The sequence below is a fragment of the Liquorilactobacillus satsumensis DSM 16230 = JCM 12392 genome (assembly GCF_001435195.1).
Taxonomy (GTDB): domain Bacteria; phylum Bacillota; class Bacilli; order Lactobacillales; family Lactobacillaceae; genus Liquorilactobacillus; species Liquorilactobacillus satsumensis.
In genome coordinates, this window is the sequence record NZ_AZFQ01000019.1 from 123,881 (window position 1) to 181,551 (window position 57,671).

Genomic DNA, 57,671 nt, shown 5'->3' on the forward strand with positions numbered 1-57,671 from the left:
ATTTGCTATGAGTAATTCAAAGTTAGACGGAGAATTTTGACTTATGGAACACGTTTATTCGGAATAAAAGAGGGGCTGTGACAAAATTTAACTTTTGTCACAGCCCCCAAGGTAAATTGCTTGAGTTACGTTTTTTAATTATTGTGCAGTGCTAAACAATTACCAACATTGGGATAATCATTGGTCTGCGCTCAGTTTGTTCATACAGAAAGGTTCGTAAATCATCTATAATGGCCTCACGCAGCATTCCTTCAGTTACATTTGGTTTGCTGAGTGTACGTCGCATCACTCTAAAGAGACGTTTGCGCCCGCTATCGATCAGTTCTCCGGATTCACGCATATAGATAAAACCGCGTGAAAGCAGATCGGGACCTGCTAGGATTTCTTTCTTCTTTAAGTTGAGTGTTGCGACAACAATTACTAAGCCTTCTTCAGACAGAATACGACGGTCACGCAAAACAACGTTACCAATATCACCAATGCCTGAACCATCGACGTAGACTGCGCCTGCATTAAAGTGGCCAGCTAGGCGCGCTGAATCTTTAGTCAGTGCCAAAACATCCCCATTTTGCATAATGAATGAGTGATCTTTGGGTACATCACATTTTTCAGCTAATTCAGTATGAATTTTCAACATCCGATATTCACCATGAACAGGAACAAAATACTTGGGTTTGATCAAACGCAGCATCAGCTTCTGTTCTTCTTGGCCACCATGACCTGAAGCATGAATATTATTGACTTTACCATGGATCACAGCTGCTCCAGCTTCTTCTAATTCATTAATAACATGGTTGACGCTTAAAGTATTACCTGGAATCGGTGAACTAGAGAAGACCACAGTGTCTCCAGGTTGAATTGAAACTTGCCGATGAGTTCCATTTGCGATTCGGCTCAAAGCAGCCATTGGTTCACCCTGAGATCCGGTACAAAGAATCATGACTTTGTTAGCAGGCAGACTGCTAATTTCACGTGCATCTACCAGTGAGTCCTCGGGGATGTCAAGATATCCTAGTTCACGGCCGTTATTGATTGCAGCATCCATACTGCGACCGAAAACAGCGATTTTACGTCCTTTGGCAACAGCAACTTCTGCAGCTTGCTGAATACGTGAGATATTAGATGCAAAGGTGGCAAAAATAATTCGACCTTCAACTTTTTCGAAAATTCTTTTGATCGATTTTCCGACCCAGCGTTCTGATTTGGTAAAGTTAGGAATTTCAGCGTTTGTGCTATCGGATAGGAGGCACAAAACACCTTCACTACCAAGCTTTGCCATCCGTTGCAAGTTCGGCGGCTGGTTAGTAACTGGCGTCAAATCAAACTTATAGTCTCCGGTTGCAACAATTGTACCGCTTGGAGTTTTGACTGCTACACCTAAGGTATCAGGGATCGAATGAGTGGTTCTGAAAAAGGAAACGCTCGTTTTCCGAAATTTCAAGACGCTATCTTCGTTAATCTCATGTAACTCCGTCGTTCTTAGCAATCCATGTTCTTCAAGTTTGCTTTTAATTAATGCTAGAGCTAAAGGACCAGCGTAAATAGGTACATTAATCTGTTTTAACAGATATGGAATTCCGCCAATATGATCTTCATGACCATGTGTGATCACAAGCGCTTTGATTTTTTGCTGGTTTGCGACGAGATATTGATAATCAGGAATTACATAGTCAATTCCTAAGAGATCATCTTCTGGAAATTTGATTCCAGCATCGATCACAATAATTTCATCCTGAAATTGGACCCCATAAGTATTTTTTCCAATTTCTCCCAGACCACCAACAGCATAAACAGCAGTCTCATTGTTTTTTATTTTTAACTTTTTCATTTACTGAACTCCGTCAGTTGATAATTGGGATTTTGTTGGGCATATTCAAGCGCTTTGGGGCTTAGTTCTTCAATATATTCAACGTTGTATGAAGTATTTTGTTCAACACTACTTCTTGCGGCCACCTCAGAATCAGCCTCTAAGTAGAGAGCCAATGTGTTTTCACGGCGTGGGCTGATTTTTTGTGATGGTTGATAAAATATTTTGTAAATCATTAAACATTTCTCCTTAAATTCATCTTAAAACAGCGGACTACTTGCACTAAAAGCAGCAGTTCGTCAGTTTTGGTTATTATTAGTACTTAGTTTCCGAACATGGATTGTTTGCACAATAATTGTTTACATTTTAGCATAATAGTCTATATAAGTATATAAACTGGAATTCTATTTAAACGGATCATAACTGATTGGGAATCCAAAGAAACGCTTTTAAGGTTCAACATGGTATAATTGTAAAAAAAGAAACGAAGGGATTTTGATGCAACACATGTTTTTTTGGATTATGCTGGTTGTGCTCTTGCTGGTTATTTTTTGGTTGCTGCGCGAATTTTTACATGTCCGCCGCTTAAAAAAGATGCAGCTGAGCAACAAAGAAGTTACAAGTAAAGCGCTGAAATTTGCATTTGCGCAGTTTAATCTGCATCATGCAAATGAGAAACTTACAATTGCACAGAAGACGGCCAAATTAGCAGATGTGTGGGGCAGCGGCGTTATGGCTTATGAATTTCAAGTTCACATAGGACAGGCAGTCGCACTAAAGGGACTGAAAAAAGAATTGACAGAATCTTTGCAAAGCTATGCAGAAAACAGAAAATTATTTTATCAAGGATCACAGGCGTTTGTAATCTCAGACTTATGGCAAGCGGCAGGAATTTTGCATCTTGATATCACATACGTAGTTAATGAAAAAACGAAGAATTACTTGCAGGATCTTCAGAAAGTCGAATAAGCGTATCCAGCCACCAGAGACTAAGCCCATGAATTAGAATGCAACTCAAGTTTGGGATGCCGCATTCAAGGCTAGCAACAAGCGGTTGACAAGGGGGAGTTGCAAAAAAGAGGCCAACGCAAAACATAAGTTTTACCCAGCCTCTCGTATTTTGCTATTAGTGCACTGCAATTACTAGACAGTTAGTGCGCATTTTCCAATTCCTTGGCTTAGCCTAAAATGATTGTATTTTCAGCAACTTTGAAGGGATTTTTGGTGTTGATATGGTCAAAGAAAAGAATCCCATTCAGATGATCGATTTCATGCTGGCAAACAATTGCCGGGTAGTCGCGCAATTTGTCAACATGCTTATTGCCATCAAGATCAAACCAACGAAGTGTAATCTTATCATGACGCGGAACGTAGCCTGGAACGTCACGATCAACTGACAAGCAGCCTTCTCCTTCAGAAAGAGCAGCCATGCGGACAGATTCACTCATAATGGTCGGATTGACCAGCACGTGTTTAAAAAGGGGTTTGTCATGTTCATCCGGAACAAGCACAGCGGTCATTCTGAGTGAAACATCAACTTGAGGAGCAGCCAGACCTACACCGGCTCTTAGCTTATATTTTTCAGCAATTTCAGGATTTTGACTATTCTCCAAAAATTCCATCATTTTATGTGCAAGATCTTTTTGTTCGTTGGTCATGGGGAAAGTAACTTCTTTTGCACGTGCGCGCAAAGTTGGATTTCCCTCACGAATAATATTTTTCATGGTTATCACAACTACAGGCCTCCAAATTTAGCTTACTTTTTAATTATAGACTATTAGAATCTCTTTTTAAAAGGATTTTATGTGGAGATCTTAAAAAATAACACAGATTTCAGGTGACCGTGTATAATTATAATTTAAAGAAACAGCAATCCCGATCGCTTCCAAACACTGGCTGCAGAAAATAACAAAATGACTTGCTGAGGACAAGCTGAAATGAAAGGAGTTTACGCGTATGAAAGTTCCTGAAAATTATAGTTATCCGCTTAGAAGTGAATGGACGACGTCTGAAATCGTAACTGTGATGAATTTTTATCAAGCTGTAGAACAAAGCTATACTTCCAAAATATTGCGCAGCGAATTTTTAGAAAAATATCGTGCTTTTCTCAAAGTTGTGCCGATGAAGATGACTCAAAAACAACTCGATCGTGATTTTATGCACAACACTCAAATGAGTATCTATCAGGCTGTTAAAAGAGCCCAGACAACAAAGCAAAAGTATGTATACTTGAACGAAAAAAGTAACTAATCTGAAAGAGGGGGGCAGAGGGAATGGATTCACTGGCACAGATGGACGCACTGGTGAAAGAATGGATGCATGCTGCTCGAACAGAAATTATTCAGGGATTCAAGCAGAAAATAGCGGTTTGGACTAAATCCGGGCGCAACGATTTAGTGACAAATATGGATCGTGCAGTTGAAGCTTATTATGTTGAAAAAATTCACACTTTTTTTCCAGAGGCCGTAGTAATTGGTGAGGAATGCCATCACCAACAGGATAAGTATCAGACTTCAGGGTGGGTTTGGGTAATTGATCCCATTGATGGGACCATGAATTTTGTCAAACAACAGGATCACTTCGCAAGTATGATAGGCGTTTACCATAATGGAGTCGGGGTGCGAGGATACATTTTTGATGTCATGAATGATGATCTTTTCTGGGGAGGACCTGAAAAGGGCGTCTTTTGTAATGAAACATCCTTGCAACCACCGTTGGACACAGGATTGCGAGATGGGTTAATCGGAATTGGCATGCCTTATTTAGTACATAATTATCGTAATTTGCAACAGGTCGCACTTGCAAGTAGTGGAGTCCGGATTTATGGCAGTGCCGGTATCCAGATTATTCATGTTTTACAAGGCAAATGCACGGCGTATGTCTCATATTTACGTCCATGGGATTTTGCAGCCGGGAAAATCTTAGCAGAAGCACTGAATTTACAAGTAAAGACGATTGACGGGTGTACACTTGATATGCTATCATCTAGTGATGTATTAGTGGCTACGAAAAATGCTCAAAAAGACATTCAAAGTCTTGTCGCTCCTGCCCGTTAGTTTCGGCTGTGACGGTTCAGTCACAGTTTTTTTATGCTAAACAATGAAAATTCTGATTTTCGTTTTCAGGCATCTTTCGATTCTGCGAAAGGGCGAGAGCTTTTTCAACCAATGAGATTTATATTTTTGAAAGGAAGAAAAAAATTTGAAAACACGTGATGATATCCGTAACGTCGCAATTATTGCTCACGTTGACCACGGCAAGACGACCCTTGTCAATGAGCTATTGAAACAATCGGATACTTTGGATGAACATACACAAATCGACGACCGCGCTTTGGACTCAAACGCGATTGAAAAGGAACGCGGAATTACCATTCTTTCGAAGAATACTGCTGTTAGATATCAAGACAAACAGATCAATATTCTGGATACACCAGGACATGCCGACTTTGGTGGCGAAGTTGAGCGGATTATGAAGATGGTTGATGGTGTCTTACTAATCGTCGATGCTTTTGAAGGAACCATGCCACAGACACGCTTTGTGCTGAAAAAAGCTCTAGAACAGCATCTGACACCAATTGTTGTCATTAACAAGATCGACCGTCCAGGTGCGCGGCCAGAAGAAGTTGTTGACGAGGTCCTTGACCTGTTTATTGAGTTAGGTGCTGAGGAAGATCAACTTGAATTCCCTGTAATCTATGCTTCTGCTGTAAACGGAACTTCTTCGCTTGAATCTGATCCAGCAACGCAAGCACATACGATGGATCCGATTTTTAAGGCAATTATCAAAACGATTCCTGCACCAATTGACAATTCTGATGAACCATTACAGTTCCAAGTTTCAATGCTTGATTATAATGAATTCGTTGGTCGAATTGGGATTGGCCGTGTTTTCCGCGGTCAGATCAAGGTGGGCGATCAGGTTACAGTTATGAAGCTTAATGGAACACAGAAGAATTTTCGTGTTACCAAGCTGTTTGGTTTCTTTGGCTTAAAACGTTTAGAGATTAATGAAGCTAAAGCAGGCGATTTGATTGCTGTTTCAGGGATGGAGGATATCTTTGTCGGTGAAACAGTTTGTCCAATCGATCATCCGGAAGCCTTACCGATTTTACGGATTGATCCGCCAACTTTGCAGATGACATTCAGAACAAATGATTCTCCATTTGTTGGTCAAGAAGGGGACTTCGTGACTGCACGCAAACTTGAAGATCGTTTGAAAATGCAATTGCATACAGATGTTTCATTAAGAGTTGAAGACACAGATTCTCCTGATGCATGGGTTGTTTCAGGACGTGGTGAATTACATCTGTCAATTTTGATTGAAACATTGCGCCGTGAAGGTTTTGAACTTGCAGTTTCACGTCCACAGGTTATTTACCGCGATGTCGACGGTAAAACTTGCGAACCGTTTGAAAGTGTTACAATCGATACACCAGATGAATATTCTGGAGCTGTCATTGATTCCCTTTCACAACGTAAGGGCGAAATGCTGAATATGGAAACTAATGCAAATGGTCAGACTCGTTTGACATTCTCTGCACCAACACGTGGTTTAATTGGATATGATTCACAATTTCTTTCAATGACACGTGGTTATGGGATCTTTAACCATACGTTTGCTGAATATAAACCTGTTATTCATAACTGGGAACCTGGCCGCAGAAATGGTGCATTGGTTTCAATCAATCGTGGGAAAGCGACAACTTACGCCATCATGGGTGTTGAAGATCGCGGTACAATCTTTGTTGATCCTGGGACTGAGGTTTATGAAGGCATGATCGTGGGTTCAAGCTCACGTGAACGCGATATTTCAGTGAATGTTACTAAGGGCAAGAACATGACCAATGTGCGTTCTTCAAATAAGGATCAGACAGCCTCAATTAAAAAGCCAACTCACTTCACGCTTGAAGAATCACTTGAGTTCTTGAATGAAGATGAGTTATTGGAAATCACGCCGGAAAGCATTCGCTTACGTAAGCGGATTTTGGAAACAAATGCGCGTGAAAAAGCTGTTAAGCAAAAGAAAATTGCTTCAAAAAAGAATAAATAAGCGCGAGATTGCGTAATTTATAAAATGTAAAGAGGAAACTGAATCAAAACAACCGTTTTGATTCAGTTTCCTTTTTTAATTTGGGTCTGTGACAAAAGTTAGGTTTTGTCACACTCTCTCTTTTATTCTGGATAAACATGTTCCATAAGTCAAAATTCTCCGTCTAACTTCGAATTACTCATCGCAAAGTACTCACGATGTTCGTAATTTCGAGTTAGTACTCAAATTTTCCTGACTTATGTCACACTCTCTCTTTTTAATTTACGAATAAATGGCGAATTATTAAAAAATAGTTGCTGAAGCAATTCGAAGTAAGTTGTTCGTACAAAACCTTATTTTCTTAATTAAAAGTAGTTTTAGTTCGGTAAAAACAAATAATTTAGTATAAAAACTATGTTTTATTTGAAAAATACGAATTTTAGCGACATAATAAGACAATAAAGCAGTTGCGAGTCCACTGGAAAAACAACTGCTTTATTGCAACATAAAGATCCATTTCAACACTAATACTTATATGCTATAATTGCTCTAGATCAGGGAAGCAGCAGAAGCAGGCAAGAAAAGGCTGCTAGTTTTTTCTAGAAGAAGATAGTTGAAGACATATAATCTTTAGTAATCCCCAGGTGCTCTGCGGAGCATTTGCAGAGATTTTGTGGCTGACTATTCCTGTTTATCCTTATGCTGTAGCCGGAAAGGATGAATTACTTCTGCTCATTATGAAAAAATTACGAAACAAGCTTCATTATTTTGATTTTTATCTTTTTATTCCATACGTTCTATTGTGTGCGATTGGAGTGGTCATGGTTTACTCAGCCAGCTCCATTAATCTCTCTTATTCAGGGGCCGCTACCAGTACCTATCTGTTAAAACAGCTACTTTATGTTTTTCTAGGTTTGGGTTGTTTTGTATTTGCGTACATGTTCCAGCTTTCAAAACTCACAAATAAGGTTTTTATTATTATTGGGTTCTTCGTGATGGTTGTGCTTTTACTTTATGCTAAATTTTTTACCACCGCGATCAATGGTGCAAATGGCTGGATTGACCTGAAAATTTTTAGTTTACAACCAGCTGAATTGTGTAAGTTGTATTTAATACTTTTTATGGCTCAGTTGCTGACGCGTCGAGAAAAAATGTCAATTGCACAAAGAAAACAAAGTGGCAAAAAACCGTATTTCTTGGCAGCAATTCTGTTAATTTTGATTCTAATTGAACCGGATTTAGGGGGCTTCTCAATCAACGCAACCATTGTTTTTGTGATGTGGTTAGCTAGAGGAGGCAGTTACAAGAAAGCGTGGGCAATTATGCTTGGTCTGGGTGGAGTCCTTGCAGCAGGAGTGCAAATTTTGCGTTTTTGGAACCCACTTACCGGGACAAAATTTGCTTACATGTATGGACGCTTAGCAGCTTTTTATAATCCCTTCCATGTTGCCAGTACGAGTGGGCAGCAGCTAATTAATTCTTATTATGCGATCAGCAATGGTGGTTTGTTCGGGGTTGGTTTGGGCAATAGTGTGCAAAAAAGGGGCTATCTTCCGGAACCATATACTGATTTTATTATAGGAATCATCAGTGAAGAATTAGGCGCAATTGGAGTAACGGTTGTCTTATTGCTGCTGGCTTGGATTGTACTTCGGACTTATTTGATTGGGATTCGTTCAAATAGTACATATGATACTTTAATATGTTACGGAGTTGCTACTTTTATGACGGTTGAAGGACTTTTCAATGTTGGGGCTGTCAATGGATTATTGCCAATTACAGGGGTAACTTTTCCCTTTGTATCCTATGGCGGATCAAGTATGTTGGTGCTTTCGTTAGCACTTGGGATTGTGATGAATGTTTCAATTAATCAGCGCCGCGGTAAAATGACGCAAATTGAGCGTTGAAGACCGCAAGTTGTGATTTTTAAAGTTTAGCTTATTTAGAGAAAGTGGGAGTGCAATGAAGATTGAAAAAGTGTTGGTTGCAAACCGTGGAGAGATTGCCATTCGAATTATTCGTGCCTGTAGCGAATTAAAGTTGCAGACGGTTGCTGTGTTTGCAAAAGAAGATGAATTTTCCGTGCATCGTTTTAAGGCTGATGAAGCTTATCAGATTGGGGCAGGTAAGAAACCAATTGAAGCTTATTTAGATATGGACGATATTATTCGGGTTGCAAAACAGACAGGTGCAAATGCAATTCATCCCGGATATGGTTTCTTAGCGGAAAATGAATTATTTGCACAAAAATGTCAAGATGCTGGGATTATCTTCATTGGACCGACTGTCGCACAGTTAGATACTTTTGGTGACAAGGTTAAGGCTAAAGCAGCAGCATTGCGTGCTGGTCTACATACGATTCCAGGGAGCGATGGACCCGTTTTTTCAGTTGAAGAGGTGCGCGACTTTACTGCCAAACACGGTTTTCCAATTATGGTTAAGGCCGCATTGGGCGGTGGTGGCCGTGGAATGCGCATTATTCATAACGAAGAAGAAATTGCTGAAAGTTTTGCACGTGCTCAGAGTGAAGCCAAGCAATCTTTCGGCGATGATGAGCTTTACATTGAAAAATACTTAGAAGCTCCTAAACATATTGAGGTTCAAATTTTAGCCGATCAACATGGTAACGTGATCCATCTTTTTGAACGCGATTGTTCAGTGCAAAGACGTCACCAAAAAGTGATTGAGGTGGCTCCAAGTGTGTTGAGTGAAAAACGGCGCGCTGAAATTTGTGCAGCAGCGGTTGCTTTAATGAAGAGTGTTCATTATCAAAATGCTGGGACGGTTGAATTTCTAGTAACTCCAACTGATTTTTATTTCATAGAAGTCAATCCGCGAGTTCAGGTTGAACATACAATTACTGAAATGATTACGGACATGGATATTGTCCAATCGCAAATTCTAATTGCTGCGGGTAAAGATTTGTTTGCGGACTTGAAAATTCCGCAACAAGCTGAGCTTCAGCATCATGGTTTTGCAATTCAATGTCGTGTGACCACAGAAGATCCGGAGAACAACTTTATGCCTGACACCGGCAAGATTGAAACTTACCGTTCTCCAGGTGGTTTCGGTGTTCGTTTAGATGGCGGAAACGCTTATGCGGGTGCGGTGATTAGTCCTTATTTTGATTCGCTGCTTGTTAAAGCTTGTGTCCAGGCACGAACCTTTATTGGAGCTGTCCTCAAGATGGATCGTGTCCTTGATGAATTCCGGATTCGCGGAATTAAAACAAATATTCCCTTCATGCAAAACGTGATTAATCATCCGGACTTTATTGCGGGCAAAGCATCAACGACATTCATTGATACGACCCCTGAATTGTTCCGAATGTCACACCCTAAAAATACTATCAACCAATTACTGAAGTACATTGGCAATGTGACTGTTAATGGCTTTCCAGGGACTGAGCATCATCGTAAAGTCTTTGTTCCGGATATTAAGCTAACAGACGATTTTGGACCACGGCAGCGAGTTCAAAATGCCAAAGCAATTCTTGAAAAAGAAGGTGCAACGGCGGCTATGGCCTGGGTTAAGGCACAACAGAAAGTGCTTATCACGGATACATCGATGCGTGATGCTCATCAGAGCCTTTTTGCGACTAGAATGCGTACACGGGATATGTTGCCGGTTGCTAATGTTTACGATCGTGCAATGCCAAAGATCTTTTCTGCAGAAGTTTGGGGTGGAGCTACATTTGATGTTGCGTACCGTTTTCTCGATGAGGATCCATGGGAGCGACTGCAAAAAATTAGAAAAGCAATGCCGCAAACATTGCTTCAAATGCTTTTCCGCGGTTCAAATGCAGTTGGCTACAAGAATTATCCTGATAATGTATTACAGCGTTTCATTCAGCGCAGTGCAACAGATGGAATCGATGTTTTCAGGATTTTTGATAGTTTAAACTGGGTTGAACAGATGGAAAAAAGTATTCAGTATGTACGTGAAACTGGAAAAATTGCTGAAGGAACAATGTGTTATACTGGTGATGTTTTAAATCCAGCTGAGCATAAATATGATCTCAATTATTATCGCGGACTGGCACGCGACTTAGTTGCAGCAGGCTCTCAGATTATTGGAATCAAGGATATGGCCGGTTTGTTGAAGCCACAGGCAGCCTATGAGTTAATTTCGACTTTAAAAGAAGAATTAGATGTTCCGGTGCATTTACACACACATGACACAACTGGGAATGGGGTTGCAACTTATGTCCAAGCTGTCCGTGCTGGAGTTGATATTGTGGATGTTGCTGCTAGTGCACTTTCAGGCACAACTAGTCAACCAAGTATGAGTAGTCTGTATTATGCACTGTCTGGTAATGAGCGTCAGCCTGAACTTAAGATTGAAAATGTTGAAAAAATAAATCGCTATTGGGCAGGAATTAAACCCTTCTACAAAGATTTCATGAATGGAATTACCTCTCCTCAAACTGATATTTATGAAACAGAAATGCCTGGCGGACAATATTCTAACTTGCAACAACAAGCAAAGGCTTTGGGAATCCAAGACTTTGAACAGGTTAAACAAGCTTATCGTGAAGTGAACAAGTTGCTTGGTGGAATTGTGAAAGTGACACCCAGTTCAAAAGTTGTCGGTGATTTTGCAATCTTCATGATTCAAAATAAGCTGACTGCTGAAACGCTTTATGAGCGGGGAAAGACACTTGATTTCCCAGAATCTGTGGTAAACTTTTTTGCAGGTGACCTAGGGCAGCCAGTCGGCGGTTTTCCTAAAAAATTGCAAAAAATTGTTCTTAAAGATCGGCAACCGATCACAGTTCGTCCAGGAAGTTTGGCAAAACCAGTTGATTTTGGTAGCCAAAAAGATGAACTTCAGGGCAAGTTAAAAGAACTGCCGAGTGAAGAAGAACTCTTAAGTTATCTGCTTTATCCGGAAGTATTTCTTGACTATGAAGAGGCCGTTAAACAATATGGGGATCTTTCCTTACTAGACACAACAACTTTCTATCAGGGGATGCGAACCGAAGAAACAGTGCATATCAAACGAACAGAGGGTAAAGTTGCAATTGTTAAACTGGCTTCAATTGGTGATGCTGACGAAGAAGGACAACGAATTTTGTACTTTACGGTTAATGGTCAGGACCAGCAAATTGTCATTCGGGATAAGAGTAAAAAGGGTAAGGTCAAAACTAATTTAAAGGCTGAACCAACGGACCCGCACCATATTGGAGCAACGTTGAGTGGATCGGTGTTAAAAGTGCTAGTTACTAAGAATCAAGTTGTTAAGAAGGGAACGCCTTTAATTGTTACTGAAGCAATGAAGATGGAGACAACTATCAAGGCACCTTATGATGGAGAAATCAGCCATATCTATGTTAAGGCAGGCGATATTTTAGAAACGCGTGATCTTTTGATGGAGATTGAGCCGATTAAAAGCTAAGAATAATGAAAAAAAGAATCCTAATTAAAACCATCCGCAACTTTATAGTTATTTTTACTGTGCTTTTGTTGGGCAGTTACTTTATTGCTGCTTTACGGGGACGTAATACTATTAATATGACGCGGCCAACAGAGCGGGTTAGAAAGACAAGTATTCATCTAACAACTCCAAAAGTTTCTAGAATCAAGACTCAAGGGTTGGCGCGTTATGTGGGAGTTTCTTCAAGTCAAATTGAGCAGGTTTTCGGTGAACCTCAAGGTAAATTGGATAGCGCAATCAATGTTGAATGGTGGCTGTATAATTTGGACTCGACAAATTATTTGAAAATTGGAATTGATCAGTATACTAAGAAAGTTAGCGCAATTTTTGTGACCGGGTCAAACCCTGAGCAAAATGGGAATTTGAAAGTTGGGATGACTTTCAAAAAATTATTGCAATTGACGTCGTTGTCGGCAAATTTTGGCTTGTCTTACCATGAACAAAAGTTTCAATTAGAGCTTTCAGAAGCAGACATGAATCAAAGACCGCTTGTCGGTTTTAAGAATGGAACTTATGCAATTACGTATCTCAACCCTAACTCTCAAAACGTTGATGCAATTGAGTATCTGGATACAGACATGCTACTCAAGAAGAATATTTATCAAGTTATTTCACAAACACCATTACCTGCACAATATCAAGGAGATACGAACTGGGAACAAATGGACATTATGCTGCCGTTTGATTTAATGCAGATGATTAATACTAAGCGCCGTTTGCTCGCCAATCAGACGTTGCCGATCGGTGACCCGCTTGTCCAGTCTGCACATGATGTGATTAGTAATCTAACTGATAACCCGCAAAGATATTTAAATAATAAGGATGCACGGCTTTTGAAGAGTATTATGAGCGGTGATCTTGGACAACAAGGGTTGGTTTCTTTAGATAGCGGACAACTTCCAAAAAAACTCTATGACGATGCAGGTCTTAACGAGAAAAAATACAAAATCTACTGTATGTTTCCGTATTATGAAAACTCAGTACTTTTTGAACGGCTTTCTTTAAGGCAGAATATTTGGAACGACTTAATTACCGGGCAAACAGAAAAGATTGGAATTGCGTATGATCGCGGGATTCTGGTTGTAATTATTAATAAATAAAGGTGGCTGATCATGGATTTTAAGATTAAACAGCGCCAAGGCGTAGTTGTTTACCTCTTTCATTTAAAAAATAGTCGACAACTGAAACGCTTTGGAACGATTCACTATGTTTCACGGCGGATGAAATATGTTGTTTTGTATATGGATCAAGAAGCGGTCAGCGAAAGTCTAGTTAAGCTCAAGGAAATGCGCTTTGTAAAAAAAGTTATGCCTTCTCCTTTACCAGAACTTAAAATCGACTTTAGCGATTCATTGGGCGACTACAAATTGACTGATGAAGATCGTGAAAAGTTTAAGGATAATAAAGAGTGAGCGCATGAGAATAATTTCGGGTAGTTATGGGGGACGGCGTTTGAAGGCTGTTCCAGGAATGAAAACACGACCTACAACAGACAAGGTAAAAGAAGCGATGTTTAATATCATCGGTCCTTATTTTGAGGGTGGCAGGTCGTTAGATCTTTTTGCTGGCAGTGGCGGGTTGAGCATTGAAGCTGTTTCTCGTGGGATTGAACATGCTTATTTGGTTGATCGTCAGTTTCAGGCGATCAAGACCATTAAAGAAAACATTGCAGTCACGAAAGAAGAAACCAGGTTTACAGTTTTAAAAGCGAGTGCAGAGCATATCTTAGACCGTTTAGCAACTGAGGGTTTGAAATTTGATTTGTTGCTGTTGGATCCGCCGTATAAAAAACAACAAATTGTTGATCTGTTAAAACAAGTTGTTGCTTTTAAATTACTGGCATCAGGTGCATTGGTTATCTGTGAAACGGACCAGCAGGCGCAATTACCACAGGAACTCGCTGGATTTGAGTTGCTGCGGCGTGCTGATTATGGCATTACAGAGCTAACAGTTTATCGCTATCGAGGTGAGTAAAGATGAAAGCAGTTTTCCCTGGAAGTTTTGATCCGGTGACAAATGGGCATTTGAACTTGATTAGGCGTGCTACTAGAATCTTTGATGAAGTAACAGTTTTAATTATGACTAATACGAGCAAAAAAAGTCTTTTTAGTCTTTCTGAGCGAAGCGCATTTTTAAAAGAGGCCTTGAAAGATTTTCCAGAAGTAACGGTGCAGGCAGTTTCCGACGAATTAACAGTTAAAGTGGCACAAAAAATTGGGGCACAGGTAATTATCAGGGGTGTGCGCAATGAGAAGGATTTTATTTTTGAGAGTGAAATCGCAGCTATGAATGCGCACCTTGCTCCCAAGTTGGAGACGGTTTTTCTACCAAGCGCTCCCAAATTTACGCAGCTTTCTTCCAGCATTATTAAAGAAGTTGCTAAATTTGGAGGAGACTTGACAGGGCTCGTGCCAGTTGCTGTAGAAAAAGCGCTTAAAGAAAAGGAATCTTAATGAAAAAAGGTAAATTTTTTGGAATTGTAGCATTTGCAATCATTTTACTTGGTTTTTTATGTTTGTTTCCCTTACCGATCTATATTGAAACTGTTGGTAAGGCGCAAAATGTGGCGCAGTATGTCAGGGTTGCACAAAAAAAGGATCGGACAGCGGGTTCGCTCATGTTGACCTATGTCAGCGTGGCACGTGCTACACCGGTCTTATATGGAGCAAGCTTTTTTGACAAATATGCTTCCCGATTACCAGAAGAAGAAGTCAGTGGAAATGAGACTGATTCTGAATATGAGCGGGTGCAGACATATTATATGGAAGATGCGGTTAATCAAGCTAAAGCAGCTGCTTTACGTCTGGCGGGAAAAAAATATCAGCAAAAGTATCTAGGAATTTATGTACTGTCTTTACTGCAAGGGTCAACTTTTAAAAACAAACTTGCTGTTGGGGATACAGTAACAGCCGTTGATGGGCAGCATTTTTCTAAGACTGCTGATTTTGTTGCCTATCTTGCAAAGCAAAAAGTGCGTAAACAAGTCACAGTTACATATTTGCGCAACGGAAAACAGCGTACAGTTAGCGGCAAGACGATGAAATTACCTGGGACTTCGCGAACAGGAATTGGAATTTCACTGGCTGAACGTTCTCAAATTACCACTTCCGAGAAGATTACGACTGATATGGAAGGAATTGGCGGACCGTCGGCTGGGTTAATGTTGGCACTACAGATGTATTCCCAATTAGCGAATCAAGATCTCAAGCTTGGGCGTAAGATAGCTGGAACAGGCACAATTTCTGCGGATGGAACGGTTGGCGAGATTGGTGGAATAGATAAAAAGGTGGTTGCAGCTCAACGAGCAGGAGCAACGCTCTTTTTTGCACCCAACAATCGAGTGACTGCAGCCGAACGCAAGGTTGATGCACAAGCGGTTTCCAATTACAAAGAGGCTCAAGCAGCTGTTAAAAAGTATCATTTAAAATTAAAGGTTGTGCCGGTTACGAATATTAAGGATGCGTTGCATTATTTGAAGACGCATTAAGAAGAAGTGACGACCAACAGCGCTTAGCCACCGCAGACTAAGAGAATGTGACATAAGTCGGGAAAATTTGAGTGCTAACTCGAAATTACGAACATAGCGAGTACTTTGCTATGAGTAATTGGAAAGTCAGACGGAAGATTTTGACTTATGGAACACGTTTATCCGGAATAAAAGAGGGAGTGTGACATAAGTCGGGAAAATTTGAGTGCTAACTCGAAATTACGAACATAGCGAGTACTTTGCGATGAGTAATTCGAAGTTAGACGGAGAATTTTGACTTATGGAACACGTTTATGCGGAATAAAAGAGAGGCTGTGACAAAAGTTAACTTTTGTCACAGCCCCTTTTTGCAACTTGATTAACGGTAAAAGCTCAAGTTTGCGTATTTAGTTAGTGAAGGGAGGAATCGGTATGCTGGAGCAGCTGCGAGATTTTTGGGAAGAGCATCGGTCACTGCTAGTTGTTTCTTTTATCTTGATAAGCGGGGGATTTTTAATCGGCAGTAATTTGTATAATAACTCTAGGAAGTCAACAACTTCGCAATTTGGAGTTGCTAAAAGTAGCATGAGTGCTTCAACTCGCTCCAAAGCAGTCCAGTCGACTGCGGCTACAAGTCACTCAGCCTTGGTATCAGTTGACGTTAAGGGCGCGGTTAAAAATCCTGGCGTGTATCATGCACAGGAGGGAGCACGTGTCAATGAAATTATAACAGCTGCGGGTGGTTTTGCGGCAACTGCTGATCAAAATCAAGTTAACCTAGCATTGAAAATTAAAGACCAGCAAATAATTTACGTTCCTTTTCGCGGTGAAATCGCAAGCAAACCAGTTACCACGGTTGCTGCAAATATAAGTGAACAAGCAGGTTCGGCGGCGGGAACTGTCACTGAAGGAACAAAAATTGATCTGAATCAAGCTAAGAAAGAAGATCTGCTCAAAATTCCAGGCATTGGAGACAAGAAAGCTGAACAGATTCTGGCTTATCGTACGGAACATGGTAATTTCAACCAACTTGATGAACTAAAAAATATTTCAGGAATTGGTGATAAAATTTTAGTCAAACTAAAATCTTATTTGAAGATTGGTTCCTGAGCTGCTGTTTGCAGTTCCAATTTTCTGCTATACTATGAATAAATTTATGACGCGAAGGTGAGAGTATGTCAGACGCAAGAATTCCATGGGATCAATATTTTATGATGCAAGCGGTTTTGTTATCAATGAGAAGTACATGTGAGCGGCTTTCTGTGGGAGCTATTTTGGTACGTGATCGGAGGATCATTGCGGGCGGTTATAACGGTTCTGTTTCGGGTGATACGCATTGTATTGATGAAGGCTGCTACATTGTAGATGGTCACTGTGTAAGGACAATTCACGCTGAAATGAATGCAGTTTTGCAGTGTGCAAAATTCGGTGTAGCAACGGCCAATGCAGAAGTTTACGTGACGGATTTTCCCTGTTTGCAGTGTACTAAAATGCTGTTGCAAGCTGGAATTAAAAAAATTTATTATTTGCGTAACTATCATAACGATGATTATGCAGTCAAGTTATTAAGGTTGAAAAATGTTGAAGTACATCAAGTTAAGCTGGAGCAGGAGTATTTACGCAAACTTGCGCCAGAAAATAATTTTAGTGATTTAACGGGAAAACAGCAGTCGAAAGACTGATTTTTTTACTGGCAATTGCGGCATTCCTGCTGTGTCTGTTACTGCTTTCATTCAATTGGATTTGGCTATTATTGCTAGGCTGTGTCCTACTGCGTTTGGTAGCCACGCACAGAGGCCTTTGGATTATAAGTGGTGTTATTTTTATTAGCTTACTGGCAATTTGGATTCTGGAATGGCAAAATAACTGGCAACAAAAGGGCTTCTCAACTAAAACTGAACTGCGGCAGCAACATCTACTTGTGCAACCAGATGAGTATTTTATTGATGGTGATTTGCTTAAGCTGACAGGTAAATGGCTTGAACGTAATGAGGAGGTCCAGTTCTTTTATTCACTGAAATCACAGGCGGAACAACGACGATTTGCAAAAATTGAGACTGCAAAGATTTTTTTATTTGCTGGAACCGTCCAACGGGTTGCAGGACCAACTAATGAAAATCAATTTGATTATCGTCGTTTTTTGCAGGGAAAAAATATTAGTAACACAATTATGCTTTCTCAGTTAAGCTCGGAAAAAGAAGTTTCTCTGCAAGATCAAGGAGTCTTTTTCCTAGCGTGGTTGCATGGAATTAGGAAAAAATTGCTTAATCAGCTTGAAACGCTTCCTCAGCCATTAGCAGGCTATAGCCAACTGCTTTTGTTGGGATTTTACGATCAGAGTTTTGAGACGCAGTTAAAACAGATTAGTTCGTTAGGGTTATTGTATCTTTTTAGTTTATCTGGAATGCACATTTTCTATCTTGCGGCTTTTTTTCGGTGGTTATGTACACAACTTGCAATCACGCGTGAAACCTGTGATACACTTTTATTGTTGCTGCTGCCTTTATATGCTGTTCTAGGAGGCTTTTCAGCTAGCTTAGTCAGAGCTGTCATGATGGTGTGGATAATTTTGAGTGCCCGTAAATTTTTAGGTATTTCAGTCAGTGGAATTACGGCAGAAGGTCTTGTGCTGATTTTAAATTTACTACTTTGTCCAGCATTAGTTTTTTCGTTAGGGGCACAGTTGAGTTATTTACTGACGCTTATTTTGCTGCTTAATCGGCAACAATCGCAGTTGCTGGTGGGGCTGAAGATGACTGCATATAGTTTGCCGCTTATTTTATGGCAGACATTTCAGTGGAATTTATTAACAGTGTTATTGTCAATCGCGATTGTGCCGCTATTTGAGCGCATTGTAATTCCAGCAGTGGTGCTAGGTGTTTTTTTCTCTTGGTTAGTTCCTATAGCAGTGCCAATACTGCAGTTTTTTTGTGACAGCTTTGCTTTTTTGGCGCAATTACCGACTACTATTACTTTCGGGAAGCCTCCCTTGCTGTTTATTGTTTTTTGGTTAATAATCCAATTTCTGTTAGAGTATTCAAAGCATGCACGTTGGCTCTTGGGAATTTTAATCTGCTCGTATGTAATTGCGGCAGCACTAATTAGATTGCCTTTTACTGCTGAAGTTGTTTATTTCGACATTGGTCAAGGAGACTGCACTTTGATTCGTGAGCCTTTCAATCAAAGTGTGACCTTAGTTGATACTGGAGGAAAAGTCAATTTCCAGCATGAGCAGTGGCGTGAACGCCGTGTGAAAACTACAGGAGAAACGATCGTGGCAAATTACCTTTTGAGTAAGGGGATCAGCCACGTTGATAATCTCTTTTTGACACATCAAGATACTGATCATGTGGGCAATTTTGCAAGTTTGAGCAAAGTCATTGATGTACACCGTATTTTAGTACCGCAGGGAATGGAACAACTGGCGTCATTTAGAAAAAGATTGCGAGTTTCCAACAATACATTGCAGCAAGTGCAGGGAGTATCAACAAAAGTTACTTCTCGAATTGGAATGTTTCACTTACTGCATCCTTTTGCAAGCGGAACAGGGAAAAATGAAGATTCAATCGCGCTTTCTTTTTCTTTACAGCGTATAAAGTTTGTCATTAGTGGAGATCTTGATAAGCAAGGCGAAGTTGAAGTTGCACAGCGTAATCCAAAATTGCGTGCCGATGTGCTTAAAACTGGGCATCATGGTAGCAAGACTGCAACCGCCAGTGAATACGTCAGCCAGTTGCAACCACAGTTGGCAATCATTTCAGCCGGGGTAAATAATCGTTACGGGCATCCAAATGCAGCCACGCTAGCAACACTGGCAAAGCAGCACATTCCGTTTCTGAATACGGCAAATGCAGGAATGATTAAGCTTATGCCCCAAGAAAAAGGATTTATAATACAGACATTTAATGAGAATCGAAAGGTGAAATGAGGTAGTGTAAATGAAGGTCAATGAGTTATTCCAGAGTCTTAAGCAAAAAAAACCAGCAGCCATCTACGTAATTTTAGGACGCGAGGAATATACAGCACGCAAAATTCTGCAAAGTTTTGTAGCTTTGGTACCAGAAGAACAGCGTACTGTGAATGTGGGGGAGTATGACATGGAAACCACTCCGCTGACAACTGCTCTGGAAGACGCACTGTCTGCCCCTTTTTTTGGTGAAAGAAGAGTAGTATTGATCAAGCGGCCATACTTTCTGACAGGCGAAAATAAAAAGAGAAAAATTGAACAACATCCGGAGGCCTTGCTTTCATATTTAGATCACCCTGAGCCAACTTCAGTCGTTGTTTTTTGGGCACCTTATCCTAAGTTGGATGAACGCAAAAAGGTTACTAAGCGATTATTGAAAAAAGCAGTGGTGGTTGACAATGATTTTTTGAATGAACGGAGCACGCGTGCGTATTTGAAACAGCAAGTAACCACTGCTGGGTACACAATTGAAAAAGAAGCTTTTGAATTACTGCTAAAAAAGACTGAAAATCAGCTTTCTTTAATCATGAATGAGTTACCTAAACTTTTTCTAGTGGCCCAAGCAACTAAAAAAATTACAGGTGTGATGGTTGAAAGAATGGTGGCACAGACACTGGAACAGAATATTTTTGATCTCAGTGCACTTGTGCTAGATAAAAAAGTACAGCAGGCTGTGGTGATGTACCATAATTTACTTGAACAGCATGAAGAACCGCTCAAGTTAAATGCGATTCTAGTGGGACAGGTTAGACTATTATTACAGGTTTCAATTTTACAACAAAATGGATATGCGCAAGGCAATATCGCAAGTGTCTTGAAGACGCATCCCTACCGTGTTAAGTTAGCGTTGCAAAAATGTCGTCGTTTTGGGCGTGCTGAATTGCGGAATGCCTATTTAGGTTTAATTCAGCTTGAAGAAAAAATGAAGTCCACGCAACAAAACCCGCAGCAACTCTTTGAACTTTTTATGCTAGGTTATTTTACTAGAGAAAAAACAACTGGTTAATTTGATGGATCCGTGGGGGCAGGAAAGAAGGACTACATGTGATTTAGGGGAAACTTAAAATCGCGTTTATTTGGAACAAGAAAAGATTCCGTTAAAATTAAATTTTTGATCCTACTCAAAAAAAGAGAGTGGAGTACAAGACACAAAAAAAGAGTTCGCGACTTTTGTCCCAAACCCTCTTTTATAAAATTATTTATTTTGCTAGCCGAGCTGCTAAACGTGACTTGTCACGAGCTGCTTTGTTAGCTTTAATCAGACCTTTTGACTTAGCTTGGTCGATTGCTTTAACAGCTGCTTTGTAAAGTTCATCAACATTATCAGCACCTGCTGTTTTAGCATTTTCAAATTTCTTAACGGCACTACGTGTTGCACTTAATTTTGCTGCATTACGCACGTTAGCCTTTTCGTTAGTCGTTACACGCTTGATTGCGGATTTAATAATTGGCAAAGAATTCACCTCCATGACACATGATCCATGCCGGTATCATAAAATTTTCAACATAGGCTATTATACAAGAGCGAAGACGACAATGCAATAAAAAAGTTAAAATGTGTCAAGGAAATTTCCTTGACTAGTAATAAAAATAGACAATCATTTTTAACTTGCAAAATAAAGATTTCATCGGTATAATCTAGTTTAGTGCTAAAAGCACATAACCTTGGACTCAGAACTGCGCTCCTCACCGACGTAATTCCGGGACAACGGTTTAATTATCAGAAAGGTGGGATAACCATGGCAATTTCAAAAGAAAAGAAAAACGAAGTTATGCATAAGTATGCTCGTCATGAAGGGGATACTGGTTCAGCAGAAGTTCAAATCGCAGTTTTAACTGCAGATATCAACGAGTTGAACGAGCATATTCGGACACATAAAAAGGATTTCGCTTCACAACGTGGATTGATGAAGAAAATCGGACATCGTCGTAACTTGTTGGCATATTTACGTGAAAACGACATTCAACGTTACCGTGAATTGATCAAGAGTTTAGGTTTACGTCGTTAAGATTGCAGTATTTGCATTTTATGATACTCAGAAAATATAGAGAAATCCGGGATGTCTGTAAAGAAAGCCGGGTTTCTCTTTTTTTAGCTTGGATACGCTAAAGAAAACGAGCATTTTTAGGATGAATAAGATCTTTTATTAGTTTCTGAGACCATCATTCTATTAATAAATATGGTATAATGATGTTTCAATAAGAAGCGAAGAAGGTTTTCAGATGAACGGATATCATGTGGCTGTTGTTGGTGCAACAGGTGCGGTTGGGACAAGGATGATCCAGATGCTGGAGCAATCTACCTTGCCAATTGCAAGTGTGAAATTATTGGCTTCAAAACGTTCAGCGGGTAAAGTGTTGCAGTTTAAAGGACAAGATACTGTGGTTGAAGAGCTTGTTCCAGATTCCTTTAAGGGAATTGAGTTGGCGCTGTTTTCAGCTGGCGGAGGTGTGTCAAAAAAGTTTGCTCCAGAAGCTGTTAAACGCAGAGCTGTGGTTGTCGACAACACAAGTGCATTCCGAATGGATCCTGCCGTTCCGTTGGTTGTTCCGGAGGTTAACGAAGCGGCTTTAGCGCAGCATCATGGTTTGATTGCTAATCCTAACTGCTCAACGATTCAGATGGTGGTTGCTCTGGAACCAATTAGGAAAGCTTTTGGGTTGAAGAAGATCGTTGTGACGACGATGCAGGCGGTTTCTGGGGCCGGGAATCGCGCTATTCAAGAACTTCGTGATGAAACGCAAGCAGTCCTTGATGGGCAGGACTACGAACCACAAGTTCTTCCAGTTGCGGGTGCTCAGAAGCATTATCAAATTGCCTTTAATCCATTGGCACAAATTGACGTTTTTGAAGAAGACGGTTATACCCATGAAGAATGGAAGATGATCCACGAAACTAAAAAGATTATGGCAGATCAGAATATTCAAGTGACTGCAACTTGTGTGCGTGTGCCTGTCGCAGTTGCTCATTCTGAATCTGTGTGGTTTGAGGTATCTCAAAAAGGAGCAACAGCAGCGAAATTACGCGCAATTTTGCAAAAAGCTCCTGGGGTTGTGTTGGAGGATGATCCGGAAAACCAGATTTTCCCTCAGGCAGTTCAGGCTGCGGGCAAGAAAGCAACTTTTGTGGGTAGAATCCGTCCTGATCAAGAACAAGCTGATGCATTTCATTTGTATTGCGTCGCTGATAACTTGTTAAAGGGTGCGGCTTGGAATTCAGTTCAAATTGCGGAACGCTTGCATGCACTTAACTTATTGCGGGTTCCTAAATAAATGGAGGGTTAGTAATGACATTTGAGAATGCTGAAGTTATCACGGCGATGGTGACCCCTTTTGATGACGAGGGAAAGCTTAGTTTTACGCGGTTAGAAAAGTTAATTGCACATTTGCTTGCAACCGGGACGCAAGGAATTTTGGTCACGGGAACGACAGGTGAAGGTCCAACTTTGAGTGAAGCAGAAAAGCTGGAGCTAGTTGCACAAACTGTTAAAATTGTTGCCAAGCGAGTTCCAATCATTGTGGGAACAGGTTCTAATAATACGGCAGCAACAATTGCATATACGAATAAAGTTGCACAGATTAAAGGTGTGGATGCTGCGTTAGTTGTGGTTCCTTACTATAATAAGCCGGACCAGCGAGGGATGCTTGCTCATTTTACTGCTGTTGCAGATGCAAGTCGAATTCCGCTCTTCATCTACAATATTCCGGGTAGAACTGGGGTTACGATGCAAGTTGAGACTATTGCGAAGCTGGCTCAGCACCCGAATATTATTGGAGTTAAAGATTGTACTGGAAATGTCAACTTGAGCCAAATTGTGGCAAAAACTCCAGCTGATTTTCTTGTTTATACTGGTGAAGATGCTGATGCACTTGCCTCTAAGACAATTGGTGGGCAAGGTGTCATTTCGGTTGCTAGTCATTTGTTCGGCAGCGAAATCACCACGATGTATGCTAAAGTTGATCAAGGTGATTTTAAAGGTGCAGCACGTTTGATGCAGAGTCTAACTCCAAAAATGGCGGCTCTTTTTTCCTATCCCTCACCTAGTCCGCTTAAAGCAGCTTTGAATTATCGTCATCTTTTAGTAGGTGGCTGTAGACTGCCAATTGTTGATCTAGATGAAAGAAGAAGCGCTGAGGTAATTAAAAAACTAGGTATTTAATAAAGAGAGGTGAAAGTATGAGTAATATAAAGATCATTCCCTTAGGGGGCGTGCGTGAGAATGCTAAAAATATGTATGCTGTCGAAGCGAATGATGAGATTTTTATTTTAGATTGTGGGTTGAAGTACCCTGAAAATGGACTTTTTGGGATTGATACTGTGATCCCTGATTTTTCTTATCTTCGTGATAATGCACAAAAAATTGTAGGAGTTTTCCTAACACACGGGCACGCAGATGCAATTGGTGCGTTGCCATATTTTCTTAGCGAATTCAAAGTCCCTGTCTTTGGGACTGAGCTAACGATTGCACTTGCTAAAATTGGAATTAAAAATAATCCGCAGACAGCAAAATTTGCAGATTTCCATGTTATCAATGAACAGACTGAGATTGATTTTGAAAATGCGACAGTCTCATTCTTTCGGACGACACACTCGATTCCCGACTCTGTTGGCATAGTTGTTAAAACCAAAAAAGGCAGCATTGTCTACACTGGTGATTTTAAGTTTGATCAAACTGCGACAAATGGTTATCGCACAAATCTCGCTCGCTTAGCTGAAATTGGCAAAGATGGCGTACTTGCATTATTGAGTGATTCCGCGAATGCTGAAAATCCGACAGAAACAGTTGCCGAACATGAAATTTTTGAATTTATTAATGATAACTTTGAATATCGGAACGGACGAATTGTTGTGGCTTGTGTCGCTTCAAATATTATGCGTGTCCAACAAGTCTTTGATGCCGCTGCAAAAAATGGGCGTAAAGTGGTTTTGACCGGGCATGATGCTGAGGAAATTGTCAATACAGCTTTGAATCTTGATAAGTTGCATTTACCCGTCGATGACTTGTTAGTTGCGGCTGAAAAGCTTGATTCATTAGAAGATGATCAGGTTGTTATTCTTGAGACAGGACGTTCTGGTGAACCGTTAAAGGCATTACAAAAGATGGCACTTAAGAAGCACCGGACTATCAGCTTGCATGAAGGCGACCTTGTTTTTATCACTACTACACCTTCACATGCGATGGAAACAGAAGTTGCCCGCACTCGTGATATGATCTATCGCGCGGGTGCCGATGTCAAAGCTATTTCTGAGGAACTTAATTCTTCAGGACATGCAAGCAGAAATGACTTGCAGCTGATGATGAACCTGCTACAGCCTGATTACGTAATTCCAATTCAAGGAGAATATCGCCTGTTATCTGCTAATGCACGTTGCGCTCTTGAGATTGGAATCCCCAAAGATCATATATTTATGGTTTCTAAGGGCGACATCATTGAGTATGACCATGACAAATTATTGTTAGCTTCATCTGTTGAAGTGGGTGACACTTTAATTGATGGCAGCGGTGTGGGTGATATTGGGAATATTGTTCTGCGCGATCGTAAGATTCTTTCAGAAGATGGTGTCTTTATTGCGGTAGTTACGATTGACCGGCGTAAGAAAAAAATCGTCAATCAACCACAGATTACATCAAGAGGATTTGTCTATGTGAAAACCAGTCGTGATCTGATTACTGAAAGCGCAACTATTGTGACTGAAGCGGTCCAAAAAAATTTGGATAACAAAGAATTTGACTGGGGTCACTTGAAACAAGATGTCCGCGAGCAGCTAAACCATTTTCTTTATGAGCATACTAAGCGGCATCCGGTTATCTTACCAGTTATTATGGAGATCAATCAGCATCGTCACTTTAACAGAAAAAAGAAGAGCACCGAGGAGTAGTGGAGGGAACAGCACTTTTTTGGACCTGCAAATTTTGGCTTAACTCGAAGACTTCATGCACTGCAGTTTTAGGGTAACTCTATTTAGGGGGGAGAATGTGGAAAAATTAGAGTATCAACAGCTTTTTTCAACTGGGACGCTGGCCTTGACCGCTAAGGAATTTGGACGTGCAGCGGCCGCACTTGAAAGTTGTTATGCATTTAAAACTAATTTCCGCACTAATTATCTTCTCTTTTTAGCAATGTGCGGGCAAAAAAAATTTGCAGCAGCGTTCACATTAGCGCAGGAATATTTACGTGAATATATTAGTGATAATGAACGCTTTGAAAAGTTGCTGTTTGCAGGTGCGCAGGCGCAGAAATTTATTGAAATTCGCAAAATTTGTACGGCTGTTGCCCCCTATATGAGCGCCACTGAGAACAAACACTTTTTTACATTACTTGCACGCCAGGAAGCAGAATTTGTGAAGCAGCAACCCGTGTTGTATCACAAATTAAAAAAAGAAGTTGTGTACTGCGGTTCGTTTGATATCTTTAATCAGCGCACCGTTTGGCGCAAAAGTCATGCGCTTCCTTTAGCTGATTATTTGATCACGGTTGGTTTTTTATTAAAGGATCCGAACGTGCATCAACTGATCAAGGTAAATGTCTTGGACGACTTGCGGACTTTGAAAGTCGCAGATGAGTATGAACTTTCATTTCTTGATCATAAGTTATACAAAATCCAGCCGAATAAGTTGCATCTTTTTGCGTCCTCAAAACTTTACCAGGCTTTTGAAACCAGCTTGTTGGAATGTAATCAGGATGGTTTGGGACAGAAACGTTGGGAAGAAGTACGTTTAAAGTTAAGTTTGCTTTATCCGTTTGAAACCCAGCTTGTTTCTTTTTCAAAGAGCTGGCAGCAAATTTTGCTGTATGAAAAAGAACATTTGACGGCTGCCGAAAAGTTGTGGGCCAATCGACTTGAAAGCAGTCTTACGGCTTGGAATATTTGAAATTAGCCAGGTTACAGGTTAGTAGCAGCTCATAAGGTTTTTGAGATTTAAGTGTTTACAAATGACAGACAGCTCTTTATAATAGCATAAGGATTCTTCTTTCCAAGGGTGCTAATTATCTTGGTATTTCTGTTGGGAAGTAGTATAATAAATCTTAAAGGATTATCGGCAATTGTTTTGTTGCGGATTTTTCTTGCAAAATTACAGGAGGTTCGTATTAATGGCAAAAGAACATTACGAAAGAACAAAACCCCATGTAAACATCGGTACAATTGGACACGTTGACCATGGGAAAACAACTTTGACAGCTGCAATTACAAAAGTATTGGCTGCAAAGGGATTGGCAAAGGCTGAGGATTACGCTTCAATCGATGCTGCTCCAGAAGAACGTGAACGTGGTATTACTATCAATACTGCTCACGTTGAATATGAAACAGAAAAGCGTCACTATGCACATATTGACGCTCCAGGACATGCTGATTACGTTAAAAACATGATCACTGGTGCTGCTCAGATGGACGGTGCTATCCTCGTTGTTGCTGCAACTGATGGTCCGATGCCACAAACACGTGAACACATTTTGCTTGCGCGCCAGGTTGGTGTTCAATATATCGTTGTTTTCTTGAACAAGTGCGACTTAGTTGATGATGAAGAATTGTTAGACTTAGTTGAGATGGAAGTTCGTGAATTATTAAGCGAATATGACTTCCCTGGTGACGATATTCCTGTTATCCGTGGTTCAGCTCTTAAAGCTCTTGAAGGCGACAAAGATGCTGAAGAACAGATCCAGAAATTGATGGATACAGTTGATGAATACATTCCAACTCCAGAACGCCCAACAGACAAGCCTTTCTTGATGCCTGTTGAAGATGTCTTCACAATCACTGGTCGTGGTACTGTTGCTTCTGGTCGTATTGACCGTGGAACAGTTAAAGTCGGCGATGAAATTGAAATCGTTGGTTTACGTGAAGAAGTTCTGAAGACAACTGTTACAGGTTTGGAAATGTTCCGTAAGACACTTGATCTTGGTGAAGCTGGCGATAACGTTGGTGCTTTGCTTCGTGGTGTTAACCGTGAACAAGTTGAACGTGGACAAGTTCTTGCTGCACCTGGTTCAATCCAGACACACAAGAAGTTCAAGGGTGAAGTTTATATCTTGACTAAAGAAGAAGGTGGACGTCATACTCCATTCTTCTCAAACTACCGTCCTCAGTTCTATTTCCATACAACTGACGTTACTGGTGTTATCGAATTGCCAGAAGGCGTTGAAATGGTTATGCCTGGCGATAACGTTACATTTACAGTTGAACTGATCGCTCCAGTTGCTATCGAAAAAGGTCTTAAATTCACTGTTCGTGAAGGTGGACGTACTGTTGGTGCTGGTGTCGTTTCAGAAATTGACGACTAATATCTTTAAAAGCTCGGATTATTCCGAGCTTTTTTTGTTACTACAGTTCCTTTTTTTGAAGCGAAATGTTCGAGATTTTGTTTTTCAATAATTTGTAGGCTTTATGCGTAATTTATGGGAAACGTGTGCCTGAAGATCCTCCTAAAAAAATTTTCAGTGAGAAGATTTCCCAGAAATTGCAACTTCTTCCGGTAAAAAGCTGTTGGATGTTCTTTTTTTAGAGAGAATTATTTACAAGTTGGTGTTTCTACGGTAAACTTATTTAGTATGCAATTAGTAAATAAGTTGTACAAATTTTTTGTGCGGAGGGAAAATAATGTCTGCAAAATGGGAAAAACAAGGTGAAAACACAGGAAAGCTTACTTTCGAAATTTCACCTGATAAAGTTAAGGAAGGCTTGGATTTAGCCTTCAAACGTGTTAAAAAGGATCTTAATGTACCTGGATTCCGTAAAGGTAAGGTGCCACGTCAGGTTTTCAATAGAATGTACGGTGAAGAAGCTCTTTATCAAGATGCTGTAAATATCTTATTACAGGATGCTTATACAGCTGCGATTGAAGAGACAAAGATCAAACCTGTTGGACAGCCACAAGTTGACGTAGAAAGCCTTGAAAAAGACAAGCCTTGGGTTTTAACTGCTGTAGTTTCAGTTGAACCTGAAGTTAAATTAGGCGACTACAAAGGTCTTGAAGTTACACCACATCCAACTCGTGTACTCGTGAGTGATATCGAGAAGAGATTGGAAGAACTGCGCACTCAAGAAGCTGAGCTTGTTTTAAAAGAAGCTGAACCAGCTGCAAAGGGCGATACTGTTGTGATTGACTTTGAAGGCAAGATTGACGGCAAGCCGTTCGATGGTGGCAAAGGTGAGAATCATTCACTTGAACTGGGTTCAAACTCCTTTATCCCTGGATTTGAAGATCAATTGATCGGTCATAAAGCAGACGAAGAAGTTGCCGTTAAAGTAACTTTCCCTGATGATTACCAAGCTAAAGATCTTCAAGGTAAAGAAGCCGTCTTTGAGGTTAAGATTCATGAAGTTAAAGAAAAGCAGCTTCCTGAAATTGACGATGACTTTGCTAAGGACGTTGACGAAGACGTTGATAGTCTTGAAGAACTGAAAGCAAAGATTAAGGACGAATTAAAAGAAAAGAAAGTTGCTGATGCAAAAGCAGCTATTCAAGATGAAGCATTAGATGAAGCTGTTGAAAATGCCGAAATTGGCACAATTCCTGAAGAAATGATTTCAGAAGATATCGACCGTCAGATGGATCAATATCTTGCTGGAATGCAACAACAGGGTATTAATGCTGATATGTATTTCAAACTGACAGGAACTTCTAAAGAAGACTTACGCAAACAATTTGCTGCAGATGCTGAGAAACGGGTTAAGACAAACTTAGTGCTTGAAGCAATTGTAGCGCAAGAAAACGTTGAAGTTAGTGCAGACGAAATTGAGCAAGAGATCAAGGGCTTGGCTAAACAATACGGGATGGAAGAAAAAGCAGTCCGGAATGCTTTGAGCGATAAAATGCTGCAGCATGATATTGCAATCCGTAAGGTAGTCGATGAGATTGCTGACTCTGCTAAGCAAACGCGTGAAAAAAAAGAAACCCCAAAAGATAAGTAAGCGTACAAAGACTTTTATCTGAGTAATGATCACGTTAGGCTTCCTGCCCAACGTGATTGTTTTTTCACTATTAAAATTTTTCAAGGTGTTGACCGCAAACCAAGTATTAGCGTTTCTGGATTTTGTCTGGTAGAATTTAATAAAGTAAATGAGTTTTAGGGGGTCAAACATGTTCGAAAATACAGATAAGAATGGTCCTGTGATGTGTTCGTTTTGTGGAAAATCTCAAGATCAGGTTAAAAAAATCGTTGCCGGCCCAGGTGTGTACATCTGTAATGAATGTATTGATTTATGCAAAGAAATTATTGATGAAGAGTTTAGAGATAAAGCTGCTGAGGAACTCACAGATGTTCCTAAGCCGCGTGAGATTGTACAGGTCTTAAATCAATATGTAATCGGGCAAGAACAGGCCAAAAAGACGCTTGCAGTGGCTGTCTACAATCACTATAAACGGGTTAACGCTACTTTGGATAAGGATGACGAAAGCGAGACGGAATTACAGAAAAGTAATATCTGTCTAGTGGGTCCAACTGGTTCAGGAAAGACTTTCTTAGCTCAAAGTTTAGCAAAAATCTTACAAGTTCCATTTGCAATTGCAGATGCGACTACTTTGACTGAAGCGGGTTATGTTGGCGAAGATGTCGAAAATATTTTACTAAAGCTGTTGCAAAATGCAGATTTTGATGTTGAAAGAGCCGAACGTGGGATTATTTATATTGATGAAATTGATAAGATTGCCAAAAAGAGCGAAAATGTTTCAATTACCCGTGATGTTTCCGGTGAAGGGGTCCAACAAGCCCTTTTGAAAATTCTGGAAGGAACTGTCGCAAACGTTCCGCCGCAGGGTGGGCGTAAGCATCCACAGCAGGAATTTATTCAGATCGATACGAGCAATATTCTCTTTATCGTCGGTGGGGCATTTGATGGAATTGAAGCAATTGTAAAGAGTCGTTTGGGCGATAAAACAATTGGTTTTGGAGTTGATTCGAAACAGCAATTGGATGAACACAAGAGTTTAATGCAGCAGATTATTCCTGAAGACTTGCTCAAATTTGGATTGATTCCAGAATTTATTGGACGCTTACCAATTTTGACAGCCCTGGAAAAGCTGACAGAAAGCGATCTTGTTCGCATCTTAACGGAACCTAAAAATGCTTTGGTTAAGCAGTATGACAAATTGCTGCAGCTTGACGAGGTTAAGCTGAAGTTTGAACCGGCTGCTTTGCGTGAGATTGCGCGCCTTGCAATTGAACGTAACACAGGTGCACGTGGATTACGTTCAATTGTTGAGAATACAATGCGTGATGTCATGTACGAAATTCCAAGTCGTGATGATGTTAAGGAAGTTGTGATTAACAAGGGGAGTATCGATGGGCATCAGATGCCTAAGATTGTCTTGTCCGACAAGCGTGCTTCATAAGCCTTGATCACTGCTCATTCAAAGTGATTTTGACTAAGCTGAATTTATTTAAGATAGTTTAAAGTCGCTAAAGCGGAGAATTTTGACTTATGTCACACGTTTATCCGGAATAAAAGAGGGGTTGTGCCAAAAGTTAAATTTTGTCACAGCCCCTTTTTTACATATTTTAATTATGTATATCTGAAACAGTACGGAACCTGAGTAAAATTTAACTTTATGTATTGTTTCGGCAAACTAAATTGAAAATTGCTTTTTGTAAAAGAGTATTGTAAACTAAGCTAAAGTTAGCTTTTACTTATAGAACTGTGAAGAAATGAGTAGTTTTCCGTCATACCTGCAGAGAGTCGTGGCAGCTGAGAAACGATGGTAGAGGAAGATGAAGATGGTTTCTGAGAAGTTGTCGTGGCGAGCTCTAAAAGATAAAAGAGTAAGCTGCAGCCGGTTATTAACCGTTATCTTTGAAAAATACAGATTGTATTTAACAAGAAACCAGTTTTGGTTTGAAGAATGGTGGTACCACGCTAAAAGCGTCCTTTCAGCAAAAGGATGCTTTTTTGTTTTCTCAGGGATGTAAGTCAAAGTTAAAAACTAAAAAGGAGTGAAGTTTTATGTCACATAAACAGAATGATTCGATTCAAACAGTTGTAGCTACAGGGATTGGAGCAGCCATTATTTTTGTCCTGATGAAGTTTGTCGCCATTCCGACAGGGATTCCAAATACACAAATTAACGTCGCCGAGGGTTTCTTACCTTTGCTGGGAGCAATTTATGGTCCAGTAGCAGCAGGATTGGCAATTTTGATTGGGCATACACTAAACGATTTCGTAACCTATGGTTCACCGTGGTGGACTTGGGTCATAACGGATGCATTGATTGGAGTTGCTTTTGGTGCAACTAAGAATAGGCTAAAAATTCAAGCAGGAGCATTGTCAACTGCCAAGTTGATTTGGTTTAACCTTTATCAGGTAGTGGTGAACTTTATTGGTTGGGTCCTGCTAGCACCAACTGGCGATATTCTTGTCTATCATGAACCTGCTAAAAAGGTCTTTTTTCAAGGAGTAACGACGTGGATTGTTAACAGTCTCTCAGTGGCAGTAATTGGGACTATTCTCTTGGTGCTGTATTCACGGACGAGAACTAAAAAGGGCAGTCTTAAAAAGGAAAGATAGTATTTAAAGATGATAAAACCAATTATTAGTTTTAAAGATTTTTCATTTCAATATGAAGCTCAAGCAGAAGCAACCTTGAAACATATCAATTTGGATATCTATCCAGGCGAGAAAGTTTTGGTGGCAGGTGCCTCAGGTTCAGGCAAATCAACGCTTGGGCGCTGTTTGAATGGTCTCATTCCGCAAGCTTATCCTGGTAAATTTTCGGGTTCCTGTACTGTCAACGGGAAACCGATCACTGAAAGTTCGATTTTTGACTTGTCTTTTGATGTTGGGACCGTGTTGCAGGATCCCGATAGTCAGTTTGTGGGGTTAACTGTTGTAGAGGATTTAGCATTTTCGCTTGAAAATGACTGTTGGTCCCAGGCAAAAATGCGACAGGCAACCCAGAAATGGGCGGCGCGTTTGCAGTTAAAGCCGCTTTTACAACATGCACCACAAGAAATTTCAGGTGGTCAAAAACAAAGAGTTGCAATGGCAGGCGTTTTAATTGATGAGAGTAAAATTCTGCTGTTTGATGAACCACTTGCAAGTTTGGATCCTGCCTCGGGTGCAGCTTCTATTCAATTGATTGATCAACTGACAACCTCTGAGGAATTAACTGTGATTTTAATTGAACATCGCATTGAAGAGGTTTTACGCGGAAAAATTGATCGGTTAGTTGTACTGCAGGATGGTCAAATTGTGGCTAACGGTCAACCAGAAGAGATCTTGCGGGCATCACTTTTGCAACAACTCGGTTTGCGCGAGCCACTTTATTTGAATGCCTTGAAAAAAAGTGGAGTTTCTTTACAGTCATGTACGGAGATTGCTGATGTTAAACACATTACAGCACCTCAAGCAAAAGAAAAGCTGGAGCAGTGGATGACTGGTACACAGCTAAAACAACCTGTTCCTAAAAAAGAAGAGCTGCTCAAAATTAAGAATCTGACATTTAGTTATGCTAAAGACAAGCCTGTGATCAATAACTTGTCTTTGACGATTCACAAAGGGGAAATGGTGAGCTTAGTCGGCCGCAATGGTACAGGAAAGTCGACATTGAGCAACTTGATTACAGGCTTTTTAACGCCACAACAAGGAACCTTAACATTTTCAGGAAAGGAGCTTGAGGCTCTTTCCGTAAAGGAACGTGCTGAGCAGATTGGGTATATTTTGCAAAATCCGAACCAAATGATTTCCAAGACGACTGTGTTTGATGAGGTTGCCTCTGGGCTGCGTTTACGGGGCATAACTGCAGAAATTGAAGACAAGACCAATGCTGTTTTGAAAGTTTGTGGTCTGTATGAAATGCGACACTGGCCAATTTCTGCATTGAGTTTTGGGCAAAAAAAACGGGTAACGATTGCAGCGGTTTTGGTATTGGAACCTCAAATGCTGATTTTGGATGAACCAACCGCGGGCCAGGACTTGCAGCATTACACTGAAATTATGACTTTTTTGGAAAATTTGAATCGCAAACAGCAATTGACCATCATATTAATTACGCATGATTGTCACTTGATGCTGGAGTATACGGAAAGAACGATTGTGCTTGCTGGAGGTCGAGTCATAAAAGACGCGGCTCCAGCACAGATTCTCACAGACGAAGAAGTTATCCAGCGGGCTGCGCTTGCTAAAACCAGTCTTTTTGAATTAGCGGACCGTTTCAGGCTACCTAGCGCGACAGAATTTGTTGCCAAATTTATCCAAGCTGAAAGAAAGGAGCGCGCTGATGAACAGTCAATTTCTAATCGGATATAGCCCCCGCAAGACTTTTTTACACCGCTTGAATGGCAGTACTAAATTAATTGGGTTTGTCGCACTTTCGCTCATCGGAATGATTACTTATGACACAAGGTTTTTAGCGGGGATCTTTCTTTTTTCGGGAATCTTATTTTATTTTTCAAAGATTAGCTATCAGGAAATTGCTTTAGTTCTTAAAGTCATTATGGCTTTTGCCGCCCTTAATTTGATCATGGTTTACGTTTTTGCTCCAGGCTACGGGATGACGATCTACGGGACGCAGCACATGCTTTGGGGGAGCCCGCAACATTATTTTAATCTTTCATGGGAAGAAGTTTTTTACATATTCAACCTGTTTTTAAAATATACTTTTGCAGTTCCGCTTGCGCTGATCTTTTTGCTGACTACAAATCCAAGTGAATTTGCTGCGAGCCTCAATAGAATTGGGATTCCTTACCGCACGAGTTATGCTGTTGAAATTGCTTTACGTTATATTCCAAGCGTGCAACGTGATTATCGGACGATTAGTCTTGCACAGCAAGCTCGTGGTTATGAAATTTCTAAAAAAGCTAAGTTGCGGACACGAATCATCGGAAGCGCCCAAATTATCTTACCTTTAATCTTCACGAGTTTAGATCGAATCGAAGTTGTTAGCCAGGCAATGGAGCTACGGCGTTTCGGACACAACAAAAAACGGACTTGGTATCTGGCACAACCCTTTGCGCTACGCGATTTTTTGGCACTTGCAACGATTGCTGTGATTGTGATTTGGGGAGTTGTGTTGTTTAAAATAAACGGTGGGCGTTTCTGGAATCCTTTCAAATAGCTGAATTTATTTAGCAGGGGAAGTCCACTTTTAATTGTCTGAGATGCTTGTTAAATTAAGATACTTCTTTATCTTTAAGCGGTATTTTGGTAACATGAGGTAGTAAAAGAATAATAGTAGGAGGTTTGGTCATGGACAAGCCACAAATTGGTGTGATCGGCATGGCAGTGATGGGCAAGAACCTTGCGCTCAACATTGAAAGCCGTGGTTACACTGTTGCTTTATATAATAGAACAGGGGCAAAGACTGAGAAGGTGGTTGCAGATCATCCCGAAAAGCATCTGGTTCCGAGTTACTCAATTACAGATTTCGTCGCATCACTTGAAACACCGCGCCGGATTATTTTGATGATCAAGGCAGGAGCACCTACTGACGGAATGATTAAACAGTTGCTGCCACATCTTGATAAAGGCGATGTCTTAATTGATGGTGGGAATACCTTCTTTGAAGAGACTGTTCGTCGGAATAATGAACTCGATGAGTCTGGAATTAACTTTATCGGGATGGGCGTTTCAGGTGGTGAAAAGGGTGCTTTAGAGGGCCCTTCACTGATGCCTGGTGGTCAAAAGAGTGCCTATGATTTAGTTGAACCAATTTTAAATAAGATTGCGGCTAAAGCTGAAGACGGAACACCTTGTGTAACCTACATCGGGCCAAATGGTGCCGGACACTATGTCAAAATGGTTCATAACGGGATTGAATATGGCGACATGGAATTAATTTCTGAAAGTTACAACTTGTTGCGCAACGTATTAGGGCTTGATGTGAATGAAATTGCTGCAATTTTCAAAGAATGGAATCAAGGAGAACTTGACAGCTATTTGATGTTAATTACTGCTGAAATTCTGATACGCAAAGATGATCAGGGAACTGGAAAACCAATTGTCGATGTTATTTTGGACCGTGCTGGGAATAAAGGAACCGGTAAGTGGAGTTCACAGAGTGCTTTAGAGCTGGGTGTTCCGCAATCCTTAATTACTGAGTCAGTTTATGCGCGTTATATTTCAGCGCTAAAAGATGAACGCATGACTGCAAGTCAGACGCTGCAAGGACCAGCTTTTAAGGTGGCAGATGCTGATAAAAAGGAATTAGTTGAAAAAATTCGCCAAGCGCTCTACTTTAGTAAAATCATGAGTTATGCTCAAGGATTTGAACAGATGAGAGTTGCTTCCGAGCACTATGACTGGAAACTTAAGTATGATGAGTTGGCAATGATTTGGCGTGCCGGCTGTATTATTCGGGCACAATTTCTGCAGAAGATCACAGATGCTTTTGAAAAAGCACCTGAGTTGAAAAACTTGATGCTCGATCCTTATTTCAAGGGAGTTACTGATAAGTATCAAGCTGCTGTTCGTGAAGTGGCTGCCCTAGCGATCAAAGCAGGCGTACCCGCGCCAGGATTCACTGCTGCAATTACCTACTTTGACCAGTATCGTGCTGCTGTTTTACCAGCTAATATTATTCAAGCACAGCGTGATTACTTTGGCGCGCATACGTACGAGCGGACAGATAAGGCTGGAATTTTCCACTATGAATGGTATCACGAAGAGTAATCTTTATTTAAAATAGAGCAGTCAGTTCGATCAACAATGAATCTGAAGACCGATTCATTGTTTTTTTTGGGTCATAAACGCATTAAGAGTGTTCATAAGAACGACTAATTTCATTTTTTATGTTAGATTAGTCTTAAGTGAATTTAATTTTATTTTCAGCATAAGCGAAACAATCTTACGGAATAAAACAATTTTTTATAGGGGTGTAGATATGAGTCGGATATTAATAATTGAGGACGAAAAAAACCTAGCTCGGTTTGTTGAGCTTGAATTACAGCATGAAGGGTACGAAACAGAAGTCCATTATAACGGGCGGACTGGACTGGAAGCTGCATTAGAAAAAGATTGGGATGCGATTCTCTTGGATCTCATGTTACCTGTGTTAAATGGATTGGAAGTTTGCCGGCGTGTGCGTCAGGCTAAAAATACACCGATTATCATGATGACTGCGCGTGACTCTGTCATCGACCGGGTTTCTGGCTTGGATCATGGCGCAGATGACTATATCGTCAAGCCGTTTGCCATTGAGGAGTTACTAGCACGTCTGCGTGCACTTTTACGGCGCATTGACATCGAAAGTGAACAAAATGTTTCTAAACAGACTAAGGTCACTTACCGCGATCTTACGATTGAAAAAGAAAATCGGGTTGTTCGCCGTGGTGATGAAGTGATTGAACTTACCAAAAGAGAGTATGAACTCCTTTTGACATTGATGGAAAATGTTAATGTTGTTTTAGCACGCGACGTTTTATTGAAAAAAGTTTGGGGTTACGAATCTCAAATTGAGACCAACGTGGTTGATGTTTATATTCGTTATCTGCGCAATAAAATTGATCGACCTAATGAAGAAAGTTACATTCAGACTGTGCGTGGAACAGGGTATGTGATGCGTTCGTGAAAAAAAGTAAAGACATCGTTGCTGCTTTAAAAGAAAAAAGAAAAGAACGGCGGTTTTCGCTCAAATTGAAGTGGTCGTTGGGAACTGCAATTGGCGTCTTGGCAATTTTTGCGGTCTTTGCCACGCTCTTGTTTCAAAGCTTTTCGAGCTTGATTTTAAGACAGGAGAAGCAATATGCCTCTGATGCACTGTCAGTAGCTGCTAATCATCTTGCAACGCTTGAAAATGAGCTTAACGAAAGCAATACAAGAAGAGAACTAAGCTCAAGTATTGAAGAAAATGAACAGGAAAGAGAAGAACCAACCCGTTTGTATTCAAATTCTGTTTTTGTAGCTTTTTCCCGTAAGAACATCGGGGTTGGGGCATATAATTTGAATGGGCAAAAGGTCTTTTCTTCACGAAAGCTGCCAGTTAATTTTAATATTAAAGAAACAGATACTGGCAAAGTTGTTACGACCGGTGGAACGAACGTCTATGTTGAACGCCGCCCTGTCATTTCAAAAGGAACGCGTAAAACAATTGGTTATGTTCAGGTCACCAACAGACTGCTCGATTATGACAATACGCGGCACAAATTGGTGTTAATCTTCATTGTCTTTGGGATTACAGCGGCCTTTGCCAGTGCAATTCTAGGTTATGTACTGGCATCGTGGCTATTACGTCCAATTGATGTGATCAATGCTACAATTAATAAGATCAATGGGGCAGAAGAAGGCGATCCGATCGCTGATATTCGGGTTCCTGAGATGAAACATCAAGATGAATTGACAGACTTGAGCAGGCTTTTTAATGACATGCTTGATCGCATGCAACGTTACATTGAGCAGCAACAGCAGTTTGTGGAAGACGTCTCACACGAACTGAGGACGCCAGTTGCGATTATTCAAGGACACTTAGATCTTTTGAATCGCTGGGGCAAAGATGACCCGCAGGTTTTGGCAGAGTCAATTTCAGCTTCATTGCAAGAAATTACGCGCATGAAAAGTCTAGTGCAGGAAATGTTGGATCTTTCTCGGGCTGAACAGGTTGAAATTCATTTTGGAAAAGAAGTTACTGATGCACGTGAAGTTGCACTGCAAGTTTTCAATAATTTTAAAATGATTCATCCAGATTTTGTTTTCTTGATTGATGATGATCTGAAGGACGAAACACCTGTTAAGATCTATCGTAATCACCTTGAACAGGTGTTGATTATTTTAATGGATAATGCGGTTAAGTATTCGCAAAAACGCAAAGAGGTTCATTTATCTGTCTCGAAAAATGAACGCTACGTCGACCTTGCTGTCCAGGATTTTGGTGAAGGGATTGCACAGCAAGATATTGCACGCGTCTTTAATCGCTTCTACCGTGTTGATAAAGCGCGCAGTCGCGATGCTGGTGGAAATGGCCTGGGACTGTCAATTGCACAGCGTTTAATAGAGGGCTATCATGGACAATTAACGGTCGAGAGTGTCCTAGGACAAGGATCAGTTTTCCGGATTTCATTACCGTTAATAATTAAGGAACAAAAGAATGCGGATTAGCTCAACGATACTGAAATCCAATCAGTTAAATAGGTTTTAGAGTAATTTAATAGCAAGAGAGTGTGACAAAAGTGAAGTGCCCCATAATTGTTAGATTTGTTTGTCTAACAATTATGGGGCACTTCACTTTTGTCTCGACCTTTTCTATTTATGAAATTGAGGCTTTATTGGCCATTTTGCTCTTCAGAACTCGACGAAGATGAAGATGACGAAGATTCGCTGCTAGAAGGACTCTCCGAAGTGGTCTGAGAACTCTGCGACGATGAGCTGCTTGAAGAAGGTTGTGAACTTGAACTCGACGAACTTGAACTCGATGAACTTGAACTCGACGAACTCGAACTTGACGAACTTGAACTTGACGAACTCGAACTGGATGAACTTGAACTCGACGAACTCGAACTGGATGAACTTGAGCTTGACGAACTGGTTGAATCCGATGACGAGGTCGTGGTTTCAGGTGAGCCTGCAAGATAAAGTTCACGCACACCATTAACAGTTTTAACGTATACATTGCTAGGTTTTTCCCAATCAGTATTGGTTTTACCTTCCGAAAGGTATTCCATTGCGTATTTATAGAAGTAAGACGCAATCCGCGATGATGACGAAGTCAGATAGTTCCCAGATTCATAGGGGTGATCATAGCCTACCCAAACCGAAATTGAATAGTGTTTTGTATAACCGTTAAACCAAGAATCCATATCAGTCGAAGAAGGGAACTTAGAAGCAACGTCGGATGGGTAACTATTTGTTCCTGTTTTGCCAGCTTGATATAATCCGCTAATGTTGGCATATCGTCCAGTTCCGGAACTGCTTGTGATTACGTCTTTAAGCATATCGGTAATCATGTAGGCAGTTGAAGATTGCATAACTTGTTTTCCAGAACTTGAATAAGATTTTGTTTCGCCATCAGCTGTCTCAATACTATTAATATAGGTTGGTGAATAATAAGTTCCACCATTGGCAAAGGCGGCATAAGCTGCTGCATTTTGCAAGGTAGATGAAGGAAGACCAATTCCGTTTTGGAATTCAAGGGTCTTGCTATACTTCATCCCTAACTTGCTGACAAAGTTTTGAGCTTTTGTAATTCCAACAGCCTCAAGCGCTCTGATTGCTGGGATATTCCGGGACTGAATTAAGGCATTGCGCATTGTCATTGTGCCTAGATGTTCGTGATCAAAATCTGAAAGTTCGATGCTGGTTCCCGGATAGACGTAGCTAGTATCTTTTAGCTGATGATAAGTTGCCCAACTGAGATATTCAATTGCTGGGCCGTAATCCATCAACGGTTTTGCAGTCGAGCCGTTTGTTCGATCCGTTTGAACAGCACGATTGAGACCGTATGTCACATTACCGGTCTTGCGGCCACCAATCATGGCGACTACTTTGCCGTTATTAGGATCGACAACCGTAGAAGCTACTTGGAGCTTATTATCCGGATAAGAGATCGCAGAAGAGTTATTAGCCAGATTATAGAGACGTTCCTGTGCTTTCATATTCAGGTTTGTATAAATTTTAAGGCTGTTCTTGTAAGGATCATAACCTTTAGCACGTGCTTCTTGAATAACCTGCTTAAGATAAGAATCGGCGATCTTGGCTTTTTGGCTGGTCTGAGTAGCGCTGTGATTTGTGACAAGATCTTTTTTAACATCTTCTTGTTTTGCCTGTTTTGCTTGCGCGCTTGTAATTTTTTTGTTGGCGACCATTGCATCTAAGACCTCATTGCGTCGACTTGTTGCAAGCGTAGCATTTGAGATTGGATTATAGCTTGAAGGCGCATTTGGAATTCCTGCAATCATTGCAGTTTGCGCCAAGTCGAGCTTAGCCAGTGATTTTCCATAGTAATAATAAGCGGCAGTTTGCATGCCATAAGTACTGTCACCCATAAAGACTTTGTTAACGTAGAAAGTCAAGATTTGTTCTTTACTATAAGTATTATCCATCTTCAAAGCGAGCCAGGCTTCCTGCGCTTTACGTTTGAAAGTTTGATCGGAACGTTTAGTAGAGAAAAATGATAACTTGATCAATTGCTGATCTAGCGTACTACCACCTTGTAACCCAGAAGACCGCGAAACGTTTGAGACGGCTGCACCGAGGATTCTGACCGGGTCAACTCCATGGTGTTTGTAGAAGCGCCGATCTTCAATTGAAACGACAGCGTCTTTTAAAGTTTGTGGAATATTTTTACTTTCGACATACTGGCGGTTTTGTGAACCAAGGCTGAGAATTTTTTTACCTTCAGAATCATAAATGACCGTCGAGCCGGTACTTGAAAGTGCTTTTTCAGTGAGGGCAGGAGCGCTCTTAGCATAAATGAAAAAGACGGTTGCTCCTAAAGCAACCACAACTTCGAGGACAACTAATAAAGTTAATAATGTTCTTTTGAAGATTCTCCCGAACTTACTTCGGGGTTTGGTCTTCTTGGTGCTCTTTTTGCGACGCGCCACGCGCGAAAGCTTTGGATCTTGATTACTCATGATGTGCTCCTTTTACATTCCGAAGATTTTCAATCAGCTTGTCAACGCAGGTTAAGTACGGAATTAGTGGTTGGAACTGATACGCAATTGCGAAACCACTGTCTGCAATAATTTTCTTTGGGATCGATTTACGCCCATGCGTTTGTTGATCCCAATACTCAAAAAGAGTCGCTGCAGGAAGCAGAAATAACTCTTGAGTTATCGAAAATTTAATAATGGTAAAACAGATTCCAGCTTGCCTGACGCAGGCTTTCATATGATTGATTTGATGCTCGTGAAAGTTATTGAGCGGAAACGAGGTTTTATTACGCGTTTCCTTAGCCTCAAAATCAAGGTAATACCCGTGATATACTCCATTGTAATCAGTGGTTGATGCCTGCTTGAAATAAGCCTCTTTAATGACTGCAGCACTGCGTCTAGGATAATCAACCTGTACTATTTGAATGGGCACAGGTTTCTTGTGAATAACTGCAACTTGCTGCTGCAAGTAATAAAGATTACTTTGGTTTAGTTCTTCTTCCAGTGACATGCCACGATTGCCAAAGATAACATCACGCTGATTTTTGCGGGCGTGTCCCGCAGAATTTGGGTTGTAGTCCTGGCCGTTTGGATATCTAATGACCATACTTCCATCCCTCCCATTCGACTTATTATACCAACAACATACAAACTTGGCAAAAGGACAGGAAACTTGTCTGCTAGTACTAAATTTTCATATAATAGGTTGGGAATTATGTTTAGAAGGGAAGACATCCATGAGAATCTGGTTGACCGGTTATCGTAGTTATGAATTGAATATTTTCAAAGATTCTGACCCCAAAGTTGAAGTTATCAAAAATACGCTCAAAGAATGTCTAATCCAGCAAATGGCTGATGGATTGGACTGGGTGCTAGCCGGAGGACAGTTGGGAATTGAACAGTGGGGGCTTGAGGCAGCCACGGAGCTTAAAAATGATTACCCAGAATTAAAGAGTGCGTTGATGCAGCCCTATCAGGAATTTGAAAAAAATTGGCGTGCAGATAAACAAAGCAAGTTTCAAGCGCTAAAAGCTGCGGTTTCGTTTTCTGCGAGTGTTAGTCAAACACCATACAATAATCCGCAACAATTACGCAATTGGCAAAATTTTATGCTGACACATACAGAAGGCGCTCTATTGGTGTATGATCCTGAATATGAGGGAAAAGCCAAATATGCTTATTCCGCGATTAAAAAATTTCAAGAAACGCATGATTACACGCTAACGCTAGTTGACATGGACTGGCTCGAAACGAGTGCGCGCGATTTTTTTGAGAGAAAAAACGAGAATGATTTGCAATAGGTGAAAATTCTGGTATAATTAACAGAGTTGTAAAGTTAGTTTTCTAGAGAATACGAGGTGCATTTCTGTGGATAAGATAAATTTCACGCCTAAAGACATTGTAAACAAAAATTTCAAACCTAAAATGCGTGGCTATGATCCGGCAGATGTAGATGAGTTCCTTGATGATGTAATTAAGGATTATGAAACGTATTCTAAAGAAACACAGCGCTTGCAGATGGAAAATGATCGTTTGGTTAGCAAGGTTGACGAGTTGACCAAACAGCTTGCCGTTGGAAAGAGCGGTCAAGTTAGTCATCCAACATCCAATGTGACGAACATGGATATCTTGAAGCGCTTATCCAACCTTGAGCGTCATGTGTTTGGCGCTCAGTTGAATGATGATGCCGATCAGGACAGTCGGTTCTAATTAACTGAGACATATTTGATGATGTTCTCTGGTAATCGCGGTCTGCTTTATGCAGGCTGAGGAAAGTCCAAGCTTGCACAAGCTGAGATGCTTGTAGTGATCGTGCTTGCTGAAAAAATAAGGCAAGGTACCTTAGGGTAACGGCAGATAAAAGAGCTAAGGCTTCGGCTATGCTCGAGTAGTCTTGAAAGTGCCACAGTGACGAAGCAGTGTTAGAAATGGCATTGGTGGAACGAGGTAAACCCCGCGAGCAGGTAACCCAAACTTTGGTAGGGGCGCTTCATGACGGAAATGAACTAATCATGGGGGCAGGCATTTTGCCTGGAGATAGATGATTACCACCGATTCTGGTTTCCTGAACCAGATGACGTACGGAACGTGGCTTATAGAGGACTCATCACAGGACTGGCTAGGAGTATTTTCGGATATTCCTAGCCTTTTTCTTTTGAAAAATAAACGAGGGATGAACAAAATGAAAAAATATAAACTACTGGCAACTGCCGCTGCTGGAATTGAAGGCTTAGTGGGAAATGAGTTGCGTCATTTAGGTTACGAGGCGCAAGTCGAAAACGGGCGTGCACGCTTTCAGGGAACATTTGAGGATATTTTACGAACTAATTTGTGGCTGCGAACTGCAGATCGTGTCAAGATTATTATTGCAGAATTTAAGGCAACCTCATTTACTGAACTTTTTGATCACGTCAATGCGTTGCCGTGGGATGAATATCTACCTTTGGATGCAGCTTTTCCGGTAGAGGGTAAATCCCAGAAGTCGAAACTCTTTAGTGTGCCAGATGTCCAATCGATCGTCAAAAAAGCAATCGTGGACAAAATGAGTAGCGTATACCATAGACGGACACGCTTGCCTGAAACTGGTGCAAAGTATCCGTTGGAAGTTGCCTTGAATAAGGACATGGTTCTTTTGACACTGGATACAACTGGTTCCAGCTTGTTTAAGCGCGGCTATCGGATTGAAAAAGGACCCGCTCCCTTAAAGGAAAACATGGCCGCGGCCTTAGTCCTACTGGCACATTGGTATCCGGAAAAACCATTCGTTGACCCAGTTTGCGGGTCAGGAACTATTCCGCTGGAAGCTGCGCTAATCGGACATAATATTGCCCCTGGATTTAATCGTGATTTTATTTGTGAAAGCTGGCCGAATGTACCTCAAGGATTGGCCGAACAGTTGCGGGCAGCTGCCGATGCACAGGCAGATTATGAGCGTGAATTGGATATCACGGGTTACGATATCGATGGAAAGATGATTGAGATTGCACGATTGAATGCACGCGAGGCAGGATTACTGCATAATGTGCATTTTAAGCAATTAGCAGTCAAAGATTTCAAGACTACTAAGCAAAACGGTGTGATTGTTGCTAATCCGCCGTACGGTGAACGACTCAGTGATCAAGAGGCGGTGCGGGAGCTTTATCGCCAAATGGGAGATGTCTACCGGCCGTTAACTTCTTGGAGCAAGTATATTCTGACCAGCGATTTGCAGTTTGAGAGTTACTATGGTCAGCGTGCCACCAAGCGGCGTAAACTTTATAATGGTTCTCTTAGAACAGATCTCTTTCAGTACTGGGGACAGCGACCAAGTAAGAAAAATCCCGCCAGTCAACGTCCAAATTCAAAGGACTAAGATCAGCGGAAAAGATATGTAGTAAAAATTTCGCGGAGCGGGGCTGTGCCAAAAGTTAAATTTTGGTACAGGCCCGCTTTTATTCTGGATAAACGTGTTCCATAAGTCAAAATTCTCCGTCTAACTTTGAATTGCTCATAGCAAAGTATGCGCTATGTTCGTAATTTCGAGTTAGTACTCAAATTTTCCCGACTTATGTCACACTCTCTTCTTTTTTTTAATCGAAAGGGTATAATCAAAGGTGTTCTCAGCTTTGATGAACAGCAAGATCATAGCAGTTTTACTTTAATTTGTGCAACCCTTGAGTAGCTAAAGTGTGTGCGCCTTTATTTTCTTTTTCCGGGATCCAGCGATTGATGACTAACGGAAAGGTTTCTTGCAGTGTTAATAGCTGTTGCAATTGTTGCGGATAGCTTTTGGAATACTTTTTTGCAAGACTATCCATCACAATCCGGCTATCACTGAAAAAGAGAATGGTTTCGGCAGGTTGGGCGAATTCGGCAAGCTTTTTCCAGCCTGCAATGGCTGCATTAAATTCTGCTTCATGATTGGAGCTGGGGGGAAGCTGTTGCGAAAACTGATATTGTTTTTGGGCAGCCACAATTAGGATTCCAGCGCTGCTGGGTCCAGGGTTGCCTTTAGTTGCTGCATCCGTGTATAATTTGAGCAGTTCGATCACTCCTAGAAAGGTGTTTTATTTATGAAAACTAAATTTTGGTACCAACCTGATTTTGCGATGGCAATTACATGCTGGTCATATACCTTTATGATACTCCTTGCAGGCTTTTTATTGTGGCTTGAGATCACAGTTTTTCAAGTTTGGTCAGGAATCGTTTTTATATTATTTGGAATTGCGGTTTTGCTGCAGCTGTTTTTAAGATGGGTCGAAATTACGCCAGACTCGCAGTTCCTGATTCTGCACACTGTTTTGCCGCAGAATACGAAAAAGATCAAATTAAACACGATTCGTAATGTTTCCTCAAGCAAGACTGGAATCTCCTTTAGGGATGACCAACGTCAGTATAAAATTATCATGTTAAAGAATAAGAAACAAATGCTATATAATCTGATTAGTAAGGACTAAAAAGTTCGTGTTTTATAGTTGAAATTACTTTTTTTAACCTTTAAAAGGACTGGAAAACGATTTTTTAATGACACTAAACGAACTATGCGTTATACTGAATTTATTATAGATGGGGAGGAACTTGGACATTGAACGATATTGAAATTGCGCAACAGGCCAAGATGGACAAAATCACAGAAGTCGCTGCTAAAATCGGCCTAGATAGCAGCCAAATTGAGCAGTACGGAGACTATAAGGCAAAAATCAAGCTACCAGTTGGATCGCAGAAAACAAAGGGCAAGCTGATTTTGGTAACTGCAATTAACCCTACCCCAGCAGGAGAAGGAAAGTCGACTGTGACGGTTGGCTTAGGGGACGCTTTCAGCCTCTTGCAGAAAAAAGTAATAATTGCATTGCGTGAACCTTCATTAGGACCCGTGATGGGGATGAAAGGCGGAGCAACAGGCGGTGGTTATTCGCAGGTAGTTCCAATGGAAGATATTAATTTGCATTTTACTGGCGACATGCATGCCCTAACGACTGCTAATAATACACTGGCAGCGTTAATTGATAACCATATCTACCAGGGAAATCAGTTGCATCTGGACCAAAGGCGTGTTCAATGGAAACGAGTTTTGGATATTAATGACCGGGCGTTGCGCCATGTCGTTATTGGAATCGGTGGAGTTACTCAAGGAATTCCTCGCGAAGATGGCTTCGATATTACAGTTGCCAGTGAATTGATGGCAATTCTTTGTTTGGCGAAGAATTTAGCTGATTTGAAACGGCGAATTGGCCAAATTGTCATCGGATATACGGCTGAAAAGAAGCCTGTGACGGTTGCTCAATTAGGTGTGACGGGTGCCATTTCGTTATTATTGAAAGATGCTCTCAAACCTAATCTGGTTCAGACTCTGGCGCATACCCCAGCAATCGTACACGGGGGACCTTTTGCTAATATCGCTCATGGCTGCAATAGTGTTCTGGCAACCCGAACAGGTTTAGAGCTGGCTGACTATACGCTCACGGAAGCTGGATTTGGGGCGGATCTAGGTGCTGAGAAGTTTCTTGATATTAAAGCACCTGTTTTAGGCAAAACACCGGATACAATTGTGATTGTTGCTACTGTACGTGCGCTTAAGATGCATGGTGGCCGGGCTAAGTCAGAATTGAAAACAGAAGATTTAACTGCTTTAAGGGCAGGTTATGCCAATTTACAAAAGCACGTTGCTAATATGAAGCGCTATGGGATTCCGGTTGTAGTTGCGATCAATCGCTTTACTTCTGATACCACGGCAGAATTGCAGCAGTTGCAAGAACTTTGTGCACAGGATAAAACTGCAGCCGTAGTAGCCGATGTGTGGGCCAAAGGCGGCGCAGGTGCACTTGAACTTGCACGCAAAGTTGTTGAATTAAGTGCTGAAGAACATACTTTTAAGCCGCTTTATAAGGCAGATGCTGGGATTAAAGAAAAAATCGAACAAATTGTGACCCAGATTTACGGCGGTACGGAGGTTGTATACAGTCCTAAAGCATTACGCCAGTTAAAATCTTTCGCAGAGTTTGGCTGGGATCGTTTACCTGTATGTATGGCCAAAACCCAGTACTCATTGTCTGATAATCCCAAAGCTTTGGGCGCACCGAAAGATTTTGCAATTCATGTACGTGAATTTGTGCCAAAGTTAGGAGCGGGCTTTATCGTGGCATTGACAGGCAATGTGTTAACGATGCCTGGATTGCCTAAAGTCCCAGCAGCTAATGGGATGGATTTGAGTGACGACGGCACAGTTTCTGGACTTTATTAAATTAAAAATAAGCTAGTTTTAAAAAAAGATCGCATGGATGAGCTGCTTAATTGGAGCTTGTAGATGCGCTCTTTTTGTTTTTCCAAAAATTCAGCGGCTGAGTGCAAGAGCGTGCCTTAGCAATTAAAAAAATATGTGAGCACTGTTTTTATTTTGCGAGCTTATTAATAGTAAACTAATTAAATATTTTTAAATTAGCTGAAAACTTTTTTTATAAGTAAACTATTGTATAATCAAAAGATTTGCTTATTACAAATTGCTTAATTGCTTGTGAATACTAAAACAAAGAACCTAATTGGCTTTTTTTAGCTAGACTTTACAAACTTTTTACTCAAATCATACCTAATTATTTACATTAGATATATATAATCAAAAGATGTACGTACGACTAACTAATAAGGGGTGGTTGAAATTATTACAGCACATTCTGGAAGCGACGGGCTTACTCCTAACAGCTTGCAGTTTCTAGAAAAAGCTTCGCAGTGGCCAGTGGCTGCTTTGGAGATCGATGTTAGATGGGATAAAGAACAACAGCAGTTATTATTAGGGCACGATCAAGTTTTTACAGGAGGCTTAACGCTGAAAAAGGCTTTTGCTGCTTTTAGTCGCAGTAATGAACAAAAGTTGCTGAATTGTGACCTCAAGGAACCTAATCTGGCAGCACATGTTGTTGCGTTGGCTGGTACATATGGACTTGAGCAGCGTTTGGTTTTAACCGGGGAGTTGAATGCTAGTGAACAGCAGCGCTGGCCAGGATTGGTTTGGCGTAACATTGAAACCCTTTTGCCGCAGTCTTCTTTTGAACGAATGTTAAAAGATAAGTATTTTTTCAAAAAGGTGTTGCTTGAAGCAGTTGATGAGGGCTGTGTGTGGCTTAATCTTCCTTTTCAGCTGCTACACCCCGTTAATCTGGCATTACTTAAGGCGATGAATTTGAAACTTTCAGTCTGGACCGCGGGAGATGTTAGTGAGATTAAGGCATTATTGGATTGTGGTGTCGATAATGTTACTACAGTGGCAGCAAGTGCTTACTATGAATTTTTGAGGGGAATGAAACAGCTTGAGTAGGAAAAAACTAATCCTGAATTTCTTAGTATTGTTTATCTTTGCTTTCTTTATGTATGGACCATTACTCAATACATTAATGCTTGCATTTGCCAACAAGTATCAAGCACCGCATGTGCTACCGTTAAGTTTTGGTTTTACCTGGTGGCAAAATGTCTTTGCACAAAGTGATCTGCTGCAGGCTTTCTTCAATTCCTTTCTAGTTGCAACGCTTTCGACTTTCTTTTCAATGCTGATCTGTCTGCCTGCGGCTTATGCAATTGCACGTTATCATTTCAAGGGTAGAAGCCTGTTTCTCTTTTCTTTTTTACTTTCAAATGCCTTCCCTAAAATTGGGCTCTACACCGCAATTGGAATAATTTTTTATAAAATGCAGTTAATGGGAACTCTAACAGGGGTAGTGCTGATTAACATCTTGAACACTATGATCTTTATGATTTGGATTCCGACTGGCGCGTTTCAAAATGTTTACCGGCAGCAAGAAGAAGCTGCCCGTGATGTAGGGGCAGGACCCTTGCGGACATTCTTTACAATTACTTTTCCGAGTGCGCTGCCAGCAATCGTGGTGGCGGCAATGTATACCTTTTTAGGAGCACTCGACGAATCACAGGGAACTTTGCTGATTGGATTTCCGCAAGTCAAGACCATGGCGACCGCGATGTACGGTATTATTCTTGATCAAGCTCCGATGGTCGGCGCGATCTTTGCACTTTTGCTAGTATTGCCGGCAATTTTGATTCTGTGGTTATGCTACAAGTTTTTTGGAAAAAAGTCGTTTCTACAGCAACTATTTATTAAATGAGAGAGTGATGATGCATGACAGTCAAGCTTAGGATCGCAGGTCTTTCCAAGAAGTATGAAAATGGAGATGGAATTCAGGATATTAATTTAACCGTTAATTCCGGTGAAATTCTAACTTTGTTAGGTCCTTCAGGTTGTGGTAAAAGTACTTTACTGCGTTCGATTGGCGGTTTTGAACAAGTTACCACGGGAAAAATCTTGATTGCGGAGAAAGATGTTACGCGGCAACCGCCAGAAAAAAGACCGACTATCATGGTTTTTCAAGGTTACAATCTTTGGGAAAGAATGACAGTGTTTGAGAACCTGGAATTTGGTCTTAAACTGCGTAAAATTTCCAAAACAAAAAGAAAGCAACAAATTATGGAAATGCTGACGATGCTCGGGATTGAAGCCATGGCTGCGAAATATCCGCAGCAGCTTTCTGGGGGACAGCAGCAACGCGTTGCCATTGGACGAGCTTTAGTATTGCGCCCGGAGATTTTACTTTTAGATGAGCCCTACTCTGCACTTGATGCAAAGATTCGAGTGCAGATGCGCGAAGAATTAAAGAAGATTCAACGTCGGTTACAGATTACCATTATCTTTGTTACCCATGATCAAGAAGAGGCCATGATGCTTTCAACCAGAATTGCAGTCATGAAAAAAGGTGAGATTGTGCAGGTGGGCACCCCCAGCGAAATCTACAATAATCCCAAAGATATTTACGTTGCTTCTTTTATTGGTGAAATGAATTTCTTGACTACAGACGATGGTCACGAGGTTCAAGCCTTCAGACCAGAGGATGTGCGCCTGGTTTCGGAGCAAGCAGCAGGTGAAAATACTTTTCACGCAACAGTGCAGCAAAGTACACAGATGGGGCATTACTCACAGCTGACAGTCAAGCTTATAGAGCAAACAATCATTCTGTTCGCTGAAAAAGATGCCTTTGAGAGTTATCCAGAAGGAACCGAGATTTTTTTTGAAGTCAGAAAAATGCAGAATTTTACAAAGGGGTAGAAAGATGAAATTTTGGAAAAAAGCAACAGCAGCTGCAGCAGGGGTACTGCTTTTAGCAGGGTTAGCAGGTTGCAGCAGTTCAAGTGCGAGTTCAAAAAAGGCAAGTTCAAGCAGTGTCAAACAGACCACTGTTACTCTGTGGGCAGGCGGATCACAAAATGTCAAGGATGGGATGAGCAAGATTGTCTCGGCCTTTAATGCGAGCCCTGAAGGTAAAAAATATCATTTGAATTTAGAGTTCATCTTATCAGGAACAAGCGCTGCAAGTTTACAAGACCGCTTAGTAGCAGCTAAGAAAGCTGGTCAAAAGAAAACAAATTATGATTTGATTTTGGCATCTGATTCAGATTATGCTGCGTATACTCAACTTGGGGGTAAAAGCATTTTTGAAAAGTACGACAAAAGCCAAATCTCAAATCTTAAAAACGATAAAGCAACAATCAGTGCTGGAAAAGGGTATTTAGTTCCTTACCGTGGGACAACAGTTGTTTTAGCATACGATTCAGCTAAAGTTAAAAACCCACCGAAGACTGCTAAGGAACTTTATGCTTGGATTAAAGCAAATCCTGGAAAATTCGCCTATAATACACCAGAATCCGGTGGAGCTGGAGCCGCCTTTGTACAAACTGCAGTTTACAACTATTTACCTAAGGCTGCATTAACCTCAAGCGATACTAAATGGGCTAATCAATGGAACAAGGGCTTATCCCTGCTGAAATCATTGAATAGTTCTATGTACAAGTCAGGTGGAAAAGTTGTTTATCCAAATAAAAATCAGGGCACAATGGACTTGTTGGCTAATGGTCAGGTAGAAATGATTCCGGCATGGCAAGATATGACTACAATGGCATTGACAGCAGGAACATTGCCAAAAACAGTTAAGATGACGCAAATTTCTCCTGCATTTACGGGGAACCTTGACAGTCTCGTAATTCCTTCAATCGGTTCAAACAAGAAGGGTGCAGAGGCTGTAATGAATTTCATGCTCAGCAAAAAGGCTCAAAATATTTTAGTTGACACGATGGCTGCAATCCCTGTAATTGATCAAAAAGAAATTACTTCTGATAATTTGAAGTACATCAAAGGCTTGAATGCAAAAGATTTCCGCTTCTCTAGTACCGGAAATCTTGCAACTCAATTGATCCAAAAATGGGATTCAGAAATTGGAAATGGAGTAAAGTAATCAAATGAAAAAAAGCGATGATCTGCAGAAAAAATGGACGCCTTATCTTTATGTTCTGCCGGCCTTTTTTCTAATTCTACTTTTGATTGTTTACCCGGTAGTTACATCGCTGAGTCTGTCGCTTAAAAATAAGGTTACTTCACACTTTACATTAGATAACTATCATTATTTTTTTACTGATCAAGTTCAACTCGGTAACATTGGTTACACGTTGTTTGTGGCTGTTATGACCGTTATTTTGGCACTGCTGCTGGGCTTTATGCTGGCTCTTTATATTCGATTTAACAATAATAGTCTGAGTAAGACAGTCGTTGCACTGACCGTTTTGCCACAGTTTATTCCCGGCTTAGTTGCGGTTTACTCGATCATGCTCGTGGTCAGAAATGGGGGTGTGCTCAGCCGAATTGCTCAATCGTTGGGATTTACCTTTAATCCTAATCTGATGTATTCGGCTAATGGACTTATCATGGTAAATCTATGGTTCAACATTCCTTTTGCGGCCTTGTTACTGCTCGCAAGTCTCGCAAATGTGAGACAGGCATCGATTGAAAGTGCTCGTGATATCGGCGCTGATAAATGGACGGTTTTGTTTAAAATCATTTTGCCAGCGACTTACAAGCAATTCTTTATTGCCGGTGCTTTTGTCTTCATGACGAATGTTGGTTCTTTTACAACCCCATTTTTGATGGGAGGAAACAATCCGCAAATGTTGGGAGTGGTCTTGTATAAAGAATTTAATCAATATTTGGATTACAATAAAGCAGCTGCACTTTCGGTCATTTTATTTTTACTGTGCAGTCTCTCAGCCATTGTGTATGTGATAGTTAATCTGCGTCAAGAAAAGTGGAGATGAGCATTTGAAAACAATTTTGACCCGTCACTTTGAATTGGGACCTCAGGATGATAAGACGACAATTCCTGTGAAGTTCACCCTGACAGCTGCAGTTGGCTTATTGATCGACTTTGCTTATGCGCCACAAAATGTGGAACCAGCGCGTGCTACACGGTTAATTAAAGCAGAATTGCTTGCAGCCGATTTATCTGCAGCGCCGCAGAATGTTGCCCAGTATCTGCCATTGCAGAACCTGATAACTATTTCAGCTGCAAAAGATGGTCATTATTTAGGCAATCATCACTATAAGGCACCGCAACAGCAGATTCTACTGTCGCCCGAACACTCGTCATTGGGGTATCTTAAACCTGATGTGATTAGTGGTCAGTGGCAGATTAGCCTGCATCAGCATTGCATCGCTTCTGAATTAGTCAAGGTGCAGCTTACCCTCAGCAAGTTGGAGGAACACAATGAATTATTACAGTATTGAATGGCATACGCATACAGTTCATAGTGATGCAGATCAAACAGTCGCGCAACTTTTAGATACCGCCGCAAAAAGTCATTATGAAATTCTCAGTATTTCTGATCATAATACGCTAAGTGCATATGCTGAAATCGCGGAAAAAGGCTTAACGACACCAGTTTTTTTACTGCATAATTCGCTTGAATGGACGACTTTTTATGGGCATTTGTTGGTGTTAGGAGTTCGTGAGGCGCTTAATTGGTATGATGCAAAGCCGACTGAGATCGATCTGTGGGTTAAGAAAAATAAGGAAGCCGGAGCAGTTTTAGGAATCGCCCATCCGTATGAGTTGGGCAGCCCAATCTGTACTGGCTGTCACTGGGACTTTTTGGTTAGAAATTGGGATAATTTTGACTTTATCGAAATTTTAAATGGTGATTCACCGCAAGAGCAAGATTATAATCAAAAAGCATATACACTCTGGTCAGAGCTGTTACGGCAGGGACATCATCTTGCCGCCAGCTGTGGGCGTGATTGGCATCGACCGAAGAAAGAAACAGCGAATGTGGCGGTTAATTATCTGGGAGTTGAGCATTTGGATGAAGAAAGCATTAAGGCCAGCATTCGCCAAGGTAACTTCTATATAACTTTAGGTCCAAAATGGGAGCTGAGCCTTAGTTCAAAAGAACAGCCTGCGATTTTCATGGGTGCGACAATTACGCAAGGAACATATCATTTAGCAGTTAAGTTTCAAAATCAGGATGACGATTTCAATAGGCAATTTGGTGAGACTATTAAAAAAATCAAACTACTGCAAAATGAAGAAGTGATTGCGGAATTTTCACGTACTGCTTTTGGAGCAGAGCTGAAGACCGAGGTTGTTTTGACTCCAGGACCTTTCAGGATTGAAGCCTGGGGTGCTTTCAAAGAAAATCCAGACCAGCGCTTAGTAATTTCAAATCCATTCTATGTTGAATAGACAAGGTAGCGCCTGAGCAAAATAAGCGACAGTTTGACTGAATTGGGTTATCCGGTACAGACACATTGATATAGGTTCGGGGACTGCGGCAAAACTTGCATTTAGGGCGGTCCTCGATTTTTTGTGTCTAACTACAAATTACACATAGACACAGCCTGTTTATTTTGCAATTTAGTGCTAGTACTCGAAGTCTCCCGGTGCATGTCGGCACTTCCTATTAACGTGCTCCAACCACCAGCCTTCTGTGCCTAGCTAAAAATTGCGCATAGTCAAAGACCGACTATTTTGCAATTTAGCGCTAGTGCTCGAAGTCTCCCGGCGGCTTGTCGCACTTCTTCATAACGTGCTCCAATCAGCAACCACCTGCGTCTAAGCCTGCCTTACGCGTAACCAAGATCGGGTTACTTTGTAATTCAGGACTTAGTCTGCGGCGGCTGAACGCTGGCTGTCGGCACTTCTATCTTAACGTGCTCCAATCAGCAACCACCTGCGTCTAAGCCTGCCTTACGCGTAACCAAGATCGGGTTACTTTGTAATTCAGGACTTAGTCTGCGGCGGCTGAGCGTTGCTTGTCGCACTTCATTAAAAAGGAGAGAACAATGGCACCTAAAAAACTTACAACCATTGAAGACCTTGACCGCTTTTATCAACTTTTCTGCCAAGTATTCAAAAAAGAAGACACCGCACAGTTTCGCAAAAGCTTCTTAGAGATGCATGCCAACGGTACCGTTCTTGGAATCACTAAAAACAGCCAATTATTGAGTGGACTTGCCTGGTGGCACTTTGAAGTTAGTTTTCAAGGTGTCAGCTATAAGATGGGGGCTGTGGGTTCAGTGATGACGGCACCATTTGCCAGAGGACAGGGGAGTGCAACTCAACTACTGCAAGCAGCACTTGCACAAATGGCAGAAGCAGGTGTAACCCTATCCTATCTAGATCCCTTCTCACATGCCTTTTACCGCAGATTAGGTTATGGAGCTGCAATCAAGCGTTTATACTATACAATTGACCCAGCACAACTCCAATTGCCAACACCACTAGTCAGTAGATCGCAACAAGCAACTGGCGGCAATCTACAAACAGGACCATTGTCACGGTATTTAGACAAAGTAGCTCCTTTTTATGCGCAACAATTGACGCATAAAAGCGGCGGTTTGCTGCGCCCTAAATGGTGGTGGGAACATCTGCATGCAGTGGGGACTAAAGTTGGTTGTTATCTAAATGCCCAGCAACAGCTTGAAGGTTACTTTCTCTATCAAGAGCTGAAAGAGTCTTGGGTTGTCAAGGAGTGGTTGGTGACAAATATTATTGCAGAAAAAAATTTACTACAATTGCTGCATGCACAAAAGCAAAGCCTTAGCCAGCTGATTTTTGAATCTGATGAAACACTTTATCGTGGACAGTTGTTAAACGAGCCGCTTGCCTTAAGCGCTCAAGTGAAGCCCTTCATGATGGTCCGTATAATCAATTTGCGGGACTTTATACTGCATTATCCTTTTAAAAAGCTTGATTTCGGTGAGCTTAGCTTAGCAGTTACTGATCCGCAGTTACCGCAAAATGATGGTCTTTGGCGGTTATGTGCCAAAAATGGCTGCGTTTCTTTTAAAAAATGCGGGTCTGCTGCCCAAGCAGCTGATATTAGTCTGCCAATCGCTGAATTTGGACCGCTTTTTGGTGGTCAATATTCTCTAGAATGGGCAGCTTTCCAGCAAAAAATTAGTGTGAGCGCTCCGTACCAAGCTGCGAAACTTCAAACGGTCTTGTTAGCTTCTCCTGTTAGTTTTAATGATGATTTTTAAAGCTGGATAGTGGGCGGCTGCATTTTAATATTTAAGATTGCGGCACAGTGTTGTATAATTAAGCCTTGAAATCAATTAATGTGTTGAGGCACGGGCAGGAGGGGCTTTTAATAGTGGCACTTTATTTTCTGTTAATTTTTGCGGTCGTTTTATTGGACCAGTTGATTAAATTTTTTGTTGTTAACGGTGTTCCGTTAGATCGGAGTGTCGACTTTATACCGCACGTCCTTTCGATTGCGCATATTCGAAATTATGGTGCTGCATGGAATATCTTCACGGGGCAGAAGCTGTTCTTATTTGCGATTACGATTATTGCACTCGGAATTTTGGGCTACTTTTTCAAAAAATTATGGAAAAATTGGGGTTACGCACTCGGGATTAGCCTAATGATTGGCGGAACACTGGGGAATTTTATTGACCGGTTGCGTTTAGGTTACGTAGTTGATATGTTTCAACTAGACTTCATTAACTTTCCAATTTTCAATGTGGCAGATGCAGCTTTGAATGTCGGAGTTGTTGTTTTGCTACTGGTGATGCTGCGAGATGAATTTCGTGGTTGAAAAAAGAAAGATTGAGCTGACAGCGGGTCGGGTCGACAAAGTCGCCGCTACGCTGTTTTCAACATACTCACGTTCACAGTTGAAGCAATGGATCATCGGTGGGCAGCTGCAGGTTAATGGTCAGACTGTTAAGCCCAATTACCAGGTTCATCTGGGAGACGAATTGGAATTGACGCCCCCGCCGATTAAGCAGATTAGTCTAGCCCCTGAAAAGATTCCCTTGGAAGTTGTCTATGAAGATCCAGATGTTTTAGTGGTTAATAAACCCCAAGGAATGGTTGTCCATCCTTCTGCGGGGCATCCTGATCACACCTTGGTGAATGCCTTACTTGCGCATTCGCCGCTGTCTACAATTAACGGTGAATTTCGTCCCGGAATTGTGCACCGCATTGATAAAGATACATCAGGTTTATTGATGGTTGCCAAAAATGATTTTGCGCATCGCAGTTTAGCTGCGCAACTGAAAGCTAAAAGTAATGTACGCGAATACCTGGCACTGGTACACGGTGTTATTAAAGAAGAAAAAGGAACCATCAATGCGCCGCTTGGACGTTCGCCAAAGGATCGTAAGAAACAGGCCGTTGTTGCAGACGGACGTCCTGCGGTAACCCACTTTTCTGTTGTACGGCGTTACCAGAACTACACCTTAATTAAATGTTTTCTTGAGACAGGGAGAACCCACCAGATCAGAGTACACCTTAAGTATATAGGGCATCCGCTGGCAGGGGATCCCTTGTACGGACCAACTAAAACGTTAAAGGGGCACGGTCAATTTCTGCACGCCGGTAAGCTGGGATTTAAGCATCCGCGTTCCGGAAAACAATTGCTGTTTGAAGTGCCACCACCTGCAATTTTTAAAAAGATATTGGAACGACTTGACAAAAGTGATCGAAATTAGTAAATTAATATTAATGATCGTCCTTTAAAATTAGTCCCGTGAGGCTAAGAAGGCAGTGTCTTTTAGAACTCGGAAGAAGACTGCAGTCTACCGCTTAGTCACTCGACTAAGCGGCTTTTTTTATAGGATAGTTACTTGATAATTATAAAAGGAGTGAAGGGCATGGCTAAAGAAATTGTCGATTCAATGGCGATGAAACGAGCTTTAACACGGATGACGTATGAGATTATCGAAAAGAATAAAGGGATCGAGGATCTAGTTATCATCGGGATTAAGACTCGTGGTATTTATCTGGCAAAGCGCATTGCGCAGCGGTTGCAACAACTGGAAGGCGCCACAGTTCCAGTTGGAGAACTTGATATTTCGCTTTATCGAGATGATCGTCATGAAATTGACAACCATCATGATCCAGTTGTTAATTCAGCAAAATTAGGGTTGGATATCACCGACAAACAGGTCATCTTGGTAGATGATGTGCTGTTTACCGGTAGAACTGTCAGAGCAGCGCTTGATGCACTTATGGACCAAGGACGTCCCCAAAAGATTAATGTAGCGGTTTTAGTTGATCGAGGCCACCGCGAATTACCGATCAGAGCTGACTTTGTTGGTAAAAATATTCCGACCGCACTTGATGAACAAATCGCTGTTG

52 protein-coding genes, 1 other RNA gene and 1 other annotated feature (1 of these 54 cut by a window edge) are annotated in these 57,671 nt (G+C 41.1%); of the genes, 46 read left to right on the plus strand and 7 right to left on the minus strand.

Annotated features, from left to right (window positions below):
- Nucleotides 1-151 precede the first annotated feature (151 nt).
- Nucleotides 152-1,828 carry a ribonuclease J1 gene (rnjA, locus tag FD50_RS02385; RefSeq protein ID WP_056960024.1) on the minus strand — a complete coding sequence of 559 codons (1,677 nt, stop codon included), beginning with the start codon at nucleotides 1,826-1,828 and terminating at the stop codon, nucleotides 152-154.
- Nucleotides 1,825-2,043, minus strand: a complete 219-nt coding sequence (locus tag FD50_RS02390; protein WP_056960026.1) for a DNA-directed RNA polymerase subunit epsilon — start codon at nucleotides 2,041-2,043, stop codon at nucleotides 1,825-1,827. The genes rnjA and FD50_RS02390 overlap by 4 nt, the downstream gene beginning before the upstream one ends.
- 262 nt (nucleotides 2,044-2,305) lie before the next feature.
- Between FD50_RS02390 and FD50_RS02395 the strand changes: the two genes are divergently transcribed.
- Nucleotides 2,306-2,776 (plus strand): hypothetical protein, encoded by a 471-nt coding sequence (locus tag FD50_RS02395; RefSeq protein ID WP_056960029.1) that lies wholly within the window; start codon nucleotides 2,306-2,308, stop codon nucleotides 2,774-2,776.
- 209 nt (nucleotides 2,777-2,985) lie between these two features.
- On the opposite strand, the gene def is transcribed toward FD50_RS02395, so the two are convergent.
- Nucleotides 2,986-3,540, minus strand: coding sequence for a peptide deformylase (gene def / locus FD50_RS02400; protein ID WP_056960031.1), 555 nt, complete (start codon nucleotides 3,538-3,540; stop codon nucleotides 2,986-2,988).
- Between the two features lie 223 nt (nucleotides 3,541-3,763).
- Between def and FD50_RS02405 the strand changes: the two genes are divergently transcribed.
- The 14 genes from FD50_RS02405 to holA all read left to right on the plus strand — a co-directional run bounded on the left by FD50_RS02405 (nucleotide 3,764) and on the right by holA (nucleotide 20,713).
- The gene (locus FD50_RS02405; protein WP_054758099.1) at nucleotides 3,764-4,057 is read left to right on the plus strand and encodes a UPF0223 family protein; all 294 of its coding nucleotides are present in this window, start codon (nucleotides 3,764-3,766) and stop codon (nucleotides 4,055-4,057) included.
- Between the two features lie 23 nt (nucleotides 4,058-4,080).
- Entirely contained in the window at nucleotides 4,081-4,863 is a 783-nt protein-coding gene (locus tag FD50_RS02410; RefSeq protein ID WP_054758098.1) for an inositol monophosphatase family protein, read from the plus strand.
- Nucleotides 4,864-5,008: 145 nt separating this feature from the next.
- Nucleotides 5,009-6,859 carry a translational GTPase TypA gene (gene typA / locus FD50_RS02415; protein ID WP_056960033.1) on the plus strand — a complete coding sequence of 617 codons (1,851 nt, stop codon included), beginning with the start codon at nucleotides 5,009-5,011 and terminating at the stop codon, nucleotides 6,857-6,859.
- 716 nt (nucleotides 6,860-7,575) lie between these two features.
- On the plus strand, nucleotides 7,576-8,745 hold the full coding sequence (locus tag FD50_RS02420) for an FtsW/RodA/SpoVE family cell cycle protein (RefSeq protein ID WP_056960117.1): 1,170 nt from the start codon (nucleotides 7,576-7,578) through the stop codon (nucleotides 8,743-8,745).
- A gap of 61 nt (nucleotides 8,746-8,806) precedes the next feature.
- Nucleotides 8,807-12,235 (plus strand): pyruvate carboxylase, encoded by a 3,429-nt coding sequence (locus tag FD50_RS02425; protein WP_056960119.1) that lies wholly within the window; start codon nucleotides 8,807-8,809, stop codon nucleotides 12,233-12,235.
- Between the two features lie 5 nt (nucleotides 12,236-12,240).
- Nucleotides 12,241-13,374, plus strand: a complete 1,134-nt coding sequence (locus FD50_RS02430) for a CAP-associated domain-containing protein (protein ID WP_056960035.1) — start codon at nucleotides 12,241-12,243, stop codon at nucleotides 13,372-13,374.
- A gap of 12 nt (nucleotides 13,375-13,386) precedes the next feature.
- Nucleotides 13,387-13,686, plus strand: coding sequence for a YlbG family protein (locus FD50_RS02435; protein ID WP_054758057.1), 300 nt, complete (start codon nucleotides 13,387-13,389; stop codon nucleotides 13,684-13,686).
- Nucleotides 13,687-13,690: 4 nt separating this feature from the next.
- A complete protein-coding gene (rsmD, locus tag FD50_RS02440; protein WP_054758058.1) occupies nucleotides 13,691-14,248 on the plus strand; it encodes a 16S rRNA (guanine(966)-N(2))-methyltransferase RsmD in 558 nt (185 codons plus the stop codon).
- A gap of 2 nt (nucleotides 14,249-14,250) precedes the next feature.
- Nucleotides 14,251-14,727 carry a pantetheine-phosphate adenylyltransferase gene (coaD, locus tag FD50_RS02445; protein WP_056960037.1) on the plus strand — a complete coding sequence of 159 codons (477 nt, stop codon included), beginning with the start codon at nucleotides 14,251-14,253 and terminating at the stop codon, nucleotides 14,725-14,727.
- Complete coding sequence (locus FD50_RS02450) at nucleotides 14,727-15,761, plus strand: SepM family pheromone-processing serine protease (protein ID WP_054758059.1); 1,035 nt, start codon at nucleotides 14,727-14,729, stop codon at nucleotides 15,759-15,761. Before coaD ends, FD50_RS02450 begins: the two co-directional genes overlap by 1 nt.
- Nucleotides 15,762-16,172: 411 nt before the next feature.
- Complete coding sequence (locus FD50_RS02455) at nucleotides 16,173-16,850, plus strand: helix-hairpin-helix domain-containing protein (protein WP_054755968.1); 678 nt, start codon at nucleotides 16,173-16,175, stop codon at nucleotides 16,848-16,850.
- 65 nt (nucleotides 16,851-16,915) lie between these two features.
- The gene (locus tag FD50_RS02460) at nucleotides 16,916-17,422 is read left to right on the plus strand and encodes a ComE operon protein 2 (RefSeq protein ID WP_056960039.1); all 507 of its coding nucleotides are present in this window, start codon (nucleotides 16,916-16,918) and stop codon (nucleotides 17,420-17,422) included.
- Between the two features lie 71 nt (nucleotides 17,423-17,493).
- Nucleotides 17,494-19,668 (plus strand): DNA internalization-related competence protein ComEC/Rec2, encoded by a 2,175-nt coding sequence (locus FD50_RS02465; RefSeq protein ID WP_235803431.1) that lies wholly within the window; start codon nucleotides 17,494-17,496, stop codon nucleotides 19,666-19,668.
- Nucleotides 19,669-19,678: 10 nt separating this feature from the next.
- A complete protein-coding gene (gene holA, locus FD50_RS02470) occupies nucleotides 19,679-20,713 on the plus strand; it encodes a DNA polymerase III subunit delta (protein WP_056960042.1) in 1,035 nt (344 codons plus the stop codon).
- 193 nt (nucleotides 20,714-20,906) lie between these two features.
- Here holA and rpsT read toward each other — a convergent pair whose 3' ends face one another.
- Nucleotides 20,907-21,161 carry a 30S ribosomal protein S20 gene (rpsT, locus tag FD50_RS02475; protein WP_054755973.1) on the minus strand — a complete coding sequence of 85 codons (255 nt, stop codon included), beginning with the start codon at nucleotides 21,159-21,161 and terminating at the stop codon, nucleotides 20,907-20,909.
- Between the two features lie 285 nt (nucleotides 21,162-21,446).
- On the opposite strand from rpsT, the gene rpsO reads away from it, so the two are divergent.
- The 14 genes from rpsO to FD50_RS02545 all read left to right on the plus strand — a co-directional run bounded on the left by rpsO (nucleotide 21,447) and on the right by FD50_RS02545 (nucleotide 38,731).
- Nucleotides 21,447-21,716, plus strand: a complete 270-nt coding sequence (gene rpsO / locus FD50_RS02480; protein WP_054755975.1) for a 30S ribosomal protein S15 — start codon at nucleotides 21,447-21,449, stop codon at nucleotides 21,714-21,716.
- A 214-nt stretch (nucleotides 21,717-21,930) separates the two neighbouring features.
- Entirely contained in the window at nucleotides 21,931-22,980 is a 1,050-nt protein-coding gene (locus FD50_RS02485) for an aspartate-semialdehyde dehydrogenase (RefSeq protein ID WP_054755977.1), read from the plus strand.
- 14 nt (nucleotides 22,981-22,994) lie between these two features.
- Nucleotides 22,995-23,867, plus strand: a complete 873-nt coding sequence (gene dapA / locus FD50_RS02490) for a 4-hydroxy-tetrahydrodipicolinate synthase (protein ID WP_056960044.1) — start codon at nucleotides 22,995-22,997, stop codon at nucleotides 23,865-23,867.
- Between the two features lie 17 nt (nucleotides 23,868-23,884).
- A complete protein-coding gene (locus FD50_RS02495; RefSeq protein WP_056960047.1) occupies nucleotides 23,885-25,588 on the plus strand; it encodes a ribonuclease J in 1,704 nt (567 codons plus the stop codon).
- Between the two features lie 97 nt (nucleotides 25,589-25,685).
- A complete protein-coding gene (locus FD50_RS02500) occupies nucleotides 25,686-26,582 on the plus strand; it encodes a hypothetical protein (protein ID WP_056960049.1) in 897 nt (298 codons plus the stop codon).
- Nucleotides 26,583-26,802: 220 nt separating this feature from the next.
- Complete coding sequence (tuf, locus tag FD50_RS02505) at nucleotides 26,803-27,990, plus strand: elongation factor Tu (protein ID WP_054755984.1); 1,188 nt, start codon at nucleotides 26,803-26,805, stop codon at nucleotides 27,988-27,990.
- Between the two features lie 316 nt (nucleotides 27,991-28,306).
- On the plus strand, nucleotides 28,307-29,620 hold the full coding sequence (gene tig, locus FD50_RS02510; protein WP_056960050.1) for a trigger factor: 1,314 nt from the start codon (nucleotides 28,307-28,309) through the stop codon (nucleotides 29,618-29,620).
- Between the two features lie 169 nt (nucleotides 29,621-29,789).
- Nucleotides 29,790-31,040, plus strand: a complete 1,251-nt coding sequence (gene clpX, locus FD50_RS02515) for an ATP-dependent Clp protease ATP-binding subunit ClpX (RefSeq protein WP_056960052.1) — start codon at nucleotides 29,790-29,792, stop codon at nucleotides 31,038-31,040.
- Nucleotides 31,041-31,336: 296 nt separating this feature from the next.
- Nucleotides 31,337-31,578 (plus strand) — a binding site (T-box leader).
- 70 nt (nucleotides 31,579-31,648) lie between these two features.
- On the plus strand, nucleotides 31,649-32,209 hold the full coding sequence (locus FD50_RS02520; protein WP_054755988.1) for an ECF-type riboflavin transporter substrate-binding protein: 561 nt from the start codon (nucleotides 31,649-31,651) through the stop codon (nucleotides 32,207-32,209).
- 9 nt (nucleotides 32,210-32,218) lie between these two features.
- Nucleotides 32,219-33,949, plus strand: coding sequence for an ABC transporter ATP-binding protein (locus FD50_RS02525; protein ID WP_056960053.1), 1,731 nt, complete (start codon nucleotides 32,219-32,221; stop codon nucleotides 33,947-33,949).
- Nucleotides 33,921-34,757: an energy-coupling factor transporter transmembrane component T family protein gene (locus FD50_RS02530; RefSeq protein ID WP_056960055.1), complete on the plus strand. Its 837-nt coding sequence runs from the start codon at nucleotides 33,921-33,923 to the stop codon at nucleotides 34,755-34,757. Before FD50_RS02525 ends, FD50_RS02530 begins: the two co-directional genes overlap by 29 nt.
- Nucleotides 34,758-34,888: 131 nt before the next feature.
- Nucleotides 34,889-36,310, plus strand: coding sequence for an NADP-dependent phosphogluconate dehydrogenase (gndA, locus tag FD50_RS02535; RefSeq protein ID WP_056960057.1), 1,422 nt, complete (start codon nucleotides 34,889-34,891; stop codon nucleotides 36,308-36,310).
- Nucleotides 36,311-36,521: 211 nt separating this feature from the next.
- On the plus strand, nucleotides 36,522-37,208 hold the full coding sequence (locus tag FD50_RS02540; RefSeq protein WP_054755990.1) for a response regulator transcription factor: 687 nt from the start codon (nucleotides 36,522-36,524) through the stop codon (nucleotides 37,206-37,208).
- Entirely contained in the window at nucleotides 37,205-38,731 is a 1,527-nt protein-coding gene (locus FD50_RS02545; RefSeq protein WP_056960060.1) for a HAMP domain-containing sensor histidine kinase, read from the plus strand. The genes FD50_RS02540 and FD50_RS02545 overlap by 4 nt, the downstream gene beginning before the upstream one ends.
- 164 nt (nucleotides 38,732-38,895) lie before the next feature.
- Here FD50_RS02545 and FD50_RS02550 read toward each other — a convergent pair whose 3' ends face one another.
- Entirely contained in the window at nucleotides 38,896-41,208 is a 2,313-nt protein-coding gene (locus FD50_RS02550; protein WP_056960062.1) for a transglycosylase domain-containing protein, read from the minus strand.
- A complete protein-coding gene (recU, locus tag FD50_RS02555) occupies nucleotides 41,198-41,830 on the minus strand; it encodes a Holliday junction resolvase RecU (RefSeq protein WP_054755995.1) in 633 nt (210 codons plus the stop codon). The genes FD50_RS02550 and recU overlap by 11 nt, the downstream gene beginning before the upstream one ends.
- A gap of 130 nt (nucleotides 41,831-41,960) precedes the next feature.
- Between recU and FD50_RS02560 the strand changes: the two genes are divergently transcribed.
- From FD50_RS02560 to FD50_RS02570, 4 genes are all read left to right on the plus strand, one after another.
- A complete protein-coding gene (locus tag FD50_RS02560; protein ID WP_056960064.1) occupies nucleotides 41,961-42,524 on the plus strand; it encodes an SLOG family protein in 564 nt (187 codons plus the stop codon).
- A 67-nt stretch (nucleotides 42,525-42,591) separates the two neighbouring features.
- Nucleotides 42,592-42,933: a cell division regulator GpsB gene (gene gpsB / locus FD50_RS02565; protein WP_054755996.1), complete on the plus strand. Its 342-nt coding sequence runs from the start codon at nucleotides 42,592-42,594 to the stop codon at nucleotides 42,931-42,933.
- 23 nt (nucleotides 42,934-42,956) lie between these two features.
- Nucleotides 42,957-43,324, plus strand: an RNA gene (gene rnpB, locus FD50_RS12440) — RNase P RNA component class B.
- Nucleotides 43,325-43,405: 81 nt separating this feature from the next.
- Nucleotides 43,406-44,575: a THUMP domain-containing class I SAM-dependent RNA methyltransferase gene (locus FD50_RS02570; protein WP_056960066.1), complete on the plus strand. Its 1,170-nt coding sequence runs from the start codon at nucleotides 43,406-43,408 to the stop codon at nucleotides 44,573-44,575.
- Nucleotides 44,576-44,855: 280 nt separating this feature from the next.
- On the opposite strand, the gene FD50_RS02575 is transcribed toward FD50_RS02570, so the two are convergent.
- On the minus strand, nucleotides 44,856-45,254 hold the full coding sequence (locus FD50_RS02575; protein ID WP_390625186.1) for a ribonuclease HI family protein: 399 nt from the start codon (nucleotides 45,252-45,254) through the stop codon (nucleotides 44,856-44,858).
- 21 nt (nucleotides 45,255-45,275) lie between these two features.
- Here FD50_RS02575 and FD50_RS02580 point away from each other — a divergent pair, with 21 nt between their 5' ends.
- The 13 genes from FD50_RS02580 to pyrR form a co-directional block, all read left to right on the plus strand.
- Nucleotides 45,276-45,659, plus strand: a complete 384-nt coding sequence (locus FD50_RS02580; RefSeq protein WP_054755999.1) for an EbsA family protein — start codon at nucleotides 45,276-45,278, stop codon at nucleotides 45,657-45,659.
- A gap of 128 nt (nucleotides 45,660-45,787) precedes the next feature.
- Entirely contained in the window at nucleotides 45,788-47,443 is a 1,656-nt protein-coding gene (locus FD50_RS02585; protein WP_056960068.1) for a formate--tetrahydrofolate ligase, read from the plus strand.
- Nucleotides 47,444-47,845: 402 nt separating this feature from the next.
- Complete coding sequence (locus FD50_RS02590) at nucleotides 47,846-48,511, plus strand: glycerophosphodiester phosphodiesterase (protein WP_056960070.1); 666 nt, start codon at nucleotides 47,846-47,848, stop codon at nucleotides 48,509-48,511.
- A complete protein-coding gene (locus tag FD50_RS02595; protein ID WP_056960072.1) occupies nucleotides 48,504-49,310 on the plus strand; it encodes an ABC transporter permease in 807 nt (268 codons plus the stop codon). Before FD50_RS02590 ends, FD50_RS02595 begins: the two co-directional genes overlap by 8 nt.
- Before the next feature lie 14 nt (nucleotides 49,311-49,324).
- Nucleotides 49,325-50,305, plus strand: coding sequence for an ABC transporter ATP-binding protein (locus FD50_RS02600; RefSeq protein WP_056960074.1), 981 nt, complete (start codon nucleotides 49,325-49,327; stop codon nucleotides 50,303-50,305).
- A 4-nt stretch (nucleotides 50,306-50,309) separates the two neighbouring features.
- Nucleotides 50,310-51,488, plus strand: a complete 1,179-nt coding sequence (locus tag FD50_RS02605) for an extracellular solute-binding protein (RefSeq protein ID WP_056960076.1) — start codon at nucleotides 50,310-50,312, stop codon at nucleotides 51,486-51,488.
- A 4-nt stretch (nucleotides 51,489-51,492) separates the two neighbouring features.
- Nucleotides 51,493-52,341, plus strand: a complete 849-nt coding sequence (locus tag FD50_RS02610) for an ABC transporter permease (RefSeq protein WP_056960078.1) — start codon at nucleotides 51,493-51,495, stop codon at nucleotides 52,339-52,341.
- Between the two features lie 4 nt (nucleotides 52,342-52,345).
- Entirely contained in the window at nucleotides 52,346-52,810 is a 465-nt protein-coding gene (locus FD50_RS02615) for a hypothetical protein (RefSeq protein ID WP_054756004.1), read from the plus strand.
- Nucleotides 52,791-53,765 carry a CehA/McbA family metallohydrolase gene (locus FD50_RS02620; RefSeq protein WP_054756006.1) on the plus strand — a complete coding sequence of 325 codons (975 nt, stop codon included), beginning with the start codon at nucleotides 52,791-52,793 and terminating at the stop codon, nucleotides 53,763-53,765. The genes FD50_RS02615 and FD50_RS02620 overlap by 20 nt, the downstream gene beginning before the upstream one ends.
- Nucleotides 53,766-54,364: 599 nt before the next feature.
- Nucleotides 54,365-55,564 carry a GNAT family N-acetyltransferase gene (locus FD50_RS02625; RefSeq protein ID WP_056960079.1) on the plus strand — a complete coding sequence of 400 codons (1,200 nt, stop codon included), beginning with the start codon at nucleotides 54,365-54,367 and terminating at the stop codon, nucleotides 55,562-55,564.
- A gap of 113 nt (nucleotides 55,565-55,677) precedes the next feature.
- Nucleotides 55,678-56,124 (plus strand): signal peptidase II, encoded by a 447-nt coding sequence (gene lspA, locus FD50_RS02630; protein ID WP_056960082.1) that lies wholly within the window; start codon nucleotides 55,678-55,680, stop codon nucleotides 56,122-56,124.
- A complete protein-coding gene (locus tag FD50_RS02635; RefSeq protein ID WP_056960085.1) occupies nucleotides 56,108-57,022 on the plus strand; it encodes an RluA family pseudouridine synthase in 915 nt (304 codons plus the stop codon). The genes lspA and FD50_RS02635 overlap by 17 nt, the downstream gene beginning before the upstream one ends.
- Nucleotides 57,023-57,184: 162 nt before the next feature.
- Nucleotides 57,185-57,671, plus strand: partial view of a bifunctional pyr operon transcriptional regulator/uracil phosphoribosyltransferase PyrR gene (gene pyrR, locus FD50_RS02640; protein ID WP_054756014.1) — the 5' portion only. It continues 53 nt past the right edge of the window; only the first 487 of its 540 coding nucleotides appear in the window; it begins with the start codon at nucleotides 57,185-57,187; its stop codon lies off the right edge, out of view.

What these genes read in the sequence shown, in the direction of transcription:
- rsmD (WP_054758058.1), top strand. Translation starts at nt 13,691, where the DNA reads ATGAGAATAATTTCGGGTAGTTATGGGGGACGGCGTTTGAAGGCTGTT.
- FD50_RS02395 (WP_056960029.1), top strand. Translation starts at nt 2,306, where the DNA reads ATGCAACACATGTTTTTTTGGATTATGCTGGTTGTGCTCTTGCTGGTT.
- FD50_RS02620 (WP_054756006.1), top strand. Translation starts at nt 52,791, where the DNA reads ATGAATTATTACAGTATTGAATGGCATACGCATACAGTTCATAGTGAT.
- FD50_RS02455 (WP_054755968.1), top strand. Translation starts at nt 16,173, where the DNA reads ATGCTGGAGCAGCTGCGAGATTTTTGGGAAGAGCATCGGTCACTGCTA.
- FD50_RS02390 (WP_056960026.1), bottom strand. Translation starts at nt 2,043, where the DNA reads ATGATTTACAAAATATTTTATCAACCATCACAAAAAATCAGCCCACGC.
- FD50_RS02560 (WP_056960064.1), top strand. Translation starts at nt 41,961, where the DNA reads ATGAGAATCTGGTTGACCGGTTATCGTAGTTATGAATTGAATATTTTC.
- FD50_RS02430 (WP_056960035.1), top strand. Translation starts at nt 12,241, where the DNA reads ATGAAAAAAAGAATCCTAATTAAAACCATCCGCAACTTTATAGTTATT.
- FD50_RS02495 (WP_056960047.1), top strand. Translation starts at nt 23,885, where the DNA reads ATGAGTAATATAAAGATCATTCCCTTAGGGGGCGTGCGTGAGAATGCT.
- rnjA (WP_056960024.1), bottom strand. Translation starts at nt 1,828, where the DNA reads ATGAAAAAGTTAAAAATAAAAAACAATGAGACTGCTGTTTATGCTGTT.
- FD50_RS02410 (WP_054758098.1), top strand. Translation starts at nt 4,081, where the DNA reads ATGGATTCACTGGCACAGATGGACGCACTGGTGAAAGAATGGATGCAT.
- FD50_RS02570 (WP_056960066.1), top strand. Translation starts at nt 43,406, where the DNA reads ATGAAAAAATATAAACTACTGGCAACTGCCGCTGCTGGAATTGAAGGC.
- tig (WP_056960050.1), top strand. Translation starts at nt 28,307, where the DNA reads ATGTCTGCAAAATGGGAAAAACAAGGTGAAAACACAGGAAAGCTTACT.
- FD50_RS02520 (WP_054755988.1), top strand. Translation starts at nt 31,649, where the DNA reads ATGTCACATAAACAGAATGATTCGATTCAAACAGTTGTAGCTACAGGG.
- FD50_RS02435 (WP_054758057.1), top strand. Translation starts at nt 13,387, where the DNA reads ATGGATTTTAAGATTAAACAGCGCCAAGGCGTAGTTGTTTACCTCTTT.
- FD50_RS02485 (WP_054755977.1), top strand. Translation starts at nt 21,931, where the DNA reads ATGAACGGATATCATGTGGCTGTTGTTGGTGCAACAGGTGCGGTTGGG.
- FD50_RS02405 (WP_054758099.1), top strand. Translation starts at nt 3,764, where the DNA reads ATGAAAGTTCCTGAAAATTATAGTTATCCGCTTAGAAGTGAATGGACG.
- clpX (WP_056960052.1), top strand. Translation starts at nt 29,790, where the DNA reads ATGTTCGAAAATACAGATAAGAATGGTCCTGTGATGTGTTCGTTTTGT.
- FD50_RS02530 (WP_056960055.1), top strand. Translation starts at nt 33,921, where the DNA reads ATGAACAGTCAATTTCTAATCGGATATAGCCCCCGCAAGACTTTTTTA.
- dapA (WP_056960044.1), top strand. Translation starts at nt 22,995, where the DNA reads ATGACATTTGAGAATGCTGAAGTTATCACGGCGATGGTGACCCCTTTT.
- recU (WP_054755995.1), bottom strand. Translation starts at nt 41,830, where the DNA reads ATGGTCATTAGATATCCAAACGGCCAGGACTACAACCCAAATTCTGCG.
- FD50_RS02600 (WP_056960074.1), top strand. Translation starts at nt 49,325, where the DNA reads ATGACAGTCAAGCTTAGGATCGCAGGTCTTTCCAAGAAGTATGAAAAT.
- FD50_RS02625 (WP_056960079.1), top strand. Translation starts at nt 54,365, where the DNA reads ATGGCACCTAAAAAACTTACAACCATTGAAGACCTTGACCGCTTTTAT.
- FD50_RS02540 (WP_054755990.1), top strand. Translation starts at nt 36,522, where the DNA reads ATGAGTCGGATATTAATAATTGAGGACGAAAAAAACCTAGCTCGGTTT.
- FD50_RS02450 (WP_054758059.1), top strand. Translation starts at nt 14,727, where the DNA reads ATGAAAAAAGGTAAATTTTTTGGAATTGTAGCATTTGCAATCATTTTA.
- FD50_RS02420 (WP_056960117.1), top strand. Translation starts at nt 7,576, where the DNA reads ATGAAAAAATTACGAAACAAGCTTCATTATTTTGATTTTTATCTTTTT.
- rpsO (WP_054755975.1), top strand. Translation starts at nt 21,447, where the DNA reads ATGGCAATTTCAAAAGAAAAGAAAAACGAAGTTATGCATAAGTATGCT.
- FD50_RS02610 (WP_056960078.1), top strand. Translation starts at nt 51,493, where the DNA reads ATGAAAAAAAGCGATGATCTGCAGAAAAAATGGACGCCTTATCTTTAT.
- FD50_RS02635 (WP_056960085.1), top strand. Translation starts at nt 56,108, where the DNA reads ATGAATTTCGTGGTTGAAAAAAGAAAGATTGAGCTGACAGCGGGTCGG.
- FD50_RS02605 (WP_056960076.1), top strand. Translation starts at nt 50,310, where the DNA reads ATGAAATTTTGGAAAAAAGCAACAGCAGCTGCAGCAGGGGTACTGCTT.
- FD50_RS02460 (WP_056960039.1), top strand. Translation starts at nt 16,916, where the DNA reads ATGTCAGACGCAAGAATTCCATGGGATCAATATTTTATGATGCAAGCG.
- gndA (WP_056960057.1), top strand. Translation starts at nt 34,889, where the DNA reads ATGGACAAGCCACAAATTGGTGTGATCGGCATGGCAGTGATGGGCAAG.
- holA (WP_056960042.1), top strand. Translation starts at nt 19,679, where the DNA reads ATGAAGGTCAATGAGTTATTCCAGAGTCTTAAGCAAAAAAAACCAGCA.
- FD50_RS02580 (WP_054755999.1), top strand. Translation starts at nt 45,276, where the DNA reads ATGAAAACTAAATTTTGGTACCAACCTGATTTTGCGATGGCAATTACA.
- tuf (WP_054755984.1), top strand. Translation starts at nt 26,803, where the DNA reads ATGGCAAAAGAACATTACGAAAGAACAAAACCCCATGTAAACATCGGT.
- FD50_RS02525 (WP_056960053.1), top strand. Translation starts at nt 32,219, where the DNA reads ATGATAAAACCAATTATTAGTTTTAAAGATTTTTCATTTCAATATGAA.
- coaD (WP_056960037.1), top strand. Translation starts at nt 14,251, where the DNA reads ATGAAAGCAGTTTTCCCTGGAAGTTTTGATCCGGTGACAAATGGGCAT.